The sequence below is a fragment of the Sporosarcina sp. E16_8 genome (assembly GCF_017347095.1).
Lineage (GTDB): Bacteria > Bacillota > Bacilli > Bacillales_A > Planococcaceae > Sporosarcina.
In genome coordinates, this window is record NZ_JADPRZ010000027.1 from 1 (window position 1) to 43,846 (window position 43,846).

The following is a 43,846-nucleotide window of genomic DNA, read 5'->3' on the forward strand; positions in this document are numbered from 1 at the left end:
GTAAACTGGGTCATAGGGAAGGCCTCTTTTCTAGGATTGGTTGTGGTGACTTAATTCTACCAAGAAAAGGTCTTCCTTTTTGCATTTATTCATTTACACAAGATATTTTACACTCTCCGTGGCATTCCACCTATCGCCCTCCTTATCCAATTTTAAATTACGCACTCTACCACTTTTATAATAAGACTCTCCTTTATTAAAAGTAGAAGTTGTAAACATTGTTCTTATTTCGTTAGCATCTAATTTGTTCATACTTTTCCCCTCCGCATATTTTCCGCGTGCTTGCCACTCGTGTTAATCTTTATTATACATTGACCACAGAAATAATCGAAAATTGTTGTCATCTCTTGTCCTCCACATTCCAAATACGACAAATTTCCGTGTTTTTAATCAAAATACGTGATTGATAATACAGATTAGGCTATGATATAGAAAGGATAGCCCTAACACTAAAAGGAGGCAATATGATGATCAGTCAACGACTAGCAGACGCTCTTAATCAGCAAATGAATAATGAGTTCGACGCTGCACAAGCTTATATGGCAATGGCTGCTTATTGCGAGCACAATAATTACGCTGGCTTTGCCAATTATTATCTTCAACAAGCTGAAGAAGAACGTTTTCACGGCATGAAGATTTACAACTATATGAATGACCGCGGGATACAAGCTAAGTTTTCCGCAACGTCAGAACCAAAAATCGATTTTGCTTCAGTATTGGATACATTTGAATCAGGTTTACAACAAGAAAAAGGTGTTACAAAGAACTTTTATGAATTAACGGACCTTGCTTGGGAAGAAAAAGAGCATGCCACGATTTCATTTTTGAGATGGTTCTTGGACGAGCAAGTTGAAGAGGAAGCATCCTTCGATACACATATCGAATACCTGAAACGCATCGGGGAAGATAAAAATGCATTGTATATCTATGAAAAAGAACTAGGACAACGCGACTTCGCGGCAGAATCTGGAGAATGAGTTAGTTCCATATGTTAAAATCCCCCCCATCAAGGAAGATGAGGGGGATTTTTACGTGTTTTTTGACAAATCCACCTATCTTAGACTTCGTACTTTCCTCCGCCAATATGTTGATAGGTTATTAAAAACCCTATGACTTCACCTATATCTCTTATACTACTTGAATAATTAAACAGGATAAGGGAAGCTACCTTACAAAGGATACCCATATTGGATTTTTAGCTAAGACTTTATTTCAATTAAACATAGCCGCTAATTCCCCCAACACTAATACTTCCCTTTTTTATTTCTCGCTATAATAAAATAAGGTTTTAACTATTCAGAAAAATAACTTGTTTGTTGACAGATTATTTGGTAGTGTGAAACTAGTATCCTATTAAGTAATTAACATTTATAACAGATTTAGCGCTATTTTTACGGAATATGAAAACGAATTCATTTGAAATGAGGCTTATTACTTTATTAAACTACCAGTTTTCAACACTTCAGAAAAAAAGGGGATGAAATCGTGGGTAAAAATCCGAAGAAAAAACAAGCGAATGTAACATTGGACTATGAAAAAATTATCAATACACCTGAATTCAAAGAATTAGTCAAACGAAAAAGAAAGTTTTCTACACCGTATATGATTTTCTTTTTTGTTGCCCTATTTACACTACCAATTCTAACAGGCTATACAACAATTCTTGAAAAAAGCGCCATCGGTTCGATGACTTGGACATGGGTGTACTCATTAAGTATGTTCGTAATGGTCTGGGTATTTACATCCATATATATGAACAAAGCGAAGAGTTTCGATTTAGACGTTGAAGAAATTCTTAAAAAACATGTTGTGAAATAAGGGGGGTATTTATAAGTGGATAATTTCATATCAATATTAATTTTCGTTGCAGTAATTGGACTGACACTCGGAATTACATACTGGGCTGCTAAGCAAACAACAACAGCGAGTGATTTTTATACTGCTGGTGGATCATTAACCGGCTGGCAAAACGGAATGGCAATTGCAGGGGATTACCTGTCTGCCGCATCATTCCTAGGAATTGCTGGAGCCATTTCATTAAATGGATTTGACGGATTCTACTATAGTATTGGCTGGCTAACAGCTTATCTGGTCGTTTTATTTCTAATCGCCGAGCCACTTCGTAATCTAGGGAAATTTACGATGGCTGATATGATTGGAGCGCGATTTGGAGCAAGAAAAGTCCGCGGCGCGGCAGCACTAAATACAATTACGATTGTGTTATTTTATATGCTTGCTCAGCTTGTAGGTGCTGGTGCACTTATTAAATTACTTCTTGGAATTGACTATTGGATTTCCGTTCTCATCGTCGGGGTGATGATGACAACCTACGTACTCTTCGGTGGTATGACAGCAACAAGTTGGGTTCAAATTGTCAAAGCAGTTTTGCTTATGATAGGAACCATTATTATTTCGTTCCTCGTACTACTAAAATTCAATTTCAACTTTATCGGCATGTTTGATGCCATGAGAACGGCAACGCCACATGGTGAAGCCTTCCTACATTCCGGCATAATTTACAAAGATCCGATTGGTTTGATATCCGTTCTTATTGCACTCGTTTTAGGTACGGCTGGATTGCCGCATATCTTAATGCGTTTCTTTACGGTAAAAGATGCGAAAACAGCTCGATCTTCTGTAATTTATGCGGTTTGGATTATTGGTATCTTCTACGTTCTAACCATCTTCCTTGGATTTGGGGCAGCTAAATTTGTTGGCGCGGATGCAATAATTGCAGAAAATGCCGCTGGAAACATGGCAGCACCTATGCTTGCTGGTGTCTTAGGTGGGACAGCATTAGAGTCATTCGTTGCAGCTGTTGCATTCGCAACAATCCTTGCCGTTGTTGCTGGACTGGTATTATCAGGGGCTTCTGCAATTGCACATGATATCTACGGAGAAATTATTAAAAAAGGTAAAGTAACAGAGAAACAACAAGTAAGAGCAGCAAGAATCGCTGCAATTGCCGTAGCTGTTTTCTCTATCATTTTGGCACTCGGTGCGGAAAAATTGAATGTCGCCTTCCTTGTTTCTTTGGCATTCTGTATCGCCGCCTCTGCGAATGTGCCGACTATCCTCTTTACAATCTATTGGAAAAAATTTAATACGACAGGTGCAGTTGCTTCAATGTTAACTGGTTTGATTGTCGCGCTAGTCCTTGTTGCATTAAGCCCTAGTGTTATTAATCCTGTGCCGGGAGCAGCGTTCTTCGTTGGGCAACCGATCTTCCCATATTCAAATCCAGCCATCATTTCAGTTCCAGCAGGATTCTTAGCCGCAATTATTGGTACACTCGTTTCATCTAAGAAGTTCGAAGCTGAAGAAGTTTCTTATGCTGAAGTGAAATTTAAAGCGGAAACAGGTTATAGAGAGCCTATGGGTTAATTTCTACTCCTTAACGTGCAGGGCACTCTTGCAATTGAATTATGAATTAAATGAAATAAACGTCGTCAGAATATAACTCAGCTCTAACTAAACACCATAATGAACAGGGCTCATTTTTTCTAATGAGCCCTGTTCATTATGGTTACATTCTTATTTACCCTAAATCCTCCACTACTGTCAAACCACCTAAACTTGTTGAACCGAAAACGAGGAGAAGAAGAAATACGATTAATATCACGGTATTGATAAATTTACTGGCATCAAAACTGGTTGTTTCATCCACGTCCGTTCCTCCTGCCTTTATCCATTCGCCTTTTGATTCCATCGAATACCTCATCTAATGTCAAATCTCCGTTTTTCTCTAAAAAATCAGCCATTTCATCCACTTTGTTATCGTTCAGATGTTTGAATTCTCCCAACAATGTAACGGAAATGATGGGTTTATCTCTATAGAATTGGGCGGATTCGACTTTTAGTTTACCGAGCAAAAGGAGTGATGCTGCTACGATTTCAAGATCTTTCCCTTTTAAGAGATCGCCCAGCGTGTATTTTGAATTTGGATTCTGATTAAAATTATTGTACACGCCTAAACACATCCTTTTTCGGGATAGTGATTCGTACTTTGTGGCCTTATTGTTTATCTTATGTTGAAGACTTTATGTTTGTGTTTGGAATTCATTGGCGCTGGTCTTCATTTCCTTATTACTGAAAACAAAAATGATGAAAAAGGCATCCCGAAGGATACTTTTTCATCATTTTTTCAGTGCGTGTTTTTTCCCCTTATTATCTTCAACGATGATTTCAGTGTCCGTCACAGTTATGTCTTGCGCTTGATATGGTAGAAACCTTTGTACTTTTAATATCAATTGTTTTTTGATTAATTTTAACAAGTTTATTATCCATAATTGTGCACAACCAGCCATCCTGTTCGATCGACGTCCCCTTTTCACCGATATAGGACTTGTTTGCGCCCAGTTTCATGCTGACTTGACTTCAAGGGCACGCGATAGAAATGCGGAGAATTGAGCGCATGTGACTGTATTCGATGGTTTAAATGAGCCATCTGGATAGACGCCTGCAATTCGATTTTTGAAAAATTCGACGTACTCGATACATCTTTAAATTTCACTGTCGGTTTGTCGATCACTTTGATGTCCAATGCTTTCTGTAACATCGCTACCGCTTAGCACGAGTAATTGGATGATTTGGCTTAAACGTCCCATCCAGATAGCCACCGATTATATGCTTGTCATAATGATACAAGACTTCTTTTTCTGCTCCGTGTCCATTCAAATCTAAAAACTGTTCGTGCGCTTCAGCCTTTGATAATGGCAGTATCGACAACATGAGTACTGATGCAACGAGTGTCATGGTGAATTTCTTCAAGTGCAGACCCTCCTTTTTCCGAACTACACCCTATTATTGATTAATTACAGAAAAAAAGATCGCCCATTGATTCAATGCTGGCATTTACTTTATTTTAAATACCTTCTTGAGCCCGCATAGTTTGCTTTGTAAGGGTGTGTATCGATGGATACAATTTCGACGTTTCTGCTTGAATTAGGTGCGTGGATCATTTGACCTTTTCCGATATACATGCCGACGTGATAGACCTTCCCTTTGCCTTGATTGTACGCAAAAAATAGTAAATCGCCTGCTTGCATATTTTTCCTTGCAACAGGTGTACCGTTGACTGCCTGGACGAATGAATCACGTGGAATCATGATGCCATGATTTTTGTATACCGAATGGATAAGACCCGAACAGTCAAAGCCAAAACCTGATATACCTGACCAAACATACGGTAGTCCCAGGAACATCTTGGCACTATTGACGATGTCTTGTTGAGTGGGTTTTGGTATCGCCGCAAAGTTTTTAACGACTTTAGCATCTTGCTTACGCAAATATTTCACACCATTAGCTGGCGTTTGAACATGCAACCAATCGCCTTCTTCCTTAATGACAGGAAGCATTGTTGTGTAGCTGATATCCATGAATTTGTTGGCCTTTTTTGGTTCATTATATAGCGTAGCGATATTTGTATCGACGATTGCTAGTTGGCAATCCGTATAATCAGTCGTTATTTCTGTCACATGGGATTTCGGGACCCATCCTGGATAGCCCGCTTTATTCCTAGGTGTGTATTGGTCCTTGACAGCGATTTCATGCCAGTTGCCGCTACTTTTCAAAATGACGACTTCCTGTCCAAATAAGGCCTGCGTATCCGTTCGACCAACGAGCCATAATTTTTGGCTGACAGACATACTTTTCGTCCACTTTTGGATATCGGTAGGGCTCGAAATAGATGGACGGTCCACTACACGATTATTGTTCGGTGATTTCCATAAGTTTGTCACTTGTACAGTTATAACAGCCGTCTTTTTACTGTCAGACTTATAACAGACAGGCTGTTTTTTAAATTCAGGATTCAGTATTCGTGCGATGAACACACCGAAATTCGCTTTCGTAATGAATGCTGTAGGCTTATATATATTGTTTGGATAACCCGTTGTGATTTCATTGGCGAATAGTGTTTTAATCGAATCCGACGCCCAGTATGCTGGATCGACATCTTTAAAAGCCTGTTCTGATGTTCCCTTCAACTTAAAAGCTTTGACTAAAATCGCTGCCATTTGTCCTCTAGTTAACTTATCGTTCGGCATGAATTCGCCGTTCGCATTACCGTTGACGAAACCTTCATCAGTTATTGTAGCTATGATATCGTATCCTTCGTCCCCCAAAGTGACATCGATGAAATTTGGATCGGGCCGGTCTACCGTTTGGAGACCTAACGCCCTGATAATCATAGCTGAAGCTTCCAGGCGCGTAATTTCTTCATTCACACCAAAACTTTGTGTAGGGTCCGCAAAGATAATACCGCGCTCCACCAAATAATCTAATTCTGCTTTCGCCCCGTACTTATCATCGACATCTTTGAATAAAGGTGCCGCAGAAACATTGCCTAGTGTAGTGAACATAACTAGCAGTGCAGTAAAAAAAGACATAAGTTTTTTCATCAAACGTAAACTCCTTTTCTATTGATAGATTGTATATTAACAGTACAGTAGATTAAACATTCTGTATAGTCATTCTTCATAAATATACATAGCAAAAAGCCTGAAACGTCCGCCCTATTATAGGGCAGTCCCATCGTTTCAAGCTCTCTTTCATATACCATGCTTTTCGGTTATTAGTTTTTGATTAATAGCTCCAGGAAGTCTTCTGAAACGTATGTTTTCATACCTTTCAGTTCAGGTGCTACTTCGAATTTACGGATGCTTTTATTATATCCATACATGTTATCGCCGCGTTTAATTGTGAATGAACTGTTGTCTAGAGTAACAAGTGCTCCTTTAACTTTTGGCTGCGAAAGGACATTATAACCAAGATGCTCAGCAACTTTACGAAGTGGAATCATTTTGACGCCATTTTTCATATAATGGTCGCTAGCGATGATGTCTTGTAAACCTGTTGGTACTTCTGGTTTCACTTCTGGTTCTACTTCAGGCGCTTCTACTGTTGTATTATCCAAAGCTATAATTTTAGTTGGTGGTGTTTGTGGTGGTAAGCCTCTCGTTGTGATTGAGTAAAATACCATCAATTCTTTACCATCCAACTCTTTCAATTCGATTGCTTTACCTTGTTGATTGAAAAGGGGCGTATCCTCCCCGATATTCAATTTTAACTCGCCATCCAAGCTTAAGAATTCTTTGTTAAACTTACTGACTTTCACTTCACCGAAAACTTCTTTATCGCTTACAACGACCATTTCCGGTGTCACTGTTGTCGGATAAATCAGGATCATCGGCTTGTTTTTATCATAATAAGCTGCGATAGTTGCACCCTTTTTCAAGTCTGCTGGTTTTAAAGATTTTGTCGTCCCACTATTGAATAGCAGAGAGTCATCATTGATACGTAAAATTGTAATCAGTTTATCTTCATTTTCAATCGTTACACGGATTCCCGCTTCTTCCTTTTCAATTTCTTGAATGACGCCCGTAGCTTTCATAAAGTTTGTTGTAACTTGTTCTTTTTCGCTAATAGCTTCTGTAACCTTTTCCTGTGCTTGTGCTGAATAGCCACCTACTACGCTTACTGCTAATAGTGCTGCTAATGCGATTGTACCGATTTTTTTCATTCTAATTCTCTCCTCACTTTTCGTTACTCTATGAATTTGACGGAGAGCACTGGTAAAAGTTACATTTATTTTTTTCGGTGCCTAACACGCCCCAAAAAGGTAGCTGGCGCCAATACAATTTAGAAACTCACAGCCATTTAGTGTACATTCGATTCAATAATTCTCATTACGTTATCAAGCGTGATTCCAGTAAGTTCCGCTATTGCAGTCGGAGCTGTTTGCTTCATATGCATATTCAGTACAATTACCCTGTCACGTTCTGCTGTAGCCTCTTCCCTTCCCTTTTCAATTCCTCTTTCTATTCCTCTTTCTATTCCTCTTTCTATTCCTCTTTCCATCGCATCATATTCCCGCTGCATTTGGTCTTTCAACTGGATTTCTCGTGAGATGGCAATTGCGCGGGTTTTGGGATCTTGACTTAAACGTTGAATTTCTTCGAATGCTTCTTTCATTGTCGAGCTTTCCATCGCCAACGCCTCCTTTGTTTGTTTATCCCCTTTTAAAAATAACAACCATTTTTCAAGCGAGTCGGTATCTTGTATGTGCTGAATCCCTATCTTTGTTAATTCAAGCACATGAATCTCGGCATGGTCAGAAAAAACTGTTCCATCTTCCGGATCGATTAACTGAAACATACTATGAAAGTGGGCTTTCCGCAACATTTTAAAATTGGTAATCACAATTTGAATTGCCTTGTTCAATAGGATATAGTCTTTACCACTTTCATCCTGACTTGCATACATTTTTGACCAATACATAAGCATACGTTCGGGAAATGCTTGATGACCTCTTACCTGTATTTCTACATTAATCTGTTCACCTTGATCTGTCATAACCCGAATGTCCATCACCGACATCTTATCGGCTGAATGAGTGAGTTCGAGATTGGGATCTGTCAATATTACTGAAGAAATAGTACCCCCTAAAATAGCATTTAAAAAATCTAACAGCAATTTATTATTCCGTCTATCACCAAAAAAACTTCTAAAGACAACATCATTGCGCATATCCAACAAGTCAACAGCATAGACATCGCCACGTTCACGAATAAGAGAAACCACACACTCACTTCCATTCGCTTTTCCTCATTATAAAACAAACGTTCTCATTACTCAAACATTTTAACTGAATATTACAACACGAAACAAAAAGACCCGCCATTTTTAGCAGATCCGTTTGTATTACCCTCGGACAGAGGTCGATTGAATAGTGCTTCACTGAACACCTTAATTCAAAGGCCCATTACATGATTACAACTTTTTTGGTGAGTAGAACGGCAGTAAGAATAACCACAGCTTGGTCGATTTCTTCATATGTAACAGTTAATGGTGGTAATAGTCGTATGACATTGGCTCCTGCTTGAACTAACAGCAAACCTGCTTGTTCCGCTTGTTGAATAAATGGTAGAATCTCCTCTTCGCATTCAATCCCCAGCAACAGGCCCGCTCCGCGAATAGTGAATTGGTCTTGCGGCAATAATGTCTGCAGTTTTTCAATCAAGTAAGTCGATTTATCTTCAACTTCTTGCAAGAACTTTTTCTTAAATACAATATCAACAACTTTTTGTGCGACTGCAACAGCTAACGGGTTGCCCCCGAATGTCGTACCATGAGTACCCGGTCCGAATGAAGGAAAAAGCTCACTTGATCCGAGCATAGCACCAATCGGGAAGCCTCCACCTAATCCTTTAGCGAGTGTAATGATATCTGGCTCAAGGTTTGTCTGCTCATAGGCATAACGCGTTCCCGTACGTCCAATGCCTGTTTGAACTTCATCGACAATGAGTAAAATCCCTTTTGACTTACAGATAGCTGTTATTTTTTGTGCAAAGTTTGAGTCAATTTGGTGGACGCCGCCCTCTCCTTGAATGACTTCTAGCATAATTGCAGCTACATCACCGTCAATCGCAGCTTCCAATTGTTGTTCGTCATTGTAGGGGATGATACGAAATGTTTCCAGCAGTGGCCCAAACCCTTCGCGAACCTTGGCTTGCCCAGTCGCAGACATGGCGCCAAATGTCCGTCCATGAAAGGATTGTTCAAATGTAATGATGACATTTTTCTGTGTATGTTTTCGTGCTAATTTAATTGCTGCCTCATTTGCTTCAGCACCACTGTTACAAAAAAAGGCGTGGCTGAAAGGCGTTTCTTCCACAAGCTTTGCAGCTAACAGTTCCTGCTCCGGACTTTCAAATAAGTTTGAGACATGCCATAGTTTTTCACTTTGCTGTTTGACTGCTTCAACGAGCGCTGGATGTGCATGACCAAGACTGACGACCGCAATACCACTTATGAAGTCTAGGTACTCTTTTCCCTTGTCATCCGTCACGATCGTACCACGCCCTTTTACCAGATGGACTGAACGACGTGCGTAATTTTGAAATAGCGTAGTCAAATGAAGACCTCCCTGTATTTAACTGTAGTTCCTTCTAATTGCTGTCCGACAATTTGGACTGACGGAATGCCAGCACCTAAACAGTCGAGTGCGGCTTTGACTTTTGGCAACATGCCTCCGTAAATTTCACCTGTTTCAATCCACTGGACAATTTCTATTGGTGAAGCCGTTTGTTGAACACTTCCTTCTATTTGAATGCCCGGAGTATCCGTCACAAGAAGTAGGCTGTCTGCATGGATCGCCAGGGCAATCTTACTTGCAACTGTATCCGCATTGATGTTAAGGGGTGCTCCATCTTCTGTTGCACCGATACACGAAATAACTGGTACAAGTCCATCTTCAAGAAGTAATTCTACTAATTCGGTGCGGACGCCCTGGATTTCTCCAACGGAGCCGTACAGTTTTTCATCCAACAGCGTGCAGGTAAGCAATTGCCCGTCATATCCGCTAAGGCCTATCGCATTGATGCCACCTTTATTTAATTGATGGACGAGGGCTGGATTCACTTGACCTATTAATGTCGATTGAACAATCCCCACCGCAGCTTTCGAAGTCACCCGAATACCGTTCACTACGCTCGATGACACGTTGTTTCTAGCAAGTTCTTTATTAATAAAAGGTCCACCTCCATGAACAAGTACTACATCATGACCGGTTTCTTTCAGTTGTATGACATTCGTGAAAAAACCTTCATTCAGCCCTTCTAGCATACTTCCACCAAGCTTAATAACCATTCGTTTACGAGCGATATGTTGCGTTGATTTGGACATAGTCATATGTTAAATCGCACCCCCACGCTACTCCCTGACCATTTCCCTGATGAAGATCGACAGTGATTTTCACTTCTGGTTGTTTCAAATAAATCAACAGCTCCGCTTCCGAAAATGGGACAGGCTCCCCGTTTTCAACAACAATTGTTGTTCCAATCTTTATCTTGATGGCATCCGGATCCAATGTAGCCCCACTATAACCGACAGCAGCGATAATTCTTCCCCAGTTGGCGTCACAGCCAAAGATAGCTGTTTTTACAAGTGGTGAACCAACCACTGTTTTGGCAATCTTACGTGCTTCGACATCCGTAATCGCTCCTGATACTTCAACTTCAATAAGCTTCGTCGCGCCTTCCCCGTCTTTCGCAATCATTTTCGCAAGGTCTTGAGAAACAGCGTGTAATGCTTCCGTGAATTGTTCCCAGTCCGGATGTGCCGGTGTCAACGAATTATTGCCTGCCATCCCGTTTGCCATTACAAGCACCATATCATTTGTAGATGTATCACCATCCACCGTAATCGAGTTAAACGTCAAATCTGTCACTGTTTTGAGAGCAGCTTGCAGATGAATTGATTCGATTTTTGCATCTGTTGTTATGAAACCGAGCATTGTTGCCATATTCGGATCAATCATTCCCGATCCCTTTGCAGTTCCAGCGATAGTGATTTTTTTGCCATCAATCACCGTGCTGTATGCTGTATTTTTTGTTACGGTATCTGTTGTTAAAATGGCTTGAGAAAATAGAATCGAACCTTCTAATTCAGAACATGGTTCAAGTTTCTGAATGCCCTTAACAATTGGATCCATTTTCATCATTTCTCCAATAATCCCAGTCGATGCGACACCGACCAAATCAGGTGCAATCCCAAGTTTTTCAGCCGCTTTTAGTTGCATAAGGCGTGCATCTTTCAATCCTTGCTTCCCTGTACAAGCATTTGCATTTCCCGAATTAACAATGATTGCCTGCATTTTCCCCGTCTGGTGCATTGCTTCTTTTGTGACAATTAGTGGCGCAGCCTGAATTGCATTCGTTGTAAACACACCTGCAACATTTGCTGGTACTTCACTAACGAGAAGTGCCAAATCATTTTTCTTATGTTTAATCCCACAATGCATTCCTGTAGCTTTGAAACCAATTGGGGACGCGATGTTATTTCCCGATACACGCTTCAGAGCTAAAACTGTTGTCGTCATAATACTCCCCCTAAGTTAGATGAATGCCGGGACAAGTGATAGGCCGGTTATTTCCTCGAAACCACATTGTACGTTCATATTTTGAATGGCTTGCCCTGCTGCCCCTTTGACTAAGTTGTCAATGACAGAAACGATTGTTGCCCGATTCGTTCGCGGGTCAACTTTTACGAGTAAATCACAATAGTTTGAGCCGTATACTTGATTGGTACCGAACTTATCTTTTTCCTGCATAACACGGACAAATGGATGATTAGCATATGTTTCTTTCAGACAATCAATGAGGTGAGCTTCCGACACCCCATCCACTACTGGTGCATAACTTGTCGCTAGAATTCCTCTTGTCATAGGCACGAGATGCGTACTAAATGTGATAGGTGGAATTTCTTTTGCAAAGTTTGCAAAGGCTTGCTCAATTTCTGGAATATGCTGATGCTGATTTAATTTATAGATGGCTATATTTTCATTCGTTTCGCTGAAATGTGTCATTTGACTTGGCTGATTGCCAGCACCAGATACGCCGCTTTTTGCATCGATAATTAACTGGCTCGCATCGATTGCATTTTCTTTCAATAATGGTAATAACGACAACAGAACCGCCGTTGGGTAACAACCTGGATTGGCAATTAACTGCGCTTGCCGGATTGCATCATAATTCCATTCAGTCAATCCGTATACACTCTGCTCAACAGCTAAAGCCGGTGCAGGTTCTTTTTTATACCACTGTTTATATAGAGACAGATCTTTTAAACGGAAATCTCCTGACAAATCGATAAGCTTTGGTCCTTTTCCGATTAACGGCGGAAGCAATGTACTCGCTACGCCAGCAGGAGCACTTGAAAATACGACATCGAATTCTGCTAATCTTTCTAGCTCTATTTTTTGAAGTGGCTGTTCGACTATATTCATAAGATGTGAATACTTATGCGAGAACACTGTTCCCTCTTCGGAAGATGTGAATAATTCAATTTGCTCTACTTCTGGGTGGTTGTGCAGTAGCCGGATGAGCTCAAGTCCACCGTATCCTGATGCGCCAATGATTCCTACTTTCATTACAATCACCCCTGTTTATAAGTTACCCTTAGTATATGTATGCATAATTATAAAGTCAACTGTATTTTTACTTATTTTCAAACTATGTGTTTTTGAATACGTTTTCATTTATATGTAATGGCTATTCACAACTTCTGAACAAATGTGCTATAATTCCTTTAGCATCTGGTACTAATAATAGGTATATACAATTTCATTACCTACTCAGGAGGTTACTATGGAGGATTTACTTAAAATTAAAGGTAAAAACATTGTTGTAATGGGCGTTGCAAATGAACGAAGTATTGCTTGGGGCGTCGCAAAAACACTTTTTGCAGTCGGTGCAAATGTTATTTTCACATACAGGAAAGAACGTTCACTCGCTAAACTTGAGAAGTTGTTAAGCACGGCCGGTTTTGAAGCAAAATTGATTGTGCAATGTGATGTAAATGAAGATGAAAGTATCCATAATGCATTCGGGGCAATTGGCGCTGCAGTGGGTACAATTCACGGAGTTGTCCATTCACTTGCTTTTGCGCATGCAGAAGATCTGAAAAACGACTTCGTTGAGACTACGAGAAGTGGCTACGCATTTGCGCAGGATACAAGTTCTTATTCGCTTATTGCAACTGCTAGAGAAGCCCGTCCATTCATGACAGACGGCGGTTCGATCGTAACAATGAGTTATTTAGGCGCGCAACGTGTGCTTGATGGCTATAACGTGATGGGTGTTGCAAAAGCGGCGCTTGAAGCATCTGTGAAATACTTGGCGTTTGATTTGGGGAAAGAAAATATCCGTGTCAACGCGATCTCAGCTGGTGCGATTCGTACACTGTCTGCAAAAGGCATAGCTTCCTTCAATACGATTTTGGCTCAAATTGAAGAAAATGCTCCATTAAGACGCAACGTAACACAAGAAGAAGTAGCGGACATGACACTTGTTACGTTGAGCAATCTATCACGCGGCGTAACTGGTGAAATTATTTATGTAGATGCTGGCTATAATATAATGGGTTGAGAAAAGTGTAATGCGCCTTTTAGCCCCGACAAGCGCTGGAAGGCTTGAAGATAAAGGAAGTCTTTGCCTTTTCGGCAAGACTGAAGCGACTCGAGGGGCTGGCGCTTGGAGCCTAGACACTGTTCCGTATCAGAAAACCTTTACTTTCTAATCTTATGAACAAAAACAGCTTGAAAGGATAAATTTGTCCTTTCAAGCTGTTTTTTTGTTAGGAGGTGGAGATCGTTAGCATTTATACCGGCTAACGAGCATATAACACGACAACCAATCATATAACACGACAACCGATCATATAACACGATAACCAATCATATATCACGACTACCGATCATATAACACCACTAAACAGTAAAAAAAGGACTGTCCTCAATCAGACAGCCCCTCCCTTTATTTCCCCACTTGTTTCATCAAGTGCTTATTCCCTTTTGTAATGATATTTTCATAATCAATATAATCATATATATCATCCGTAATTTGCTCGCTAAACTTAGCCAACTCTTCAACCGTCAAATCTTCAATTGCTTTCTTTTGCTGTTCACAGTATATGATCAGTTTGCCAACGATTTCGTGCGCATCACGAAATGCTGTCCCTTTTCCTACTAAATAATCGGCAACTTCTGTTGCGTTGAGGAAGCCTGCTTTGATCGCTGCTTTCATATTATCCGCATTGACATGCAGCGTATCAATCATTTTTGACATGATTTCGAGACAGTCCATCACGGTATCAAGTGCATCGAAAAATTGTTCTTTATCTTCCTGCATGTCTTTATTATAAGTAAGAGGCAGACCTTTCAACGTCGTCAACAACGAAAAGAGTGAGCCGTAGACGCGTCCCGTTTTCCCACGAATTAATTCCGCAGCATCAGGATTTTTCTTTTGCGGCATAATGCTACTTCCCGTTGAATAAGCATCTGCCATATCAATGAATTTGAATTCTTGGCTGCTCCATAAAATAAGTTCTTCACTCAATCGGCTCAAATGCATCATAACAATTGAGAAATCCGACATCAATTCAAGTAAATAATCGCGATCACTAACGCCATCTAGGAAATTATCCACAGGTTTTGCAAAACCTAATAACGCAGTCGTTACGTCACGGTCGATGTTATGCGTTGTACCTGCAAGCGCTCCGCAGCCTAATGGGTTTTCATCCAAAATTTCAATTGCATTGCCTACACGCTTTTTATCCCTTTTGAACATTTGAGCATAAGCCCCTAAATGATGACTGAACGTTACGACTTGCGCACGTTGCAAATGTGTATAACCAGGCATGATTACGTTGTTGGCCGCCCCTTTAGTATTCAGTGAATCGATAAGCATTTGAAGGCTGTCCATCACTTGCGCCGCCTTGCCTTTTGCATACAAGCGCATGTCTACAGCGACTTGATCATTTCTGCTGCGTGCTGTATGTAGTTTCTTTCCTGTATCTCCAATGCGCTCAGTCAAATGCATTTCTACGAAAGAGTGGATATCCTCGTAATTGCCTTCAATTTTTATCGCACCCGTCTCAATATCATTCAAAATGGTTTCGAGCCCGCCTACAAGCAGTTCGCCTTCTTCTGGTGTCAATAAATCACAGTGTACCAGCATCGTAACATGCGCTAAGCTTCCTGCAATATCCTCTTTATACAATCTATGATCCACAGGTAATGATGTATTAAATTGCTCCATTATTTCATCTGCACGACTTGTAAAACGTCCGCCCCAAAGTTTCATTTATACGTCCACTCCTTTTTTGTAGTTTCTAGCATTCAGTTTCGATAATATGATCACTGCCAAGAAAAGAAGAACAACTGTCAAAATCAACGTCAGTGCACTGCCTGTAATACCTGCAACGATAAATCCGACTAACGCAATCGCTCCGTTAAGAAGGGCATATGGAAATTGTGTTTTCACGTGATCTATATGATCGGCTCCCGCCCCTGTCGATGATAAAATCGTTGTATCTGAAATCGGTGAACAATGATCTCCGAATATTCCTCCTGACAGGACTGCTCCTATACAGACTAACAGATGCGCATCGAGTGCGACAGCCATCGGTATAGCAATAGGAAGCATGATGGCGAACGTCCCCCAAGATGTCCCTGACGCGAGTGCCATTCCAGCGCCGACGAGGAATAGAATGGCTGGGATGATGAAAGCAGGTACATTTCCTTGCATCACTTCAACAATATAGTTTGCAGTTCCCATTTCATTGATTACTTTACCTAATGACCACGCTAAGACAAGAGTGACCGCAACATACACCATTTTTTGCATACCCGATGTGTAAATTGTGAAAATCTCATTAAACTTTTTAACTTTGTAGACTAGCATTAAAATGACAATCGTAATTGCTGCAAACAGATAGGCTGTCGATAAAGCAACCCTAAAATCATTGCCAGGTACCGGCTTGATTGGGAATCCGAACGAAACCAAAAGTCCGAATAACGTAATAAACAACACCGCTAAAGGAAGCAGTATTAAATTTGCATGACTCCCCTTGGTCATGTCTTCGCCTTCCTCCGCTTTCCGTAGAGGTGTTGACGTTGGCCAATAAAGAGCCCCTGTCTGCTGTATCCTTCTTTCCGCCTTTGCCATAGGACCGAAATCCAGTTTTGTTATGGCCATAAGTGGCACCATCGTAACAGCTAAAATGGCATAAAACTGAAATGGAATGACCTGTACTAACGTGCTGAACTCGGATGTCTTGATGCCCAATAAATCAAATTCATTTTTAATGAGCCCCATTATGTATACACCCCATCCGATGAACGGGATTAAAACCGCCACTGGTGATGATGTTGAGTCAATTATCCAAGCGAGTTTTTCTCTGGAAATTTTCGCTTTATCAAAAATATTATCAAACACTGGACCCACGATAAGAGGTGTTCCAATATCAGAGAAAAAGATGAGTACTCCGCCAAACCAAGCAGCCAGTTGCGCTTTCACACGTGTGTTAATGAACTTCGTTGCTTTTTCCGCAAGAGCTGCACCACCACCCGACTTCTCCATAAGCGCAACAAATCCACCTATGAAAAACAGTAAAACCAATACAGCAGCATTATAGCTATCTGCCACTTGCGGAAACAAATAATTTCCGATTGTCTCCATTGTCGCTTCAAGCGGACGACCGCCGACCAGAAGCAAAACACCAAAGTATGTACCAGAAAATAGCGAAATGATGACGTTTTTCGTTACTACAGCCAATATGACCGCAAGTATTGGCGGTAGCAATGATACAATACCCATGTGTTCCAATAAAATCCCCACTTCCATTCACCTTTATGTATAAATATAAATTATATTGTATAATTAATCGATTAGCAAGGACTATTAATTGGTAGATGACAATTGTAATCTTCGTTCCATTTACACGGTTCAAAAAAGCGCATCCCATCGTTACATTCCTGCTGCCACTATAAAAATATAGCGAATCGAACAACTCGCGTTACTCATTACAAAACTTTTTGATAAAAAGGATAACAGCGCTGAAATCGCGACAAAAACGATAAGTACATTACTCACGAGACTTGCTTCAACTGCAGCTGTTCCAACGACAATCCCGCCAACAATCCCTATCGTTTGTCCAATTTCCGTCGGCATTCGTATGCCGGCTTCTCTTAATATCTCAATAACAAGTTCCATAAATAACACTTCATGGACAGGTGAAAAAGGTACCCTGCCCCTGGACTCTTGTAAATTTAGTAGAACATTAAAAGGCAACATTTCTGGATGATGGGTTAGCACTGAAATATACGTAGGTGTCAATACTATCGTCAAGAAAAAACCGGAAAAACGTAGAGAACGAAGAAGTAAAGCTGTCGTCCACCGATTATATAAGTCTTCAGGAGAGATGAATAGTTCAAAAAATGAAATTGGACAAATCAATACTGCTTGACTATTATTCATTAAAATAGCGACTCGCCCATCTAGCAAGTAAGTTACTGCAGCATCAGGTCTAACCGTTGAAAGGTATTGTGGGAATGGCGAAAGTGGATGGTCATCCATTAGTTGTTTTAATACTGAGATATCATTAAAGCCCGGATGATTAATTTCAGCTATTTTTTTTAATACTTTAATCAAATTTTCCTTATTCACAATATCCTCCATATAAACTACAGAAATTTCAGTATTTGTCTCAGTTCCTATAGTGTGGTTCTCACTTTTCAGCCCAGTATTTTGAAGTCTTCTTTTTATTTGCGATATGTTTGTTTGTAATGACTCAGTGAAGGAATCTCGCGGACCAATGGCACTGGATTCGGTATCTGTTCCAATAATTGAACTCATAGGAGGGCTATATGTATGAACTGTTATGAAAAGATTTTTTCATGAAAATAGACTATCGTATTTCCTTCAGTGATTGAGGATAAAATACCAGATAGGCTGACTTTTCTCTGGTATATCAGCCGATTTTAGCAAGTCTTCCTTTTGATCTAACAAGGGAGTGATAACAGTTCTACGCAAAGTGAGTTTTTCGATAAGAGAGCTAAAATAAATAATTGTCACAAGCTCATCGGATGTCTGGTTATCTTTAAATACGGCATCACTTATTCCGGCTAATTCTATCTTAATTGCGGCAATTGTAATGAGAACTTTGTCATCTGAGTGTATGTTACTTTATTATTACTAGACATACCACTATCCGAAAAATCCATCTCTATCACCTTCTTTTTCGTTTACTATTCTTACTCAATATTTCCTAAATCGCAATGGTTTATACAAGTAAGGAACTTCTATACTTAGCCAGCTTGGCATAGAACCCTGCTATTTTCGATGTTTTTATTGGAAATTACATATTTGATCAATGATTAGGCCGATTAGCAGTCCTCAACCTTTTCCTTGCTGTCTGAATCTGACAGTGTTACAATTGGAAAACGTCTTAATTTAGCGAGTGATAGCTATGAATGCATTCAACCTAAACGATTATACGAATACCCTAAAACCTTGACAGGAGCCTGTCAAGGTTTTTTGTTTCCCTCGGGAAACATATCAATAGGAGGTCATCATTGATGAATAAGCATAGTCATTCAAGTGCTTCAATAATTGCGGTTTGGATTAGTTTAATAAGCAATATCCTACTAACGGGTATTAAACTCGTTGTGGGTTTCCTCTTTCAAAGTCCGGTCCTTCTAGCCGACGGTTTCCATAATGCAGGCGACGTGATTGCCAGTGGTGCCGCCTTGACCTCGATGCGGATATCCAAACGTCCCGCGGATGATGACCATCCTTATGGTCATGGAAAAGCGGAAGTCATTAGTTCTGCCATTGTCGCACTGATTTTAGGGCTAGCCGCAATTTATATTGCGTATGAAGCGATTTCTGCACTTTTTGAGGAACCTTCAAAAGCTAGTATAATAGCTTTACTGACTGCTTTCATTTCGCTTATTTGGAAACATGCCTTGTACGTCTATACAATCCGGATTGGTAAATTGACCAATAGTAAAGGGTTAATTGCGACCGCCTATGACCACTTGGCAGACGTCTACGCTTCACTAGCAGCTGTTGTGGGGATCGGGCTTGCACTCATTGGCGATCTGTACAACATTCACTTCCTGGCTTACGGTGACCCCGTTGCCGGTATCATTGTGTCGTTTTTAGTCCTCAAACTAGCGTATGTAATTGGTAAAGAAGCAATGGACGTCCTTATGGAGAAAAATATAAGCCAGCATAGACTGGATGAATTCGCGGCCTTAATCATGACAATCCCTGAAGTGAAACGGATTGACCGGTTACGCGCCCGGGAACATGGACACTATATTCTTGTCGATCTACGTGTCGGAGTGCCAGGTGAAATGACAATTCAGGAAGGGCATGATATTTCGCATAAAATCAGGGATACAATCATGGATTGTAATGAAGATGTGGATGAAGTTTTGATTCACTTGAATCCTTGGTATGAAGAAAATGAATAACAAAAGCGCAAGCGCTCTTTTTGCTTTTACTTACAGGACAGAAGCGGCAGAGGAAGGCAGCTGAGGATCGCGAAATCCTAAGCAATAAGGAGGGAATGAAGTCCAATCCCTCCCCAACTGCCTGACCCACGTCGTGTAGGCCCAGGGGCTAGTTGCTGAAGTCTAGACGTAAAATCCCTAGGTTACAACTTCTCTACAGTATGAGATTTAATAATTCCTAGACAAAAAAATTGCGTACATGTCAGTGACATGTACGCAATTTTTTGTCGTTACTTAGTTTTTCATTGAAGGTGACTCATCGCCCAATTCAGCGTCTTCCACTTCGTCCTCAGTCGATAAAAACTGTTGTAATGCCTGTTTGTTTTGCTCGAAATCGATACTAAGAACTTCCCCTGCCGCTACACGCTTCTCTTCAAAAGAGTGTTCAACAGGAATACGTAGCGTCTCTATTTTATCAGTCTTACCAAGAAGCAAACCTTTACCGATTGTAAGGATTGTTCGATTATCAACATTTGTATTAACGTACGGTTCCACAACACCTAGTAACTTAGGCAAGTTTAGTAAACTGTGGACGCTCACAGCTTCATCCTTTAATTTCGACAACGCTTCCTGCTGCCGTTCCACCCGCCCATAATCATTATGTTTATCGTGGCGGAAACGCACATAGCCAAGTAACTGTTCACCATTCAAAACTTGATTTCCGGGCTGTAATGTCATCCCAATTCCATGAGACATGGCATAAGGAATATCAACTTCTATCCCATTAGGAGCAACAACGTCTACGATTTTCGAAAATCCAGTAAAGTCAACAATTGCATAGGAATGAATATCAATATCGAAGTTTTCCTTTATCGTTTGCCTTACAAGTTCCGGACCCCCAATAGAAAAGGCAGCATTCATTTTGTGGTATCCGTGACCTGGGACATCCACATACGTATCTCTCATAATAGATACAAGTTTCATCTGATGGGTCGCTTGATTGTAATGAGCAATCATTAACGTATCAGCTCGTGCATCTTCATCTCCCCGCGAATCACTACCTAATAATAGAACATTAATTTCACCAAATTGTGGATCTGCACCTTCAAATTCACCATACGATGCATCGTCTTCTTTAACCATTCCTTCTTTTCCCAAAGATAATCCGCTATAGTATTGAGCTACCCCATATACGATTCCCGCTAACAGAATCAATGTAGTCACGATAAAGAAATTCCTTAGTCCTTTACGTTTTTTGATTCTTCGGTCGCTTCTTTTCATAAATAAATCCACCTATCATTAAATTCTATGTCATGTTTTATCGAATTAACGCCTAGCGCTATCTAGACTATAAAAATTCTATAGTTGTAGAGACATCTTGTCAACAATCGGTGGTCCCGATCAGGATACCCCCTCCCCTTTATTTGTCACCGCATCAATGGAATAATGCAAGAAAATAGATGTTACAAAATAAAAGCCTAATGGAACAATGTAGGCTATACTAGGAGATAAGAGGAATGCCGTTTAATACCTCTCTAGTCAAGGAGCTGATCTGAAATGTTAAAAAAACAGATGGAAAAGTATATTGCTGAAAATACGTTGGATAATAAAATCGAGTTCTTTCATGTGGATAAAGAGTACGCCGCCAAACATCAATTGATTGCTGGGGATGTAACCGTTGTAGAAAAAGCGTTTCAATTCATCGCAATCGAACGGTGCGTAAAAGAGACGGAAAATCTTATTCGTGAAGAAGATCAGAACTTTTTAAAAGACAGCATTTCATACTTGAAAAATCATATGAATGAATTTGTTTACGTAGAATCAAATGCTTTTGAAGTTATTAGAGTCGACGCCGTCGTTCTTGAACTTGATGATGTCTTTGAAACGTACACCGCCTTATTTGGACTGAAATTACAAAAGAAATTCGGGAATGACATGAAAGCATACCTTGACACACATTTACAGGGAGATGGTGCCAAGTATAGTGTGATGTTTTCCATTGAAGACGGTTTATGGGATATCAATTTTGCACTTGACTATATAGATGGTTTTAATGAAAACTTATCTTTTGTTGAGGTTTATCAACTGATGTACGACTTTATATTCAAAATGGTTGAGACCGTTGATGAAGCGCAGTGAAGGATGGGAATTAATTGAGTGATTTGGGTTTTATTTACACATATACACAACACACAGATGAGCATGATTTGTGCATGTTAGAGATGAGATCCTTTTTCGGCTTTGATGTCACTTCTACAGTATTGAGAAGTTCGATTAAAATTGATCCAAGTCGCAGCGCATTTATGAAAGAACGACTGGACATTATGTATGAAGGCGACAGCCTTGAGGTAATTTCACAACAGGTTGAACAATACGATTTAGGTGACTCTACATTTAGGGTCGTCAGTTTAAATACAACGGATCTCGATTCTACGAAAAAAATTGGACATCCGGAGCGTCGCAAAATCGAGCGAGAAATCGGCTTACGTATCAATGGTACTCCTGATTTAGTAAACCCACCCGACAATACGTTTGGCATTGTTTTATTGGATGGTAAGTGGTATTTCGGGAAGCATGTTGAAAGTGAATCCGTCTGGTTCCTTCATCAGAAAAAACCGCATATGTACTCTACCGCATTAAGTACACGTGTCGCAAGAGCAGTAGCTAATATTGCGATTCCACATCCAAAAGGTGTACGAGCAATCGATCCTTGTTGTGGCATTGGTACGGTGCTAGTTGAAGCATTGTCGATGGGTATTAATATCGTCGGACGGGATATTAACCCGCGTGTCGTTTTAGGTTCAAGAAAGAACATTGCTCACTTTGGGCTAGAAGGCACTGTAGATATCGGACCAATTGCAGAAGTCGTTGACGACTATGACGTCGCAATTATCGATATGCCCTATAATCTATTTACACATATTACACCTGAAGCGCAGCTCGAAATATTGAAGGAAGCACGCCGCTTTACAAAGAAAGTTATCGTTGTGACAATCGAGACAATCGATCACATGGTTGAAGAGGCGGGATTCGTCATTACGGACCGCTGTGTTGCGAAAAAAGGGCATTTTATCAGACAAGTACTTGTTTGTGAATAGAAGGAAAGACCTCGTTCATAGTAACGAGGTCTTTCCTTCTAATTAAACTTCAGATAATACAACTCTATTTCTTCCTTCTGTTTTTGCTTGATACAATGCCTTATCTACTCTGTAGTATAATTCTTCTATTGTTTCCAAATTTTCAAGATAACCACCAACACCTAAAGAAATCGTTATATAATCATTTGTAGGGCATAACGATGATGAAACAGTCGTTCGAAGCCTCTCAGCGATAACCATCGCCTCCTGAACATCCGTTTCAGCTAATAAAAGAATAAATTCCTCCCCGCCCAATCTGATACACACATCGTCGCCCCGTAAGATGTGGCTCATTTTTTTCGCGAGAAACTTAAGTACTTCATCCCCAATATGATGCCCGTAATTGTCATTGACAACTTTGAAATGGTCGATATCAATCATAATAACCGAAAACTGTTTTTTGTCTGTAGTCCACCTTGTAGTAACTTTGTCGCCATATCTACGATTCTTTAATCCGGTAAGAGGGTCTGTGTAGGAGCGTTCTTTATAATTCTCAACCCTCTGCTGCTGACTTTTCGCATATTCATGAATTGTTTCATTTAATTGCTTAGCCTCAAAATACCATGTTGGAATGTTAGCATATTGGTTTTGCTCCTCGTTATCCTTTAGTTTTGCCGAAAACATTGCTAATTTCCGAAGTGGAGATGATAATCTCTCAGTCAAAATAATAGTTAACAGGAAAAAAAACAGGACAAAAGGAAGTGCGTACAATAGCATTTTGTATATCATCCCCTTTAAAGGTTTGACGCTTGTTTCATAAGGTGTTTGGGAGACAACTCCCCATCTACTCGACTTAATGTATGTGTAGCCGGCAAGATATTCCTTCCCTTCTAAGTTCGTAACTTTTTGTGCGCCACTTTCATGTCCTAGAATTTTTTGTGCGACTTTATTTTCCTTGATCATTTCCCCGATACGTTTTGGATCCGGATGGAAAATCAACATCCCCTTATTATCGACTACCCACACATGAGAACCGTCCGTTGCAAAGTGTTCGTCGAGGATAGTATTAATAATATTATCTTCCTGCAAATAAATCGTTCCGCTTAAGAAACCCAGGTATTGGTTTTTTTCATTCCACAAAGGAGTGGAGACTAGAATGAGCAGTCTTCCAGTTGCAGCTTTATAAGGCATGGAGATAAGACTTTTTCTTTTAAGGAGTGCTTCTTTCGGACCCGCGGTATCCAGCTTTTTTCCTACTATGCCCAATTCCGGCGAGGTAGCAAGTACCACTCCCTCTTTACTTATAACCGATAGGGAATTAAAGTTTTTACTGCTAGTTAATAGATTTGCAAGTGTGCTAGATAATTTTTCAACGTCATCAATTTCTGCACTAATTTCGGAAGCTTTAACTTGCAAATTACTCTGCATTCCATTAAATACTTCCTCCGTCAAACGTGCCAATTTCATTGAATACACTCTGTTGATTTCTAGAGAATTATTTATCAAGTTTTCTTTTGTTACATAATAGCCAGAAAGCAACGTGATACTGAGTATGCCAATCATCGCGAATGATACGAGAAGCGTTATCCAGAATCGTAACGTTTTGATCATATGTATTACCTCTTCTTTAAGTTGTATTTGGTATCTATGATTATATCGGTTATAAAGGTGACAGTTGAATCACTAAAATTATTAGAAATAGACACTAAAATATCACTAATCAGTTTAATGCAGTATGAGAGGATTCCAATCCCCCCTATATATGGTATATAATTCGAGGCATGTACATATCTAAATTGTAACACTGTTAACTAATTATATTTAGGTAATAAACACCATTACATTCCCAATGATGTTTCGGTGATTTATGTTGTCCGCCTATGCTCAAACTATAAATTTCTTCAACTATTAAATAGTAAGTGTTGAAAGACGGTGATGGAAGTTAAGTCCATATGGGATGAAAGATTGAAAGAGCTTTACATTGAAATCGTGAAATACCTTTCTCTTATTGCAATGGGTGTATTTTATTCCCTTATCATCTTTGGCAGTATTTCTCTATATTACTACATGAAATTTCTTCAATGGTTACCTCCCCATTTTCCAACCGAAACGATAGCATCATTCGTAATTACATTCACTTTTTTAAAGGCTAACGTTCGTACATTTGTCAAAAAAGCTGATGTTATCTTTTTAATGCCAGCGGAGACAGCGTTATCCTCCTATTTTAAGAAATCAATGTTTTATAGTGCCTTTATAGATGCAATTCAATTGATAATCATGCTACTAATTATTAGCCCTTTACTAAAACAAGGGGAAATTTTCAATGCCGTATCCATTATTACTTTTTCAGGCTTAATCATCTTAAACATTCGCCTGACTTGGATTGAACAATGGCTAACTACTAAACTTCAAAGGCTCTTCCACAAAGTCGTTCGATTTTCAACATTTTATACAATTATTTATTTTATGTTTACAGGTGAGTGGGCAATTTCAGTGATCTTGTTGCTTGTCAATTTCCTTCTATGGTTCTATGTATTTACTACGCAGGCCAAAGGGATTAATTGGAGTTTTTTAATAAACCAAGAAGAAAAGTGCTTGTTAAAGATCTATAAATTTATTAATTTCTATATTGATGTCCCTCACCTTAAGCATTCGGTTAAACGGCGGAAGCTTTTAGGTTGGTTGTTAAAAAAAGTAATAACTTATAAACTTTCTTCTTCCTACACGTACTTATTTTCACACTTATTTATCAGGTATAATGAATTTTATTATTTGTATGTGAGATTAACCTTAATCGGGATTGGCGTTAGTTATTTCTTTCCTGCTTATGGCTGGTTTGTTGCTTTTCCACTATTACTTTTATCCGGGTATCAGTTACTCCCTTTACAATACTCGATAAATGACAGTTCCCGTATTTATCCCGTATCAACTAAGACACGTAAACAGTCTTTTCAAAAACTACTAATGAGCCTGTTAATCGTACAACTACTTTCTTTCAACTTGGCTTCGTTTAGTCCTATTTTCGATCTAAAAGTCGTTGTACTAATCTTCATGGAGTTGCTAGTTGCATACTGGTTTGTATACTTTTTCGCATCGAAACGCATTTTTGTTCAGTAAATTTAATAACCAAAAAAGAAAGTGCCCATGACTGAGCACTTTCTTTTTTCAGTTTGAAACAAATGTTGTATAGTCGGCCAAGAGACGTGCGCCGTAACCAGTTGCAGATTTCGCGTAATATCCTGAAGCGCTGTTTTTACTCATCATGCCTGCCATATCGACATGCAACCATTTACTGTCTTTCGGTACGAAACGGCGAAGGAATAAGCCTGCTGTAATGGATCCTGCCCCGTCTAATGAACTGATGTTATTCATGTCCGCATAGTCACTGTCTAGGGACTTATCATACGCTTCGACTAATGGCATCGGCCAGATAAAATCACCGTTTTGATCACCAATTTTTTTCATTTGGGTAGAAAGTTCTTCATCTCCGAAAACACCACCGATTTCAGTGCCAAGTGCATTGACGATTGCACCTGTAAGCGTAGCGATATCGACGATGTATTCAGCTTTCCACTCGCCTGCACGAATAAGTGCGTCTGCTAAAATGAGACGCCCTTCTGCGTCAGTATTGCCGACTTGAACTGTCAATCCATTCTTGTAGGTGATGACTTCACCTGGTAAGACAGATGTGTTATCTGGCATGTTTTCCACGATTGGAATAAGTGCTACGACATTTACTTTTGCTTTCGATTTCGCAAGCAATGTGAGTGCACCTGAAACGGCAGCTGCTCCACCCATATCCATGCGCATATCACTTAAGTCTTTGCCGCTCTTCAAGCTGATGCCGCCTGTATCGAATGTCACGCCTTTACCGACGAGTGCCACAAGCGGTTTAGACGCGTCGCCTTTGTAGACGAGTTCAACGAATGACGGCTTGTAGATACTACCACGAGCGACTGTCAGCACGCCGTTCATTTCCATTTCCTCCAGTTGTTCTTTGTCAAAGACATTTACTTCAACATCAGTACCTTCAAAGTTTTTCTTCAGTACTTCTGGGAACGTTTCTGGATTTAGGACGTTTGACAGTTCATTCATCAAGTCGCGTGAGAATGCGGTTGCTGCCGCACGGATTTTACCTGCTTCAATGGATGGCTTTGCTTCGTCGCCCACTACCTGAAGTGCAGTCTGGAATGCTGTAACCTCCGATTTATATGTAACAAATTGGTATGCCCCTAGTTCCCACCCTTCTGCAAATGCTGTTAGGACAGATTCTTTATCCAACTTTGCGTAAGCATGCGAAAGAATTTCTGCTTCAATAATTGCTGTTCCGGCTTTTTGAGCGCTTACATCACGAGCAATATTCCCTGCTGTTGCGCGAACTTTTTCAAGTGTCGCCTCTTTTTCTTTGCACTCTTTTACTACAATATAATGCGTTTCTTCGATTATTACAGAACTATGCCCCGCCTTTTGATTGGCTACAAATTGTTTGATTGCAGCATTTCCCGAAACAATTGGATCGTTCGCAAAAATAACTTTCACTTCATTAGACATATGATTTCCCCCTGGATAAATTATTTCGACTTCTAAAATAGTTTATCACAAGTTGTCCAACTTCAACGAATTATCTTTTTATAAAAGAAACCAAACGCCTATCTCCATGAACTGAGCGAAGGCGCCTACAAGAGCTAGTGTATTCAACTGGATTTATTTTTTCAACTTATCTAGCTAATCCAATACTAGTAACCCTTTCAATGATTTCTGTCAGCTCATTGCTTTCCAATCTCTTCCCACTCACGTAATCGCGTAAAATGTTGTGCCAACCCATTTGCTGTATTTGTTATACTCGCCGGATAGTCGAGTATTTCGAGAAGCCTGATTGCATTCCTTGTTAGTGAAGGACCTGGATGGACCGTATAATCAAACTGGATTTCACCGTTTTCAATGGATTCTCTGAAGTGATGATTTGTATACCGATGCTTTGCCATCTCGGTCAGTTCGATATCGTGAGATGCAATCACATTGATGCCTTTATTTACAGAAAGCCACTCCATCATTGCAGCAGATGCAGCGATCCGTTCTATCGTATTTGTTCCTTTCAATATCTCATCTATAAAGGAGATGCATGGCTTTTCTTCTTCAATCAACTGAATAATCCGTTTGAGCGATTTAATTTCGGCGATAAAATAACTATCTCCATCTAATACATTGTCCTGTATCGCCATAGATGTCACGATAAAGCTCGGTTTCATCATCCATTTTTCCGCCAATGCCGTATTTATTGTCTGTGCCAAAATCGCATTAATAGCGATTGCTTTAATGTACGTTGACTTTCCAGATGCGTTGGAGCCAGTAATCAACGTACATTTGCCAAGGGTCGATGTATTTGTAACTGGCTTATCAATAAGTGGGTGAGCCATATTTCCGAATGAAATTTCTTCTTTACCAATAAAAATAGGCGTACAATATGTATCAAGCGATTTACGGTAAAACCCGACGGCAATCGCAGCATCGAGTTCACCAATACGCTCCCAAACTTTACGGTACTCCTCTTTATGATTGGATACCGTTTTGATGATTTTATTATAGGAAATGAAATCTAATAAGAATAAGATTCGAATGTACTCAAAAATAAAATCAAATTCTCCGCCGCCTTCTTTTCCAAATGCAACAATTTTTGTCAACGTCAATACTTTTTTAATAGGTTGTACCTGTTGTTTGAATTCCTTTGCATATCTTGTGAATTCAGGATGTTTGACGGACGCTAGGCTTTTTGCAGCATGAATGATGGCTGCTACATACGAGACGGCAAACAGTTCATTTTCTAACATCGATTTATTTCGATAGTAAATGATTGTATTGAGTAGAAATGATCCTAAAATAAGCATAATCCCGTATTTCAAACTAGAAAACATCAGGGTGATTGACACGATTGGCAGTACACCCAATAGAATATAAATAGATGCATGTTTAATTTTATTGCCTTGGTTTTCGTGAAAAAATGATGATGAATTTGTATAATTTCTTTTTCCTAGACCTGACAATATCAGAAGAAGCTCTTCCCTTAATTCCTGATTGCTTGCCAATAAGGTATAAAGTTCCTCATTATTTTGCAACTGTACAAGGGATGGGTTGATATCTCTAAGCTGATTGAATAAGTATTCTGACCCTACAGTGGACTGTGTATAATTGAGCTTTTTGAAGACTTCATTCATCGCTAAGTCATCCCACGTCAACTGATCTACGCCATCATACCCTAATTTAATGTTTTTCTTGTTTTCCCAGTAAGATGAAACTGTTTGGAAACTCTCACTAGCCGCGTGGAAGTGCCCCGATTCCCATTCTTTCCGGAACTTTTTAAGTTTCTTGTTGTTTTTCGTTAGGAAATGATAAACGATAAAAACGACCACTAGTAGTATGATAATGATTAAAGAATTCACCACTTTAACCACGCCCTTCTTTATATACCTTATTATGTAATACGTTTAAAAAGTTTGAAAGTTTCAGTTTTTTTGTTTCATCATCATTCTCGGCCTCTTATCATACTTGTGGCACTTTTCTTACTCAAACCTTCTGGAGGTAATTTCATTGAAAAAAGTATGGAATCATCAAGGAATTATTGAAAAATTTGAAGCGAATCGCAAGGAAGAACTGGCTGGTCCAATGACTGCCTATATGAAAGGTCATTTCCCTTTCCTCGGCATCAAAAGCCCACTTCGTAAGCAATTATTAAAAGAGCAGTTTGTGGAATACGCGTTGCCTGAACCTGGACAACTTTTTAATGAGGTATGGAAACTATATAATCTTCCAGAGCGGGAGTACCAATATTCAGCATTTTCTCTGATTGAGAAAATGAAAAAGCATCTAACAACAGAAGATTTCCCTGCTTTACTTCAATTGATTGAAACGAAGTCATGGTGGGATAGTGTCGATTCGATTGCTCCACATTTTGCTGGTCGTATTGTAAAACTTGATCGCGATTACGGCGAAAAAATCATGCTGGAGTGGTCTCTTTCTAGCAATATGTGGACAAACCGTTCTGCGATTCTTCATCAACTAAAATTCAAACAAGAGACGGATACGGATTTATTATTCGACATTATCAAACAACATTCTAGTTCAGGTGAATTTTTCATCCAAAAAGCGATTGGTTGGGCTTTACGGGAATATGCCAAGACGAATCCGGATTGCGTGAAATCATTTGTGGATAGTCATGCTTTAAAACCACTTAGTAAAAGAGAAGCTCTGAAACACTTTAAGTGAAAGTAATAAGACATCTGAAAATCAGTAACGGGTTCGGTTGATGGGGAGAAAAACGCTATAGACAGTGTAACTATCATACTAATCGGCATATTTTTCAACAGTAAATTAACAATATAAATGGCAAATAAAAACGCTCAGAAGGTGGCGTTCTTTTGACTTATATTCACTATCCTTATTTTACTATAGTACCAGTTAGCTCAATAATATTATTGGCATGGCACTCCGTTACATAGTCAAAATAGATTTTCTACTATTAATAATTTACAACCTCAATTTATTTTGTAATTAGTAAAGAGATTTGGTAAAATAAGTTCATTACTTAATATTAAAAAGGGGTGAACAATTATGTTTTACGCACCTTTATTCGAAAATGATGTACCAGTAGTACTCTTCCGCTCTTAATGGAGAGATAGCTACTTCTCTCCGTTAGGGCATATAAAGCCTTAATTAAAACGGAGGGTATAAAATGAAAAACACACTAATTGGTTCTTTATATTTAATAATAGCTTCAAGTATCTGGGGAGGTATGTATGTTGTCGTTAAAGTATTAGTGGCAGTCATACCACCATTAGAACTTGTATGGATGCGTTATTTAATAGCATTAGTTGCACTAGTCATAATTGGACTGGTGACTAGACAAAATTGGAGAATTAATAGACGACACTTTGGCATTATAATTGCTATTGCAATTATAGGGTACGTCATTTCCATTGTGACTCAAGAAACAGGTACAATGCTTTCTACTGCACAGATGGGTGCTATTATCACTTCCACAACACCCGCATTTATGGTTTTGTTTGCTAGTTTAATCCTTAAAGAACGTTTAACTTTAAAGAAGGCTATTTCAGTTAGTTTAGCCACTATTGGTGTGATTATCATTGTTGGAATTGATGATATTAATATGTCTAGCATGCTTGGTGGAGTATCACTTATTATCGCAGCCTTAACATGGGCGTTAATGTCTGTACTCATAAAACGTATACCTAGTGATTATTCACAAATTGTCGTTACGACCTATGCTACTTTAATTGCTGTTGTTGTTATAACTCCTTTTGTTATACCAAAATTACCACAAATTGATATGAACGATTTAACTAATCCAACCATTTGGGGAGGTTTAATTTATTTGGGTGTAATATCGACATCTATTGCATTTCTATTATGGAATCGTGGATTACAAATGTTAAGTGCCTCCAGTGGTGGAATTTTCTTTTTCTTTCAACCCATTGTTGGAACATTATTGGGATGGTTGATACTAGGTGAAACGATTAGTATTACCTTTTGGATAGGTTCTATTTTAATTCTCTTAGGGGTCTTACTAGTTATTAAAGATGGACAAGAAGAACAAAAACACTCTAACCATTCTTTTTCTCTATAAATAATGTGAAAACAAATTTTAGGAGGTATTACTATGGCAACTTTTGACGATTTCCAAAAATTAGATATGCGTGTTGGAGAAATTACAAGAGCAGAAGCTTTTCCTAAAGCAAGAAAACCAACCTATAAATTATGGGTGGACTTTGAGAAGAGAAAGGAATTAAACAAAGTAGTGCTCAAATAACAGATTGTTATGATTTAAATGAACTTGTTGGTAAACAAGTATTAGGAGTAGTCAATTTTCCTCCTATGAGAGTTGCTGATTTTAGTTCAGAGGCTTTAGTGATGGGTGTTTATTCAGAACAAGGTATTGTTCTTATTGAACCTCAGCAAAAGGTTAAAAAAGGTGACCGTTTAGGGTAAGGGTGTTATGTACACATAGCTTAAAAATTTCACCTAAAATCAAAGTCAAAGTTAAAAAACACAAGTGGTATCATTCACTTGTGTTTTTTATTTTTAATAGTCATTCAAACAGCCTGTTTTTTTAAAGTCAATGTTTCACTAACCTGCATCTTTAGTTGAATAAAAAAAAGGGTGCTAAACCCCTAATTGAAGTAAAGCAACCCGTTAGTTGAATTAGAACAGAAACGCTTACATAACAATCGTGCCCGCTTGCGGAACAACTTTATCGACGTGATTACCTATTTCACTGGCGGTCTGTCAAAATTCATCAATTATTGGCCCGATAACTATTAATTACCCGTATTTTATTTGATTTTCTCCGCCAACTCTAAAATAATTCCCTCTGGCCCACTGCAGTAGCATAACTTATAACTTTCTTCATAGTGTAGTATCTCACTAAAGATTTTCGTGCCTTTCTTTTTCAACTTGGCAACAACAGCTTCAATATCTTCAACAGCAAATGCAATATGCCGGATACCCGGAGTATTTGCAAAAGGTTGCTGAATTTCTCTTTCATCTGACGGATTATAAAATTTGATTAGCTCTATCCACACCTGACCGTCTTGCGTCCCCAATCCTACACATGCTACTTTAACGTCATTAAGCCCAAATACCTGATTTATCAACTCTCCTTCCATTTCCCATTCCCCATGCACCTCAAGGCCAAAATCGAGAAAAAAATCTTTAGCGGCAGAGAGATCATTTACGATTACACCCACATGATCTATTCTATGGATCTTCAAATCTCATACCTCCTATGTTCCTGTTATTTTGCAATAACTTGTATTCTTGATAAGTTTGTTTGTAATTCTAATTCGCTAAAAACAGAAAATATCCTTGTCCAATAAACTGGCCCAATTGTTGAACAGGAAAAGTGAAGCTTATTCAACAATCACGCCCGTTTAAGGCAAAACAAAAGATTATAAAAAGACATACTGTTGTTTGCTTCAAATAGTAATTGAGAATAAATCAAAGCACAGTTCATCTTATGATAGAGAATAGTAATTTGGCTAAGAGATACTTTCTTCAACTAATGATGCACGTCGTTTCATTTTGTTTTTCAATGTTTAAACTCCAAACTGTTTAAAATGATGGTCAAGGTGCTTGTATATTCCTATACCCCATTGCTCAGAAGTAAGTTTCCCGAAAAAAGGATGCGGATGAGTTGTGCAATTCTCTGGTCCGTTATTTTGAAATGCGATAATTTTTTGTTTAAGCTTTTCTTTTTCCGTGTCAAATTCTCTATCATCTGCGATCAAAATGGTTGGAATAGTAGACAAATTATGGGGCAATGTCTTGTCATTGTAAATAATTTGTTTTGCAAACCTCCCTACTATTATTCCTAACCAACTCCTTGGTGGGAAAGAATTTCCCATTGCAATGTCTTGGAAAGATGAACAATGCGCTAGCATTTGGGCAACATCCATTTTTACCCATCGCGGTTGTGAATTTGGACTCAATTTGTCAATACGCTTCAAAACTTCTGCTGTATGCATATGATTAAAAATATTCTTCATTAGTGCATATCCCCTTTAATTATTATGGGTCAACCTTCTTAATTTATTTGGCCCGATAATTGAACACAAGTTAAACAACACTGTTCAACTAGTCGAGTAGAAGGGAACCTCTCTACCTTGCGGTAGATTGTGTTCCTCCCCCCTCACAGAACCGTGCTTGCGCTATTTACGCACACGGCTCTTCCTAGTCACCATTCACATAATGTAGCTAATCTCTTTTGATCAGATTTTGCAAATTCTGCTATCCTTACTAGTTTTGTTTCCATTTATTATCCCTACCTCTGTGTGTAGTAAATGTGTCTCTAGTAAGGGTGATGACTTGGTAGCAGCCTTTCCTCCATCGGCATTACCCAACTTCATTGGTACTACGCTGCTATCCGACTCCCTACACGGCATTTGGCTTCCTTGCTTATTATCGCTTGTACACCATACTCTTCTATAAGAAGAAAAGACCGGTAGGGTCTCCCGAGTTGCCGTATCATATCAATGTGTGACGTGCCAAGGTCTCTGACTCCAGAGAGGTTTTATCCATCTTGCCTTTAACGATGGATAAAATGTAGCTTTCTGCCGCAGGTAAGGCATCAGCCCTCTCGATTTACTAACATTTTGGAGCTCAATCCCTTCAACCATTTGGCTTTCGGCCCGCCACCTAACTGTCTACGCTTAAAGGCTACTGTTACCAGTAGCCCTCCAAGACTCGCTACGAGTGAATGGCTAGTTCTTTCTCGACGGGAATCCCACCCGCTATATGACACGACCTAGGCTCGGCCGCACACCTGCTCGTTAGCGCAATAAGAAAAGCATTATTGTTGTTCCGTTCAAGCACATGTTAGGTAAAGTAAGAAATTACTCTTTCCGATTAATTAATATGAAATTTCAATCTTCTTTCATCAAAAGTTTTTTCATCTTCGGTTCCAAATCCGTAACCATCAAAAATAATTGAATTTACTGGAACTAGCGGAGTTAATGCGATTTTCCAATTACCATCTTCCAATACAAGAACCACTAAGAAATAATTAACCCCATTTATGTGATACTCATTTTCGTGATAAACCTTATAATCAACCGCAACATAAAACGCCCTTTTAATACTGTACTTATCCATATAACGATTCGGTAAATAATTTTCAGCATAATCATATGGTAGCTCTTTCCACTTTATTAATCGAGCTTTTCTAATATTGAGTAAACCTAACTTTTTTTCCTGGTTTTCTTCATCATCCATAAAACTTTTCATTTCATTTGCTTCTTCCTTAACATACCACTTATCTACATTAATCCATCGATTTGCATTTATATCATTAAAATAGCCAGCGATTACTTTTATTGCAGATTTATACCTAACTTCAGTGGAGCTTTCGCGGATTGAAGGAGAAGTAGTGTTGGGATTCGCAATTACTGTTCCATAATTCAACCCACAAATTAATATACCAATTAAAACCAACAGAAGAGGGCCACTTTTATTCAATATCATCACCCCAAATCATATTTGGGTTTAGTTTATGCAGTTCAGTTAAAACAATCCGTTGTAATTCAATGTTTTCTCCCCATCAACCGAACCCGTTAGAAAATCAAGTGCTTTTTGATATCCAGTACCTTGCAATGAACAATACCTTATGATATATTGTTGTCAACGAGTACTTTGTATACGCCAGTACTATTCATTAATTACTAGCGGAAGGAGTGTGTGTGAAGTGAATGTGCAATTCAAAAAAGGCGTGCTGAATTTATGCGTGCTTGTTCTTCTCGATAAGCAAGATCGCTATGGTTACGAGCTTGTGCAAAAGATTTCCGATCAAATTTCCATTTCTGAGGGATCAGTTTATCCCCTGTTGCGACGTTTAACGAAAGAAGGTTATTTCACGACCTATTTGCAGGAATCAACGGAAGGACCTCCCCGTAAGTATTATAAATTGACGGATGCGGGTCGTACCTATCTTCACGACCAATTAGCGGAGTGGAAAAATTTCACGGATGGCGTCAATACATTAATCGAGGAGGGTGTACAGAATGACTGAAAACCAATTTATAGGTGAACTTGAAACTGCATTGAAACGACTGCCTACTGAGGAACGGAATGACATTATTCAAGATATCCAGGAATACTTCACTAACGGTCGTGAGGATGGAAAGTCAGAAAGTGAGATTGCTACTTCTCTAGGATCTCCTGTTAAAATTGCTTAGGAATTACTTGGGTCGTATTCATTTGTGGAAAATAAAGCGGAATTCACATCGACGAATGAAGTCATTACAATCCAAGATGATCGATTTTTGAATGTCGACATCAACGTCCAGCATGGCGCACTAGTTGTCAGCCCGTCTGACAGTTCGGTGACGACCGCCGAATTAATTGGCTCCAATGAGAAATTGAAACTAACTGCGGAAGTGGTTGGCGATACATTGTTCATCCGGCTGAAAAGCCTACGCCACTGGTTACTCATGTTTAATTTCAACATGAAGGCAGTGACACTCAACGTTTTCATTCCTAAGAAGCTGTATCAAACGATTGTGATGAAGACAGATAATGGACGGATTTCTGCCGAGAAAATACTGTGCAAAAAAATCAGTGTGAATACCGATAATGGAAAGATCCAATTAAAAGAGATTGCTGCCACGTCGTTGACTGCCGAAACGGATAATGGACGAATTGAAGTTGATAAGGTGCAGGTCGATCATTTACGCACGAAAACGGATAACGGGCGAATTGAAATGCGTCATGTTGATGCGGACAGCATTGTAGCTGAGTCTGATAACGGTCGAATCGAGCTCGAACATGTTACGGGTTCCATTGTCGGCAGTACGGATAATGGACGGATTACGCTTCAGACGGATAGCCTTGATCGGAATATTGATTTTCAAACGGATAACGGAAGTATTGTTATCCAATCAACTAGCAAGCCAACGAATGTTTCCATTCATACGAAAACCGGACATGGTAAAGTCGATGTATTTGGCGAACGAAATTCACGGACGGTCATCGGCGCTGGTGAACATACGATTCGCTTGAAGTCGGATAATGGACGGATTACGGTAGGGTGATTGTGGATATGGTTGGTTAGCGAAGTTATATGCTTGGCCTTCAACGTTATATGATTGCTTGGCTGACGGATACGGTCGGCAACTTTATATTCTCGCTCTCCATGTCAGCCAGTAAATTTCAAGAAAAAAAGCTGATGATACACCGATTTTCCGGTGTATCATCAGCTTTTCAATGTTTTCACACGACTGGCGCTTCTCCGCCAAACGCTGCCCACTCTTCACGGGATGGTCCGTAGACGCCCGGTACACGCAAGCCGGCTTGCCTCATGAGTACTGTCATTTGACCGCGGTGATGCGTTTGGTGCGCTGTTAATATAGCTAGGACAGTTCCAATCGACCATTGCTCCCCGTACATCTCTTTTAATTCGGCCAACGATTCATCAGTCCACTGTTCTTTGATTGCTGCAACCATTGCTTCATTAGTTGAACTGTAAGCTCCCGCGATTTCGGCAGCCGTTGTTGGTACAGCTGCATCGTGAGGATTCGCTTCGAAAGTAAGACCTGTACGTGACATCATCTCTCCAAGCGTTGTGACGACATGCCACGCGATTCGGCCAAGGGTACGATCTTCAGGTGAAACTTCTTGTTCAAGGGATTTATCAGTTAATGCATCTAGTATTGTTTGTGTCGATCCACTTTCATGGCCCCAGTTAATAAGAAACTCTTCGATTGTTTTAAACAACTATAATCCCTCCAACTTCTTCTAAACTCTATAAACCTTTTCGCCATTAGTCGTAATTTCTCCTGCAATATCATAAAAATAGAGGACGAGGAGGCATCCTCTATTGGCTGTTTGTGGAACTCTTTATTTTATCATCTTCCACAACTACACTCATTATTCCCTATCATGCTTATAATGAAACAACATCGTCATGGTATAATTTTCAAAATTAGAATGGAGGAATTTTGTGGCTCGTAAAAGAATGCTGTTTTCATTCCTACTATTATTTTCTATGCTACTGACAGCTTGCTCGGCGAAAACATCCGGTGTGGATAGTCCTGAATTTGATCAAGCACAAACTGAATTTATCGAGGAATTAAACATTGAAAAAATTTACACTTCACTGAATGAATTAACGAAAAATCCTCGAGTAGCTGGCACTAGTTCGGAAATGCGTGCAGCTGCTTTTTTGACTGCACAATTGAAGGCGGAGGGCTATGAAGTTGCCGTTCAATCATTCGATTTCGAAAGGTACGTCATACCGGAGTCGCACGACCTGGTTGTCGAAGGTTTTTCAGGTCAACTCTCACCCGCCCCGTTTCAATATTCGGTTGACGGTACTGTTGACGGCCTATTGGTCGATGCAGGATATGGTTTGAAAAAAGATTACAAAAAAATTGATGTGAAAGGGAAAATTGCACTTGTCGCTGTCGATAAAACCGCTTTTTCTGAACTGGTTTTATTGGCATCAGATGCTGGTGCAAAGGCAATTCTTCTCTATTTCCCCGATGAATTAGAAATTGATAACTGGACGCTTGGTAAAGAGCATTATAACGACTTCATTCCAGCGCTAGCTCTTACTTATGATGAAGGGACAAAGCTTGTTGAATTAGTAAAAAATAGTACTTCTGTCAATGTGGCTATTAAAATTAAAGGGGCCCGTATTGACAAGGTTGCATCACAAAACTTGATTGCCACTAAGCATGCCACCTCAGAAGCGAATGATGACATCATACTAATTGGTGCCCATTACGATTCCGTCGATGAAGCACCCGGTGCGAGTGACAATGCAAGTGGTACTGCAGTTGTCCTTGAACTGGCTAGAATGTTCAAATCGGTTCCAACAAGTAAAGAAATCCGATTCCTATTTTTTGGTGCTGAAGAAGAAGGATTACACGGGTCAGAAAAGTATGTAAGTGCACTGACGAAAGATGAAATTAAGCGCTCTGCCGCCATGTTCAACTTGGATATGGTTGGCAGTGCAGACGCGGGAGATTTAGCCATTCAAACGATAGATGGAGCGGACAATACCGTTACAAAAGCTGCAAGTAAAGCTAATGAGGCACTGAATGGTGATCCAATTGAGACCGACTTTGGAGACAGAAGCGATCACACACCTTTTCATAACGCAGGAATCGACGCTGCATTGTTCATTTATGATCCTGTGGAAGCGTGGTATCATACGCCAGAGGACACAATTGAAAAGTTAAGTAAGGATCGCCTTATTAACGTCGCCAAAATTGTTGGTACATCGGTTTTTGAACTGACTTTTTCAGGAATGATTGAAGAGTAATACAATAAGAGTTCTTTATTCACCCAATTTGGCATACTAAAGATAAAGGGAGGCTGCTTTATGACGACCATTCTAATCGACGCGGATGCGTGTCCGGTTGTGAAAGAAACGATCCGAATAGCGGGGACCTTCGGATTTCGCTGCATCCTTATCTGCGATACAACCCACGAAATGCATCGGGATGGTGCAGAGACAATTATCGTCTCGAAGGGGGCGGATGCAGTCGATTTTGTGCTTGTAAATCGCGTACAGAAAGATGATATTGTTGTAACACAGGATTATGGATTAGCCGCAATGGTACTTGCAAAAAAAGGCCATCCACTCGATCAAAACGGGCGACTCTATACGGAGGACAACATCGACCAGCTGTTATATGCCCGTCATACAGCTCAGAAAGTCCGAATGGCTGGTGGACGATTACGTGGTCCAAAAAAGCGCTCCAAAGAAAGTGATTTGAAGTTCGAAGAGAGTTTGAAGAAGTTGTGTGCGGAGCTTGTAGAGAAGTAAAAAAAGAATCTGTAAGCATCTTATCAACAACTGAAATAGAGCCCTAAACCATAATCGGTTGGGCTCTTTTTTATCGTTATCGTTATTTTTTATCTCTTAATTCTTTTAAAAGTTCTATTATACGGTCATTTTGCGTTTCAATAGAATTTATTCTTTATAAATACTTTCTATTCTATGTTGAGATAAAATATTCCATTGAATTCACTATTGCGCTCGGGGATGCCTTCGCTAAGTTGAAATAGGTATTCATTTGTTCATTATGTATATCACCTCCGAGATTAGTAGAAGATATAAAGGTATTTACGGTAAATAATATGCTATAATCAAAATGCCGCAAATTTTCAGTATTTCTATTATAGGAGGGGTTTATTATGACAAAAATACGTATATTTATTACTAACACCTACAAGGGGATAGCGACTAATTAACAAATTGGTTTAGTGTTTCCCCGAATTTTGAAAGGGGAAAATCATGAGTACAGAGAATGTGAAAATTGTAGAATTAAATGCAGAAAATTGGTATGACTGTTGTGAATTAAAGGTATCAAAAGAACAAATAGAATATATTGAGCCAAATGCTATCTCAATAGCTCAATCAAAGTTTGAACTTACGTTAAGGCCATATGCTATTTATGCTGAAGAAAAAGTAGTCGGCTTTTTGATGTACAACTCTGTTCAAGAGGAACTTGATGGTTATTGGGTATATAGAATAATGGTAGATAAGCAATTCCAGGGTAAAGGTATTGGTAAAGCTGCAACTAAACTAATGATTTCAGAAATGGCTAAATCGCTGAATGCCAAAAAGATTGTTGTAGGTTTTCATCCAGAAAACTTGGGAGCACATAATTTGTACTCAAGTTTAGGATTTATTGACTCTGGTGATAGGTTCGGTAAAGAAATGGCAGTTATTAAATATATAACCGATTGATAAGCCAATAAGCACCTAAAAATTTGTACTAACTGATGCTTCAATTGTATATCGAAAGAGCCTGTTTTGAATAATCCCTTTCAAAACAGGCTCTTTCTTTTTGCTCGCTTTTAAATTTCTTTCCTTGCTACTGCTTTAAATTGCTCCCCAATGAACGAAAACCCCGAAGCATATCGACAGTTTTTTTCATGGTTCTGTCATCTTTTGTACAAGTTATGCGTACGTTGAAGTGTAGACAATCGTTCAGACTAACATTTCCTTAGCGATCAATTCATAGGATTTCAGCTTATCTTTAAAATCGTAAGCAATCATGACAAGCATCACTTCATCTGCATTGTATTCTTCTGCTATTTTTTCAATCTCAGCCCGAACCTTTTTTGGCGTACCGACAATCATCCGTTTGCGATTTTCGAAAACCCGTAGCTGTTCGTAATGACTATACGGATAAGCTAGCGCCTTGTCGGGTGAAGGAGTTCCGACTGAGGGCATGCCCTGTTCAAGCATCACCATGGACAGATCAAGTGAAGAGATAATCCGCTCCGCTTCTTCTTCCGTTTCTGCACAGGCGAAGAAAACAGCAACTGCCTGCGTAGGCTTTTGCAAATAGACGGAAGGCTGGAACCTTTTACGGTAATGGTTCGCGTACGAAGGGCCGCCTTCTCCATTGATAAACTGCGCAAACATATACGGCAATCCCTTTTCTGCTGCGAGCAGTGCAGAACTTTGGCTTGATCCCAACATCCAGACTGGCGGTGCCTCTTCAGTGACCGGCGTCGCTTTCAAGCCTTGATACGCGTGATTTGCGGGCATTGTGTCATTCAAATACATGAGCAGATCATCCACTTGCTCTGGGAATTTATTGACATCACGGTAGTTCCCGTCATGCAATGCATATGTCGCACGCGGCATTCCGCCCGGTGCACGGCCAACCCCTGCATCAATCCGTCCTGGAAAAAGCGCTTCAAGAAGCTTGAAATTCTCAGCTACTTTATAAGCTGAGTAATGAGGCAGCATGACGCCGCCCGACCCTAAACGGATTGTAGACGTAACAGATGCAAGATGTGAAATAAGTATTTCAGGTGAAGACCCAGCAAGAGTCATTGCGTCATGGTGTTCAGAAACCCAGAACCGCGTATAGCCCCATTCCTCGGCTTTTTTTGCGAGTTGTGCTGTATGTTGTAGCGATTCCGCGGCGTTACTGCCTTCAGAAATCGGTGATTGGTCTAAAATGCTTAATTTTATGGACATAAAAGTCCCCCCTATCTTTAGTCCCTTCATTTTACATGAACTAGCTTGTTTACATGGTGGGCATGCTCAGGTTATTGGTTTGGTAAAGTCCTATTAAGGTAATAAATACTATTAATGAAGCTGGAGGTTGCCTATGCCAAAAATTCTTTCTGTCAGTACATTCAAACCGCCTCATGAAGTGAAACAGCAACAAGCAGTAGAATTGACTCGTTCACTTTTCAGTGAGAAATACAATGATATTGAACGGCTTTTGAAAGTCTTTCAAAATGGCGATATCGAGACGCGAAATGTCTGTATGCCCCTTGACTGGTATGGAAAAGAGCATGACTTTGAAGAACGCAATAAGTTATACATTCAACACACTGTCGACTTCGGTGTACAAGCCGTGCTGTCGTGCCTCCAAGGGGAAGGCATGCTTGATGAACCGATTGAACCGTCTATGATTGACGCCATTTATTTCATTTCAAGTAGCGGGATTTCAACGCCAAGCATTGAAGCACGCATTATGAACCGGCTTCCTTTTAGGGATAATACAAAACGTGTTCCGATCTGGGGACTCGGTTGTGCTGGAGGTGCTACAGGTATTAGCAGGGCCTATGAATATTGTCTTGCATTTCCCGAAGCAAACGTCCTTGTACTCTCAGCTGAATTATGCAGTTTGACGTTTCAGAAAGACGATTATTCAAAAAGTAATCTGGTAGGGGTCTCACTTTTTTCAGATGGGGTTGCTTGCGCATTGGTTTCTGGGGATAAATCTTCTGTGAAGGTTAAAAAAGCGATGCCTAGGGTTATTGCTACCACTTCCAAACTGATGCCTGATTCTGAGGATGTTATGGGCTGGGAAGTTAAAAACTCTGGACTATACGTTGTTTTCTCAAAAAGTATTCCTGCTGTCATAACAAATTGGCTCGGGCCTTTCGTCCATGAATTCCTTAGCGAACACGGGCTAAAAAAAGACGATATTACACACTTCGTCGCACATCCAGGTGGTAAAAAGATACTTGAAGCTTACGAAAAAGCACTAGGATTCGATCACAGTAAAACGGATATTTCACGCGATGTACTGCGTCACAATGGCAATATGTCATCCCCTACAATTCTTTACGTGTTAGAGAAGTTCATGGAAAGTGAACCTGCCGCCGGTGAATTCGGACTAATGGCAGCACTGGGTCCTGGATTTTGCGGTGAACTGCTGTTATTGAAATGGGAATGAGGTGTTTTGCAGATGGTATTTTCCATTGTCATTTCAATCGTTATCTTACAGCGTCTTATAGAACTTGTTGTTGCGAAACGCAATGAGAAATGGATGCGTAGCCAAGGCGCATTTGAAGCGGGTGCCGCCCACTACCCCCTTATGGTTGCCATGCATACCGCATTTTTCATTTCACTTCTTGCGGAAGTCATTCTGCTCGATCGGTCACTATCGTCAGTATGGATTTTATTTCTCGTCATTTTTTTAGTGGCGCAGATTGCACGGATCTGGTGTCTTACTTCACTCGGAAAGTTCTGGAATACAAAAATCATCATCTTACCTGGTGCGGACGTTGTGCAAAAAGGTCCGTATAAGTGGGTGCGCCATCCGAATTATGTAATTGTGACGACCGAGCTCTTGGTTCTTCCCCTCATGTTCGGCGCATATTTAACAGCAATCATTTTCACATTACTGAATGTCTGGATGTTATCCGTGCGGATTCCCGCAGAAGAGAAAGCATTGAAGGAAGCGACGAATTATAAGGAGACGTTTTCGCTGGACTAATAATCGACGAACATATTCGATACCAACACATGAAACCTACTTTTCTAAAACGATAAAAAAAACGCTGAGCTCAACTATTAACGGGTTCGGATGATGGGAAGAAAACATTAAATAGCGTTCAAATTGGGGACACAATTCACATATGAATTGGTGTCTCCTTTTTTGTTGTTACATCAATACTTTAACAGGTTTAACAAATGAATTAGCAAATCAATTCACAAGCGAATTGAAACTATCACATAAATTTATGTGGTGTCGTTAAATCTAGTGCTAAAAGGGTTGCGAATTGATATGCTAAAGGTAATTCGTAACACTTATTTCTTGTAGGATATTGAAGTTTTTATGTTAATCTAAATAGAGATTGTGAAAGGTTTCACTCAAACTAACGGGGCAGGTTAGTTCAATACGTTCATTGCGAAATTGTATTGTAATTTAGAAGAAGGAGGTGAGGGATTTGAGATATCGCAAAAGAATATCTTTTGCCATAATAGTTCCACTCTTGCTCATTATTACCTTGGAGACAGTGAATTTGATATTGTATAACAACGTCATGAGTATGTCTTTACCAGTCGCTGTTTTAATTAGCGCTGTCATTGGAAGGGAGTGTCAATATTTATGTGTAAATGACAATCCAACCTTTTCATTGTGAATACACTTATTGCTTTTTTATAACTTACGAGTAGCACTTATTTGCTCTTAAT

General features: G+C 39.6%; 41 protein-coding genes and 1 pseudogene. 19 read left to right on the top strand and 23 right to left on the bottom strand.

All coding sequences use genetic code 11. The annotated features are described in order from the left end of the window. Positions 1 to 93: 93 nt before the first annotated feature. Positions 94 to 252 carry a hypothetical protein gene (locus I2484_RS14210; RefSeq protein ID WP_207151702.1) on the bottom strand — a complete coding sequence of 53 codons (159 nt, stop codon included), beginning with the start codon at positions 250 to 252 and terminating at the stop codon, positions 94 to 96. Between the two features lie 215 nt (positions 253 to 467). Between I2484_RS14210 and I2484_RS14215 the strand changes: the two genes are divergently transcribed. From I2484_RS14215 to I2484_RS14225, 3 genes are all read left to right on the top strand, one after another. After that, a complete protein-coding gene (locus I2484_RS14215; RefSeq protein ID WP_207151703.1) occupies positions 468 to 977 on the top strand; it encodes a ferritin in 510 nt (169 codons plus the stop codon). A 508-nt stretch (positions 978 to 1,485) separates the two neighbouring features. Beyond that, complete coding sequence (locus tag I2484_RS14220; protein ID WP_207151704.1) at positions 1,486 to 1,818, top strand: DUF485 domain-containing protein; 333 nt, start codon at positions 1,486 to 1,488, stop codon at positions 1,816 to 1,818. Between the two features lie 15 nt (positions 1,819 to 1,833). After that, positions 1,834 to 3,384: a sodium:solute symporter family transporter gene (locus I2484_RS14225; RefSeq protein WP_207151705.1), complete on the top strand. Its 1,551-nt coding sequence runs from the start codon at positions 1,834 to 1,836 to the stop codon at positions 3,382 to 3,384. A 154-nt stretch (positions 3,385 to 3,538) separates the two neighbouring features. On the opposite strand, the gene I2484_RS21555 is transcribed toward I2484_RS14225, so the two are convergent. The 10 genes from I2484_RS21555 to argC form a co-directional block, all read right to left on the bottom strand. Then, entirely contained in the window at positions 3,539 to 3,667 is a 129-nt protein-coding gene (locus I2484_RS21555) for a hypothetical protein (RefSeq protein ID WP_255551433.1), read from the bottom strand. After that, positions 3,660 to 3,968, bottom strand: coding sequence for a hypothetical protein (locus tag I2484_RS14230; protein ID WP_346014194.1), 309 nt, complete (start codon positions 3,966 to 3,968; stop codon positions 3,660 to 3,662). The genes I2484_RS21555 and I2484_RS14230 overlap by 8 nt, the downstream gene beginning before the upstream one ends. Positions 3,969 to 4,560: 592 nt before the next feature. Continuing rightward, positions 4,561 to 4,770, bottom strand: coding sequence for an S-layer homology domain-containing protein (locus I2484_RS14235; protein WP_207151707.1), 210 nt, complete (start codon positions 4,768 to 4,770; stop codon positions 4,561 to 4,563). Positions 4,771 to 4,859: 89 nt separating this feature from the next. Then, a complete protein-coding gene (locus I2484_RS14240; protein WP_207151708.1) occupies positions 4,860 to 6,401 on the bottom strand; it encodes an NlpC/P60 family protein in 1,542 nt (513 codons plus the stop codon). Positions 6,402 to 6,574: 173 nt separating this feature from the next. Then, positions 6,575 to 7,522 (bottom strand): stalk domain-containing protein, encoded by a 948-nt coding sequence (locus tag I2484_RS14245; RefSeq protein ID WP_207151709.1) that lies wholly within the window; start codon positions 7,520 to 7,522, stop codon positions 6,575 to 6,577. Between the two features lie 137 nt (positions 7,523 to 7,659). Then, on the bottom strand, positions 7,660 to 8,583 hold the full coding sequence (locus I2484_RS14250) for an Rpn family recombination-promoting nuclease/putative transposase (protein ID WP_207151710.1): 924 nt from the start codon (positions 8,581 to 8,583) through the stop codon (positions 7,660 to 7,662). Between the two features lie 181 nt (positions 8,584 to 8,764). After that, the gene (locus I2484_RS14255; protein ID WP_207151711.1) at positions 8,765 to 9,916 is read right to left on the bottom strand and encodes an acetylornithine transaminase; all 1,152 of its coding nucleotides are present in this window, start codon (positions 9,914 to 9,916) and stop codon (positions 8,765 to 8,767) included. After that, positions 9,913 to 10,692 carry an acetylglutamate kinase gene (argB, locus tag I2484_RS14260; RefSeq protein ID WP_207151712.1) on the bottom strand — a complete coding sequence of 260 codons (780 nt, stop codon included), beginning with the start codon at positions 10,690 to 10,692 and terminating at the stop codon, positions 9,913 to 9,915. The genes I2484_RS14255 and argB overlap by 4 nt, the downstream gene beginning before the upstream one ends. Beyond that, positions 10,655 to 11,881: a bifunctional glutamate N-acetyltransferase/amino-acid acetyltransferase ArgJ gene (gene argJ, locus I2484_RS14265; RefSeq protein WP_207151713.1), complete on the bottom strand. Its 1,227-nt coding sequence runs from the start codon at positions 11,879 to 11,881 to the stop codon at positions 10,655 to 10,657. The genes argB and argJ overlap by 38 nt, the downstream gene beginning before the upstream one ends. Before the next feature lie 15 nt (positions 11,882 to 11,896). Beyond that, the gene (gene argC, locus I2484_RS14270) at positions 11,897 to 12,931 is read right to left on the bottom strand and encodes an N-acetyl-gamma-glutamyl-phosphate reductase (RefSeq protein ID WP_207151714.1); all 1,035 of its coding nucleotides are present in this window, start codon (positions 12,929 to 12,931) and stop codon (positions 11,897 to 11,899) included. Positions 12,932 to 13,148: 217 nt separating this feature from the next. On the opposite strand from argC, the gene I2484_RS14275 reads away from it, so the two are divergent. Continuing rightward, positions 13,149 to 13,928, top strand: coding sequence for an enoyl-ACP reductase FabI (locus tag I2484_RS14275; RefSeq protein ID WP_207151715.1), 780 nt, complete (start codon positions 13,149 to 13,151; stop codon positions 13,926 to 13,928). 387 nt (positions 13,929 to 14,315) lie between these two features. Here the strand turns inward: I2484_RS14275 and argH are convergent, their stop codons facing one another. The 3 genes from argH to I2484_RS14290 all read right to left on the bottom strand — a co-directional run bounded on the left by argH (position 14,316) and on the right by I2484_RS14290 (position 18,224). Next, positions 14,316 to 15,644 (bottom strand): argininosuccinate lyase, encoded by a 1,329-nt coding sequence (argH, locus tag I2484_RS14280; RefSeq protein WP_207151716.1) that lies wholly within the window; start codon positions 15,642 to 15,644, stop codon positions 14,316 to 14,318. Beyond that, a complete protein-coding gene (locus I2484_RS14285) occupies positions 15,645 to 17,159 on the bottom strand; it encodes a Na+/H+ antiporter NhaC family protein (protein WP_207151739.1) in 1,515 nt (504 codons plus the stop codon). Between the two features lie 150 nt (positions 17,160 to 17,309). Continuing rightward, positions 17,310 to 18,224 (bottom strand): spore germination protein, encoded by a 915-nt coding sequence (locus tag I2484_RS14290; protein ID WP_346014195.1) that lies wholly within the window; start codon positions 18,222 to 18,224, stop codon positions 17,310 to 17,312. Positions 18,225 to 18,919: 695 nt separating this feature from the next. Here I2484_RS14290 and I2484_RS14295 point away from each other — a divergent pair. Beyond that, on the top strand, positions 18,920 to 19,822 hold the full coding sequence (locus I2484_RS14295) for a cation diffusion facilitator family transporter (protein ID WP_207151718.1): 903 nt from the start codon (positions 18,920 to 18,922) through the stop codon (positions 19,820 to 19,822). A 273-nt stretch (positions 19,823 to 20,095) separates the two neighbouring features. Here I2484_RS14295 and I2484_RS14300 read toward each other — a convergent pair whose 3' ends face one another. Continuing rightward, a complete protein-coding gene (locus I2484_RS14300; RefSeq protein WP_207151719.1) occupies positions 20,096 to 21,082 on the bottom strand; it encodes an LCP family protein in 987 nt (328 codons plus the stop codon). A gap of 276 nt (positions 21,083 to 21,358) precedes the next feature. Between I2484_RS14300 and I2484_RS14305 the strand changes: the two genes are divergently transcribed. After that, positions 21,359 to 21,940, top strand: coding sequence for a branched-chain amino acid aminotransferase (locus I2484_RS14305; protein ID WP_207151720.1), 582 nt, complete (start codon positions 21,359 to 21,361; stop codon positions 21,938 to 21,940). Between the two features lie 14 nt (positions 21,941 to 21,954). After that, positions 21,955 to 22,899, top strand: coding sequence for a TRM11 family SAM-dependent methyltransferase (locus I2484_RS14310; protein WP_255551434.1), 945 nt, complete (start codon positions 21,955 to 21,957; stop codon positions 22,897 to 22,899). Positions 22,900 to 22,941: 42 nt separating this feature from the next. Here the strand turns inward: I2484_RS14310 and I2484_RS14315 are convergent, their stop codons facing one another. Beyond that, a complete protein-coding gene (locus I2484_RS14315) occupies positions 22,942 to 24,489 on the bottom strand; it encodes a sensor domain-containing diguanylate cyclase (RefSeq protein WP_207151721.1) in 1,548 nt (515 codons plus the stop codon). A gap of 324 nt (positions 24,490 to 24,813) precedes the next feature. On the opposite strand from I2484_RS14315, the gene I2484_RS14320 reads away from it, so the two are divergent. Beyond that, the gene (locus I2484_RS14320) at positions 24,814 to 25,995 is read left to right on the top strand and encodes an ABC transporter permease (protein WP_255551441.1); all 1,182 of its coding nucleotides are present in this window, start codon (positions 24,814 to 24,816) and stop codon (positions 25,993 to 25,995) included. Positions 25,996 to 26,043: 48 nt separating this feature from the next. Here the strand turns inward: I2484_RS14320 and I2484_RS14325 are convergent, their stop codons facing one another. Both I2484_RS14325 and I2484_RS21860 read right to left on the bottom strand, forming a co-directional pair. Beyond that, entirely contained in the window at positions 26,044 to 27,429 is a 1,386-nt protein-coding gene (locus I2484_RS14325) for a leucyl aminopeptidase family protein (RefSeq protein ID WP_207151723.1), read from the bottom strand. Positions 27,430 to 27,644: 215 nt separating this feature from the next. Beyond that, positions 27,645 to 29,318, bottom strand: a complete 1,674-nt coding sequence (locus I2484_RS21860) for a MutS-related protein (protein ID WP_207151724.1) — start codon at positions 29,316 to 29,318, stop codon at positions 27,645 to 27,647. 145 nt (positions 29,319 to 29,463) lie between these two features. On the opposite strand from I2484_RS21860, the gene I2484_RS14335 reads away from it, so the two are divergent. The 3 genes and pseudogenes from I2484_RS14335 to I2484_RS14345 all read left to right on the top strand — a co-directional run bounded on the left by I2484_RS14335 (position 29,464) and on the right by I2484_RS14345 (position 31,878). Beyond that, positions 29,464 to 30,138: a DNA alkylation repair protein gene (locus I2484_RS14335; protein ID WP_207151725.1), complete on the top strand. Its 675-nt coding sequence runs from the start codon at positions 29,464 to 29,466 to the stop codon at positions 30,136 to 30,138. A 466-nt stretch (positions 30,139 to 30,604) separates the two neighbouring features. Further along, complete coding sequence (locus tag I2484_RS14340) at positions 30,605 to 31,516, top strand: DMT family transporter (protein ID WP_207151726.1); 912 nt, start codon at positions 30,605 to 30,607, stop codon at positions 31,514 to 31,516. 33 nt (positions 31,517 to 31,549) lie between these two features. After that, positions 31,550 to 31,878, top strand: a pseudogene (locus tag I2484_RS14345) (tRNA-binding protein). A 344-nt stretch (positions 31,879 to 32,222) separates the two neighbouring features. Here I2484_RS14345 and I2484_RS14350 read toward each other — a convergent pair. The 3 genes from I2484_RS14350 to I2484_RS14360 all read right to left on the bottom strand — a co-directional run bounded on the left by I2484_RS14350 (position 32,223) and on the right by I2484_RS14360 (position 34,902). Beyond that, entirely contained in the window at positions 32,223 to 32,660 is a 438-nt protein-coding gene (locus I2484_RS14350; RefSeq protein WP_207151727.1) for a VOC family protein, read from the bottom strand. A 324-nt stretch (positions 32,661 to 32,984) separates the two neighbouring features. Further along, complete coding sequence (locus tag I2484_RS14355) at positions 32,985 to 33,434, bottom strand: DUF1569 domain-containing protein (RefSeq protein ID WP_207151728.1); 450 nt, start codon at positions 33,432 to 33,434, stop codon at positions 32,985 to 32,987. An 859-nt stretch (positions 33,435 to 34,293) separates the two neighbouring features. Continuing rightward, a complete protein-coding gene (locus I2484_RS14360; RefSeq protein WP_207151729.1) occupies positions 34,294 to 34,902 on the bottom strand; it encodes a hypothetical protein in 609 nt (202 codons plus the stop codon). Positions 34,903 to 35,128: 226 nt separating this feature from the next. Here I2484_RS14360 and I2484_RS14365 point away from each other — a divergent pair, with 226 nt between their 5' ends. The 3 genes from I2484_RS14365 to I2484_RS14375 are packed head-to-tail and all read left to right on the top strand — an operon-like array spanning position 35,129 to position 36,473. Further along, the gene (locus I2484_RS14365) at positions 35,129 to 35,452 is read left to right on the top strand and encodes a PadR family transcriptional regulator (protein ID WP_149578618.1); all 324 of its coding nucleotides are present in this window, start codon (positions 35,129 to 35,131) and stop codon (positions 35,450 to 35,452) included. Beyond that, the gene (locus I2484_RS14370) at positions 35,445 to 35,618 is read left to right on the top strand and encodes a DUF1700 domain-containing protein (RefSeq protein ID WP_207151730.1); all 174 of its coding nucleotides are present in this window, start codon (positions 35,445 to 35,447) and stop codon (positions 35,616 to 35,618) included. The genes I2484_RS14365 and I2484_RS14370 overlap by 8 nt, the downstream gene beginning before the upstream one ends. Before the next feature lie 24 nt (positions 35,619 to 35,642). After that, complete coding sequence (locus I2484_RS14375; protein ID WP_207151731.1) at positions 35,643 to 36,473, top strand: DUF4097 family beta strand repeat-containing protein; 831 nt, start codon at positions 35,643 to 35,645, stop codon at positions 36,471 to 36,473. Positions 36,474 to 36,651: 178 nt separating this feature from the next. Here the strand turns inward: I2484_RS14375 and I2484_RS14380 are convergent, their stop codons facing one another. After that, a complete protein-coding gene (locus tag I2484_RS14380; RefSeq protein ID WP_207151732.1) occupies positions 36,652 to 37,155 on the bottom strand; it encodes a DinB family protein in 504 nt (167 codons plus the stop codon). Positions 37,156 to 37,381: 226 nt separating this feature from the next. Here I2484_RS14380 and I2484_RS14385 point away from each other — a divergent pair, with 226 nt between their 5' ends. The 3 genes from I2484_RS14385 to I2484_RS14395 all read left to right on the top strand — a co-directional run bounded on the left by I2484_RS14385 (position 37,382) and on the right by I2484_RS14395 (position 40,141). Continuing rightward, positions 37,382 to 38,707, top strand: coding sequence for a M20/M25/M40 family metallo-hydrolase (locus tag I2484_RS14385; RefSeq protein WP_207151733.1), 1,326 nt, complete (start codon positions 37,382 to 37,384; stop codon positions 38,705 to 38,707). A 60-nt stretch (positions 38,708 to 38,767) separates the two neighbouring features. Further along, positions 38,768 to 39,214, top strand: coding sequence for a YaiI/YqxD family protein (locus tag I2484_RS14390; RefSeq protein ID WP_207151734.1), 447 nt, complete (start codon positions 38,768 to 38,770; stop codon positions 39,212 to 39,214). Positions 39,215 to 39,685: 471 nt separating this feature from the next. Continuing rightward, positions 39,686 to 40,141: a GNAT family N-acetyltransferase gene (locus I2484_RS14395; RefSeq protein WP_207151735.1), complete on the top strand. Its 456-nt coding sequence runs from the start codon at positions 39,686 to 39,688 to the stop codon at positions 40,139 to 40,141. Between the two features lie 243 nt (positions 40,142 to 40,384). Here the strand turns inward: I2484_RS14395 and I2484_RS14400 are convergent, their stop codons facing one another. Continuing rightward, complete coding sequence (locus tag I2484_RS14400) at positions 40,385 to 41,389, bottom strand: LLM class flavin-dependent oxidoreductase (protein WP_207151736.1); 1,005 nt, start codon at positions 41,387 to 41,389, stop codon at positions 40,385 to 40,387. A 133-nt stretch (positions 41,390 to 41,522) separates the two neighbouring features. On the opposite strand from I2484_RS14400, the gene I2484_RS14405 reads away from it, so the two are divergent. Beyond that, the gene (locus I2484_RS14405) at positions 41,523 to 42,602 is read left to right on the top strand and encodes a type III polyketide synthase (RefSeq protein ID WP_207151737.1); all 1,080 of its coding nucleotides are present in this window, start codon (positions 41,523 to 41,525) and stop codon (positions 42,600 to 42,602) included. Between the two features lie 12 nt (positions 42,603 to 42,614). Next, positions 42,615 to 43,145 carry an isoprenylcysteine carboxyl methyltransferase family protein gene (locus I2484_RS14410; RefSeq protein ID WP_207151738.1) on the top strand — a complete coding sequence of 177 codons (531 nt, stop codon included), beginning with the start codon at positions 42,615 to 42,617 and terminating at the stop codon, positions 43,143 to 43,145. The last annotated feature ends 701 nt before the right edge of the window (positions 43,146 to 43,846 follow it).

Coding starts and splice junctions, on each gene's coding strand:
- I2484_RS14210 (WP_207151702.1), bottom strand. CDS start 252: ATGAACAAATTAGATGCTAACGAAATAAGAACAATGTTTACAACTTCT.
- I2484_RS14215 (WP_207151703.1), top strand. CDS start 468: ATGATCAGTCAACGACTAGCAGACGCTCTTAATCAGCAAATGAATAAT.
- I2484_RS14240 (WP_207151708.1), bottom strand. CDS start 6,401: ATGAAAAAACTTATGTCTTTTTTTACTGCACTGCTAGTTATGTTCACT.
- I2484_RS14245 (WP_207151709.1), bottom strand. CDS start 7,522: ATGAAAAAAATCGGTACAATCGCATTAGCAGCACTATTAGCAGTAAGC.
- argB (WP_207151712.1), bottom strand. CDS start 10,692: ATGACTATGTCCAAATCAACGCAACATATCGCTCGTAAACGAATGGTT.
- argJ (WP_207151713.1), bottom strand. CDS start 11,881: ATGACGACAACAGTTTTAGCTCTGAAGCGTGTATCGGGAAATAACATC.
- argC (WP_207151714.1), bottom strand. CDS start 12,931: ATGAAAGTAGGAATCATTGGCGCATCAGGATACGGTGGACTTGAGCTC.
- I2484_RS14275 (WP_207151715.1), top strand. CDS start 13,149: ATGGAGGATTTACTTAAAATTAAAGGTAAAAACATTGTTGTAATGGGC.
- argH (WP_207151716.1), bottom strand. CDS start 15,644: ATGAAACTTTGGGGCGGACGTTTTACAAGTCGTGCAGATGAAATAATG.
- I2484_RS14285 (WP_207151739.1), bottom strand. CDS start 17,159: ATGGGTATTGTATCATTGCTACCGCCAATACTTGCGGTCATATTGGCT.
- I2484_RS14295 (WP_207151718.1), top strand. CDS start 18,920: ATGAATAAGCATAGTCATTCAAGTGCTTCAATAATTGCGGTTTGGATT.
- I2484_RS14300 (WP_207151719.1), bottom strand. CDS start 21,082: ATGAAAAGAAGCGACCGAAGAATCAAAAAACGTAAAGGACTAAGGAAT.
- I2484_RS14305 (WP_207151720.1), top strand. CDS start 21,359: ATGTTAAAAAAACAGATGGAAAAGTATATTGCTGAAAATACGTTGGAT.
- I2484_RS14315 (WP_207151721.1), bottom strand. CDS start 24,489: ATGATCAAAACGTTACGATTCTGGATAACGCTTCTCGTATCATTCGCG.
- I2484_RS14320 (WP_255551441.1), top strand. CDS start 24,814: ATGGAAGTTAAGTCCATATGGGATGAAAGATTGAAAGAGCTTTACATT.
- I2484_RS14325 (WP_207151723.1), bottom strand. CDS start 27,429: ATGTCTAATGAAGTGAAAGTTATTTTTGCGAACGATCCAATTGTTTCG.
- I2484_RS14340 (WP_207151726.1), top strand. CDS start 30,605: ATGAAAAACACACTAATTGGTTCTTTATATTTAATAATAGCTTCAAGT.
- I2484_RS14355 (WP_207151728.1), bottom strand. CDS start 33,434: ATGAAGAATATTTTTAATCATATGCATACAGCAGAAGTTTTGAAGCGT.
- I2484_RS14370 (WP_207151730.1), top strand. CDS start 35,445: ATGACTGAAAACCAATTTATAGGTGAACTTGAAACTGCATTGAAACGA.
- I2484_RS14390 (WP_207151734.1), top strand. CDS start 38,768: ATGACGACCATTCTAATCGACGCGGATGCGTGTCCGGTTGTGAAAGAA.
- I2484_RS14395 (WP_207151735.1), top strand. CDS start 39,686: ATGAGTACAGAGAATGTGAAAATTGTAGAATTAAATGCAGAAAATTGG.
- I2484_RS14400 (WP_207151736.1), bottom strand. CDS start 41,389: ATGTCCATAAAATTAAGCATTTTAGACCAATCACCGATTTCTGAAGGC.
- I2484_RS14405 (WP_207151737.1), top strand. CDS start 41,523: ATGCCAAAAATTCTTTCTGTCAGTACATTCAAACCGCCTCATGAAGTG.
- I2484_RS14410 (WP_207151738.1), top strand. CDS start 42,615: ATGGTATTTTCCATTGTCATTTCAATCGTTATCTTACAGCGTCTTATA.